43 protein-coding genes (2 of these 43 only partly in view) are annotated in these 57,671 nt (G+C 40.7%); 10 read left to right on the top strand and 33 right to left on the bottom strand.

Annotated features, from left to right (window positions below; all coding sequences use genetic code 11):
* The 12 genes from COCH_RS02275 to COCH_RS12265 form a co-directional block, all read right to left on the bottom strand.
* Positions 1 to 1,093, bottom strand: partial view of a lactonase family protein gene (locus COCH_RS02275; protein WP_015781759.1) — the 5' portion only. 62 nt of this gene lie to the left of the window's left edge; 1,093 of the gene's 1,155 nt are visible here — the first part of the coding sequence; it begins with the start codon at positions 1,091 to 1,093; the stop codon falls past the left edge of the window.
* 58 nt (positions 1,094 to 1,151) lie between these two features.
* On the bottom strand, positions 1,152 to 2,540 hold the full coding sequence (locus COCH_RS02270; protein ID WP_009420739.1) for an aromatic amino acid ammonia-lyase: 1,389 nt from the start codon (positions 2,538 to 2,540) through the stop codon (positions 1,152 to 1,154).
* Positions 2,541 to 2,628: 88 nt separating this feature from the next.
* Entirely contained in the window at positions 2,629 to 4,227 is a 1,599-nt protein-coding gene (gene lnt / locus COCH_RS02265) for an apolipoprotein N-acyltransferase (protein WP_015781758.1), read from the bottom strand.
* Positions 4,228 to 4,403: 176 nt separating this feature from the next.
* Positions 4,404 to 6,608: a glycoside hydrolase family 3 C-terminal domain-containing protein gene (locus COCH_RS02260; RefSeq protein WP_015781757.1), complete on the bottom strand. Its 2,205-nt coding sequence runs from the start codon at positions 6,606 to 6,608 to the stop codon at positions 4,404 to 4,406.
* A 443-nt stretch (positions 6,609 to 7,051) separates the two neighbouring features.
* Positions 7,052 to 7,783, bottom strand: a complete 732-nt coding sequence (locus COCH_RS02255) for a GDSL-type esterase/lipase family protein (protein WP_015781756.1) — start codon at positions 7,781 to 7,783, stop codon at positions 7,052 to 7,054.
* Between the two features lie 88 nt (positions 7,784 to 7,871).
* Entirely contained in the window at positions 7,872 to 9,377 is a 1,506-nt protein-coding gene (locus tag COCH_RS02250) for a glycoside hydrolase family 30 protein (protein WP_015781755.1), read from the bottom strand.
* Positions 9,377 to 10,873 carry a RagB/SusD family nutrient uptake outer membrane protein gene (locus COCH_RS02245; RefSeq protein ID WP_015781754.1) on the bottom strand — a complete coding sequence of 499 codons (1,497 nt, stop codon included), beginning with the start codon at positions 10,871 to 10,873 and terminating at the stop codon, positions 9,377 to 9,379. The genes COCH_RS02250 and COCH_RS02245 overlap by 1 nt, the downstream gene beginning before the upstream one ends.
* Before the next feature lie 13 nt (positions 10,874 to 10,886).
* On the bottom strand, positions 10,887 to 13,856 hold the full coding sequence (locus COCH_RS02240; protein WP_015781753.1) for a SusC/RagA family TonB-linked outer membrane protein: 2,970 nt from the start codon (positions 13,854 to 13,856) through the stop codon (positions 10,887 to 10,889).
* A 162-nt stretch (positions 13,857 to 14,018) separates the two neighbouring features.
* Complete coding sequence (locus COCH_RS02235) at positions 14,019 to 15,650, bottom strand: DUF6377 domain-containing protein (protein ID WP_015781752.1); 1,632 nt, start codon at positions 15,648 to 15,650, stop codon at positions 14,019 to 14,021.
* Positions 15,651 to 15,873: 223 nt separating this feature from the next.
* Positions 15,874 to 18,468: a DNA gyrase/topoisomerase IV subunit A gene (locus tag COCH_RS02230; protein WP_015781751.1), complete on the bottom strand. Its 2,595-nt coding sequence runs from the start codon at positions 18,466 to 18,468 to the stop codon at positions 15,874 to 15,876.
* Positions 18,469 to 18,910: 442 nt separating this feature from the next.
* Positions 18,911 to 20,428 (bottom strand): sulfatase-like hydrolase/transferase, encoded by a 1,518-nt coding sequence (locus tag COCH_RS02225; protein WP_015781750.1) that lies wholly within the window; start codon positions 20,426 to 20,428, stop codon positions 18,911 to 18,913.
* 21 nt (positions 20,429 to 20,449) lie between these two features.
* Complete coding sequence (locus COCH_RS12265) at positions 20,450 to 21,322, bottom strand: hypothetical protein (RefSeq protein WP_015781749.1); 873 nt, start codon at positions 21,320 to 21,322, stop codon at positions 20,450 to 20,452.
* A 166-nt stretch (positions 21,323 to 21,488) separates the two neighbouring features.
* On the opposite strand from COCH_RS12265, the gene COCH_RS02215 reads away from it, so the two are divergent.
* Positions 21,489 to 22,094: a superoxide dismutase gene (locus COCH_RS02215; RefSeq protein ID WP_015781748.1), complete on the top strand. Its 606-nt coding sequence runs from the start codon at positions 21,489 to 21,491 to the stop codon at positions 22,092 to 22,094.
* A gap of 145 nt (positions 22,095 to 22,239) precedes the next feature.
* Here COCH_RS02215 and COCH_RS02210 read toward each other — a convergent pair whose 3' ends face one another.
* The 7 genes from COCH_RS02210 to COCH_RS02180 form a co-directional block, all read right to left on the bottom strand.
* Positions 22,240 to 23,793: a S8 family peptidase gene (locus tag COCH_RS02210; protein WP_015781747.1), complete on the bottom strand. Its 1,554-nt coding sequence runs from the start codon at positions 23,791 to 23,793 to the stop codon at positions 22,240 to 22,242.
* 189 nt (positions 23,794 to 23,982) lie between these two features.
* The gene (locus COCH_RS02205; protein WP_015781746.1) at positions 23,983 to 25,341 is read right to left on the bottom strand and encodes a PspC domain-containing protein; all 1,359 of its coding nucleotides are present in this window, start codon (positions 25,339 to 25,341) and stop codon (positions 23,983 to 23,985) included.
* Between the two features lie 3 nt (positions 25,342 to 25,344).
* Positions 25,345 to 25,677 carry a PadR family transcriptional regulator gene (locus COCH_RS02200; protein WP_002673691.1) on the bottom strand — a complete coding sequence of 111 codons (333 nt, stop codon included), beginning with the start codon at positions 25,675 to 25,677 and terminating at the stop codon, positions 25,345 to 25,347.
* Positions 25,678 to 26,102: 425 nt separating this feature from the next.
* A complete protein-coding gene (locus COCH_RS02195) occupies positions 26,103 to 26,414 on the bottom strand; it encodes a DUF3467 domain-containing protein (protein ID WP_009418481.1) in 312 nt (103 codons plus the stop codon).
* A gap of 3 nt (positions 26,415 to 26,417) precedes the next feature.
* Positions 26,418 to 30,704: a DNA-directed RNA polymerase subunit beta' gene (gene rpoC / locus COCH_RS02190; protein WP_015781745.1), complete on the bottom strand. Its 4,287-nt coding sequence runs from the start codon at positions 30,702 to 30,704 to the stop codon at positions 26,418 to 26,420.
* 756 nt (positions 30,705 to 31,460) lie between these two features.
* On the bottom strand, positions 31,461 to 32,525 hold the full coding sequence (locus COCH_RS12250) for a hypothetical protein (RefSeq protein WP_174250639.1): 1,065 nt from the start codon (positions 32,523 to 32,525) through the stop codon (positions 31,461 to 31,463).
* Between the two features lie 124 nt (positions 32,526 to 32,649).
* Positions 32,650 to 33,162 carry a GNAT family N-acetyltransferase gene (locus COCH_RS02180; RefSeq protein ID WP_015781743.1) on the bottom strand — a complete coding sequence of 171 codons (513 nt, stop codon included), beginning with the start codon at positions 33,160 to 33,162 and terminating at the stop codon, positions 32,650 to 32,652.
* A 928-nt stretch (positions 33,163 to 34,090) separates the two neighbouring features.
* On the opposite strand from COCH_RS02180, the gene COCH_RS11105 reads away from it, so the two are divergent.
* From COCH_RS11105 to COCH_RS11100, 4 genes are read left to right on the top strand one after another with little or no spacing between them, the layout of a single operon-like run.
* A complete protein-coding gene (locus COCH_RS11105; protein WP_015781742.1) occupies positions 34,091 to 34,783 on the top strand; it encodes a DUF805 domain-containing protein in 693 nt (230 codons plus the stop codon).
* A gap of 55 nt (positions 34,784 to 34,838) precedes the next feature.
* Positions 34,839 to 35,732: a hypothetical protein gene (locus tag COCH_RS02165; RefSeq protein WP_015781741.1), complete on the top strand. Its 894-nt coding sequence runs from the start codon at positions 34,839 to 34,841 to the stop codon at positions 35,730 to 35,732.
* 16 nt (positions 35,733 to 35,748) lie between these two features.
* Entirely contained in the window at positions 35,749 to 36,993 is a 1,245-nt protein-coding gene (locus COCH_RS02160) for a hypothetical protein (protein ID WP_015781740.1), read from the top strand.
* A gap of 12 nt (positions 36,994 to 37,005) precedes the next feature.
* Positions 37,006 to 37,605 (top strand): PD-(D/E)XK nuclease family protein, encoded by a 600-nt coding sequence (locus COCH_RS11100; RefSeq protein WP_015781739.1) that lies wholly within the window; start codon positions 37,006 to 37,008, stop codon positions 37,603 to 37,605.
* A 120-nt stretch (positions 37,606 to 37,725) separates the two neighbouring features.
* Here COCH_RS11100 and rpoB read toward each other — a convergent pair whose 3' ends face one another.
* The 9 genes from rpoB to COCH_RS12310 all read right to left on the bottom strand — a co-directional run bounded on the left by rpoB (position 37,726) and on the right by COCH_RS12310 (position 46,817).
* Positions 37,726 to 41,535, bottom strand: coding sequence for a DNA-directed RNA polymerase subunit beta (rpoB, locus tag COCH_RS02150; RefSeq protein ID WP_015781738.1), 3,810 nt, complete (start codon positions 41,533 to 41,535; stop codon positions 37,726 to 37,728).
* Positions 41,536 to 41,756: 221 nt separating this feature from the next.
* Positions 41,757 to 42,140 (bottom strand): 50S ribosomal protein L7/L12, encoded by a 384-nt coding sequence (rplL, locus tag COCH_RS02145; RefSeq protein ID WP_002673673.1) that lies wholly within the window; start codon positions 42,138 to 42,140, stop codon positions 41,757 to 41,759.
* A 51-nt stretch (positions 42,141 to 42,191) separates the two neighbouring features.
* Positions 42,192 to 42,707 carry a 50S ribosomal protein L10 gene (rplJ, locus tag COCH_RS02140; RefSeq protein WP_015781737.1) on the bottom strand — a complete coding sequence of 172 codons (516 nt, stop codon included), beginning with the start codon at positions 42,705 to 42,707 and terminating at the stop codon, positions 42,192 to 42,194.
* A 22-nt stretch (positions 42,708 to 42,729) separates the two neighbouring features.
* Complete coding sequence (rplA, locus tag COCH_RS02135; protein ID WP_009418480.1) at positions 42,730 to 43,419, bottom strand: 50S ribosomal protein L1; 690 nt, start codon at positions 43,417 to 43,419, stop codon at positions 42,730 to 42,732.
* Between the two features lie 12 nt (positions 43,420 to 43,431).
* Complete coding sequence (gene rplK / locus COCH_RS02130) at positions 43,432 to 43,869, bottom strand: 50S ribosomal protein L11 (RefSeq protein WP_002673669.1); 438 nt, start codon at positions 43,867 to 43,869, stop codon at positions 43,432 to 43,434.
* Between the two features lie 48 nt (positions 43,870 to 43,917).
* Positions 43,918 to 44,469, bottom strand: a complete 552-nt coding sequence (gene nusG / locus COCH_RS02125; protein ID WP_002673668.1) for a transcription termination/antitermination protein NusG — start codon at positions 44,467 to 44,469, stop codon at positions 43,918 to 43,920.
* Positions 44,470 to 44,480: 11 nt separating this feature from the next.
* A complete protein-coding gene (secE, locus tag COCH_RS02120) occupies positions 44,481 to 44,666 on the bottom strand; it encodes a preprotein translocase subunit SecE (RefSeq protein WP_002673667.1) in 186 nt (61 codons plus the stop codon).
* A 336-nt stretch (positions 44,667 to 45,002) separates the two neighbouring features.
* On the bottom strand, positions 45,003 to 46,385 hold the full coding sequence (locus COCH_RS02115) for a leucine-rich repeat domain-containing protein (protein ID WP_015781736.1): 1,383 nt from the start codon (positions 46,383 to 46,385) through the stop codon (positions 45,003 to 45,005).
* A 315-nt stretch (positions 46,386 to 46,700) separates the two neighbouring features.
* Positions 46,701 to 46,817, bottom strand: coding sequence for a phosphinothricin acetyltransferase (locus COCH_RS12310; protein ID WP_223375694.1), 117 nt, complete (start codon positions 46,815 to 46,817; stop codon positions 46,701 to 46,703).
* Between the two features lie 829 nt (positions 46,818 to 47,646).
* Here COCH_RS12310 and COCH_RS02110 point away from each other — a divergent pair.
* From COCH_RS02110 to yihA, 5 genes are all read left to right on the top strand, one after another.
* Positions 47,647 to 49,764 carry a peptidylprolyl isomerase gene (locus COCH_RS02110; protein WP_015781735.1) on the top strand — a complete coding sequence of 706 codons (2,118 nt, stop codon included), beginning with the start codon at positions 47,647 to 47,649 and terminating at the stop codon, positions 49,762 to 49,764.
* A gap of 156 nt (positions 49,765 to 49,920) precedes the next feature.
* Positions 49,921 to 50,562, top strand: coding sequence for a pyridoxamine 5'-phosphate oxidase (pdxH, locus tag COCH_RS02105; protein WP_015781734.1), 642 nt, complete (start codon positions 49,921 to 49,923; stop codon positions 50,560 to 50,562).
* A gap of 176 nt (positions 50,563 to 50,738) precedes the next feature.
* A complete protein-coding gene (locus COCH_RS02100) occupies positions 50,739 to 51,095 on the top strand; it encodes a hypothetical protein (protein ID WP_015781733.1) in 357 nt (118 codons plus the stop codon).
* A 214-nt stretch (positions 51,096 to 51,309) separates the two neighbouring features.
* A complete protein-coding gene (locus COCH_RS02095) occupies positions 51,310 to 52,071 on the top strand; it encodes an alpha/beta fold hydrolase (RefSeq protein ID WP_015781732.1) in 762 nt (253 codons plus the stop codon).
* A 1-nt stretch (position 52,072) separates the two neighbouring features.
* On the top strand, positions 52,073 to 52,675 hold the full coding sequence (yihA, locus tag COCH_RS02090; protein WP_015781731.1) for a ribosome biogenesis GTP-binding protein YihA/YsxC: 603 nt from the start codon (positions 52,073 to 52,075) through the stop codon (positions 52,673 to 52,675).
* 17 nt (positions 52,676 to 52,692) lie between these two features.
* On the opposite strand, the gene metF is transcribed toward yihA, so the two are convergent.
* The 5 genes in view from metF to COCH_RS02065 are tightly spaced (at most 11 nt apart) and all read right to left on the bottom strand, a layout consistent with a single transcriptional unit that may run on beyond the window.
* Positions 52,693 to 53,646 carry a methylenetetrahydrofolate reductase [NAD(P)H] gene (gene metF / locus COCH_RS02085; RefSeq protein WP_015781730.1) on the bottom strand — a complete coding sequence of 318 codons (954 nt, stop codon included), beginning with the start codon at positions 53,644 to 53,646 and terminating at the stop codon, positions 52,693 to 52,695.
* Entirely contained in the window at positions 53,624 to 54,214 is a 591-nt protein-coding gene (locus COCH_RS02080) for a GrpB family protein (RefSeq protein ID WP_015781729.1), read from the bottom strand. The genes metF and COCH_RS02080 overlap by 23 nt, the downstream gene beginning before the upstream one ends.
* 11 nt (positions 54,215 to 54,225) lie before the next feature.
* Positions 54,226 to 56,640, bottom strand: coding sequence for a bifunctional aspartate kinase/homoserine dehydrogenase I (gene thrA, locus COCH_RS02075; protein WP_015781728.1), 2,415 nt, complete (start codon positions 56,638 to 56,640; stop codon positions 54,226 to 54,228).
* Positions 56,641 to 56,644: 4 nt separating this feature from the next.
* Positions 56,645 to 57,418: an Ig-like domain-containing protein gene (locus COCH_RS02070; RefSeq protein ID WP_015781727.1), complete on the bottom strand. Its 774-nt coding sequence runs from the start codon at positions 57,416 to 57,418 to the stop codon at positions 56,645 to 56,647.
* Positions 57,418 to 57,671, bottom strand: partial view of an alpha/beta fold hydrolase gene (locus COCH_RS02065; RefSeq protein WP_015781726.1) — the end only. It continues 721 nt past the right edge of the window; 254 of the gene's 975 nt are visible here — the last part of the coding sequence; its start codon lies beyond the right edge, outside the window; it ends in the stop codon at positions 57,418 to 57,420. The genes COCH_RS02070 and COCH_RS02065 overlap by 1 nt, the downstream gene beginning before the upstream one ends.

Raw genomic sequence — 57,671 nt, 5'->3', positions numbered from 1 at the left:
CGGTGAGCTTACCAGTTGCTTCGTCGCGCCGAAATACTTGTATCTTATTATCATCTCGGCAAGCTACTAAAAGATATTTACCATTGGGAGTAATCGCAAAATTGCGGGGGTGAATACCTGTGAGTTGGTATCCTACTTTTGTGAGAATACCCTTCTTAGGGTCGATAGCAAAGATAGCAATGCCGTCTTTCTTTAATCTGTGTGAGGTATATAAGAAACGCCCATCTGGGCTGATATGTATATCGGCACCGCCTCGTCCGCCGCCTTCATCAGCCATTAAGTGTTGCACTTCTTTCAGTTTGCCCTTGTGATAGCCCAGCACTACACACTCTCCGCCCAATTCGCCTATCAAATAAGCAAAACGTCCATCTTTACTAAACGTAAGATGACGAGGTCCTTGTCCGTCGCTCACCTCATAAGCTACTCGCTGAGCGGTGAGCACCTCAGAGTTTTTGTGAGTTTTCTTGTTGTAACGAAAGCGATACACGCGGTCGTTGCCCAAATCAGTTGCTAATATATACTTTTTATCAGGGGTGGGAATAATGCAGTGGATATGTGCTACGCGCTTGGGTGTCTTTCCTACGAAAGCAATATGTTGTGTCTCTGCTTTTAATTTACCTTCTGCATCCAGCGGGAAAACACTGATGTCGCCCCCTGTATAATTAGCCGTAATTACATAGTTACCGTCAGTAATAATATGACAAGGGTCGGCACCTGCCTGTTTCGGCTCTTCCTTAGAATCTTCCTTAGGGACGGTGGATTGAAAAACGGGATAACTCAAATGCGCTTTATCTTGACTCAAATCAAACGAATAAGCTCCTTGTCGCCCGTCGTTATATTCGCTTACTGCGTACAGATGTTTCCCATCGGGGGATAACGTCAAGAAAGAAGGATTCGCAGCGATAGCACTGCTCAGCAGTTTGAAAGTTCCATTCTCCTGATTAAAACGGTAGGTATAAATACCTTTAGAATTGCCTCCTTCGGTATAAGTGCCTACAAACATCGTCAAGTTATTAGGTTTTTCGCCTTGTGCAAATATATGAAAGGCAAACATCGATAATACCAAAGAAAGAACAGATTGTAATTTCAGCATAACTTTTAATAATTAAAAATTGAACAATTTTGCCCCAAAGATATGAATTAATTATCAATTATTCATTGTTCATTTCAAAAAACCTTATCGTGTGTTCTATTTGCTTCTTGAGGGTAGTTACTTCCTCTTCTGCCATAAAAGAGAGATATTCCTTAAATAAAGCTGAATGATGCTCAAATTGTTTCTTTTTCCATAGTGAAGTAGCCAAAATGAGTTCAATAGCCAATATTTCTTCTATATTTTTCACTACTTGCTCGCATTTAATAGCCGAACTGCCACCCATTCCTTTAATATCTATTGTTTTTTCAAATAAAATCGGACTCTCGATGCTTGCAGGAGTGGAAAGACGACGGTTTTCGTTCAATATCCCTTCTATGATACGCTGAAAAATAGGATAATCTATTTCAGTTTCTATCTCTTTACCGATATTAGAAAGCAAGTAGAACACGCGTCGCTCGCTAATATTGCCCAAGCTGGTGAGGGTAATCGCCAAAAAGTCCATTGCCAATGAGAGAGGCAGGGTATGTGAATTACCCCCGAAGATAACTTCTTGAGTTTCGGGGAAGAGAATAGGGTTATCGGTAACTGAGTTCATCTCGGTCTTAATTACCTTACGAATAGCCGCAATCGACTCTCGGACGGCTCCGTGTATTTGAGGGATAGAGCAAAAAGCTTCGGGCATAGACGAGAAGGCTTGTGGGTGCTCAGAGAGGACACTGTCTTTCAGAAGCATACGAAGATGTTCGGCAGTTTCTACAAGTCCTTTGTGCGGACGTACCACTTGCATTGCTTCCGAAAATGCCGAGAGGTTGCCTCCAAATACTTGGGTGGAAACCGATGCTACAAAATCAGCCCACTGAATGAGTTTGAGCGATTTGCTAAGGTTGTAGATGCCATAAGCGGTGGTGAGCTGGGTGCCATTCAGCAGGGCATCGGCTTCGCGTCCTTCTGACGATAGAGGTTGCCAACCGTATTTGCCTTCTAACTCTTGAGCTGAATAGACTTTGTGCTGTATGCACACTTCGCCTTCACCAAATAGAGGCAAGGCAAGGTGTGCTAAGGCAATGCGTTCGTCGGGGATATCTTTGGAATAAACTACAGGGAAGACCCCGTGATTATAAAAGTCGATGAGACGTTGCACCAAAGCTAATCGTACCCCACTATAGCCGTAGGAGAAGGATTGTATTTTTAGGAAAAGCATCAGCTTGACAATCTCGTTAGGAATGCGCTCTCCTATGCCACAAGCATAATGGCGCAAGAGTGACATAGAGTCTACCGAGAGCTTGTTCAGAGCTTTGGGGTCTTTTTGGAGATAATCACTGAGAAAACGGTGACAAGTTTCAATATTAATTACCGCTTCTTCTGAGAGTTTCAGTTGTGTATCGCCTTCTATAATAGCTGTTAGTTGTTCAAGCAGAAGGACTTCGTTTGAAATGTAGTGTTCCATACGATTTACTCGTTAGTTTTTTAGTCGTTAGAAAAGTGATGCAAATAGAGGTATTCAACTTTGCCAAATTTTTTAATTGCCCGTCGTGCTACGACCTTTTTTCACGTTTCCTCAATACCGCATACAAGAAAACAAAAAACGCCAAGAAATACGCAATGCGAGCGATGTAGTCGCCCATTTGAACGTAAAATGTTACTTCGTCGTTTAAGGCGATAGTACCTTTCAGACTACCTTGGGTACCGTAAGGAAGGGTTTTGAGTATGTCTCCCCTACTATTGATAAAAGCCGAAACACCCGTATTAGCACTGCGAGCTACGCTGCGACGGGTTTCAATCGCTCGCAAGCGGGTGTAACTGAGTAGCTGTTTGTAACCCTGCGTATCGCGCCACCACGCATCGTTGGTGAGAATTGCCAAGAAGTTAGCCCCTTTCTTAATATAACCTGTTACAAACTCACCATAGATAGTCTCATAGCAGATGATAGGTGCTGCCTTGCCCTCGGTGTCTACTCCTACAAAGGCAGTGCGTTCAGGCTGAGTGGTTTTCAAAGCTACCGTACCGCCAAGGTTGATAAGTGTTTCGCCTAAAATAGGTTTTAGCACCTGCTGATAAGGGAAATTTTCCACTGCTACCACCAGTTTGCTCTTGTGATACAATGATACTTCAGCATTGCGATTGAGCAAGAAAGCCGAATTGTAATCGTTGTACCAAAAACCATAGTCGGGCAAGTAGTTGCTTTGAGAGGTTGTCAGTTTTTTATCTCTTACAAACTCAATCATAGAGGCTCCTGCTATCCAGTTTACATTAGGATAGTAACTGAGTAAAGTACGCAAAATAGATACTTCCCACGAAACAGGCAAATCTTGTAACTTAATGTTCTCAGCAAAAACCGTTTCGGGAGTGATGATAAAATTCACTTGGTCGTCTATATTTTCACTGGCAAGTTGTACCAAGAGCCTACCTACTTCTTGATTGGAAAGTGCGTATTTTTCTTGATAAGGATCAATATTAGGTTGTAAAACAATAGCATTGATTGTCTTTTTGCCTGCTTCGCTATAATTGATATACTGGAAATACGAAATCACCACAGGAATAGCAAAAAAGAGCATTGCCACCCCCACTTTTCGGGCAAATGCTTTACGGTTTTTAGTAGAAAGATAATCGGTTAAACCTATAAAAAGTACGATATTCACAAGCCATACCCATAGTGAGCCTCCGAAAGTGCCGGTATATTCGTACCACTGTATCCACGTAACTTGTTCGGAAAAGACGTTGCCCAAATTGAGCCAAGGCCAAGAAACATCCCACGTGAGGTGGAATTTCTCAAAAGAGAGCCATATCGCTACTAAGAAAACGAGCGACACTTTGCGGTTCATACGTTTCGCTACGATATGATAGAGAAAGAAAGTGAGTGTCATCAAGAGAGTGTTTGCCAAAATAGCAAAAATTGCTCCTATTTGGGTAGAGTACCATATCCACCAGGTGGTAGGGATATTCCAAGTGAGAAAAGCCAAATAAGAGAGTGCAAACACCTTGCGTTTGGTATGTTGGTAATCACGCCTAATACGCGCTTCCATTAGTAAGAGAGGCACTAAGGCAATGAATATAAGAGCAGTAATGCCGTAAGTTACCCACGCACAAGCGAGTAAAGCCCCTGAAAGCAGGGCGAGGAGTATGTTTTTCTTCATTATAGACACTTAATAATGTGGCAAAGATAAAAAACAATTGCGAATGATAAATGATAAATGATGAAAAAATGTTGTCGCCAATTCAATTTTGGCAAAGCGGGGCAAGCCTCTTAAAAGCAAAAAAGCTTGAAGTCCACAAGACTTCAAGCTTTTCTCATATGAAAAGTAAAAAATATTTATTCTAAGGTGAAATCTACTGTGCTTTTAATGTCGCCAGAAGAGGTGCCTACTAACGCTTTAAAAGTTCCTTTTTCGGCTACCCAAGCGTGTTGGTTGGCAGAGAAGAAAGAGAGGTCTTGCTTGGTGATGTGGAAGGTTACGGTTTTAGTTTCGCCTGCCTTCAAGAATACTTTCTCAAAACCTTTGAGCTCTTTGTACGGACGTAATACTGAGGCTTCTTCGTCGTGCAAATAGAGTTGTACCACTTCAGCACCATCACGTTTGCCGGTGTTCTGTACCGTTACCGAGAAGCTGATATCGCCATTGGTAGTTTTCTTGTTGGCAGTGAGTTTGCCATATTTGAAGGTAGTATAGGAGAGTCCGTGACCGAAAGGGAATAGTGGTTTTACTCCTTTGGTATCGGCGTAGCGGTAGCCTACCAAAATGTCTTCGTGGTAGGTAACCTCTTTATCCCCTGGGTATTCACCTAAGGCTATGGCTGCATTGTCCTCCAAATGCACTGGGAAAGTGAAAGGCAATTTCCCTGAGGGGTTCACATCACCGAAGAGTACATCGGCGAGGGAGTTACCTGCTTCGGATCCTAAATACCAATCTTGTATAATCGCAGGTACGCTTTTCACCCAAGGCATTGCCATTGCATTTCCCGAAATGAGCACTACTGCCAAGTTTTTATTGGCTTTTGCCAAAGCTTCAATCACGGCATCTTGTCCGTAAGGTAAGCCGTATTGTTTGCGGTCGTTACCCTCACAATCCTGACCATCGTGTTTGTTGAGTCCTCCTATAAAGATAACTACATCGGCTTGTTGAGCGGTTTTTACAGCTTCGGCAAGGAGTTCTTGCGCCGGACGTTTGTCGGTGATGTCGTTGGCAGCAAGCCCATCTTGGTCTTTGTAATCATCGCTGGCATAGCCACGTGCATAGAGCACTTTGGCTGTATTGCCTATGCGGTTTTTAATTCCGTCTAAGGGGAGTATCTCGTGAACGGCTTTCAGTGAGGAACTTCCTCCACCTACGGTCATCATTTTGATAGCATTCTCGCCTATTACGGCTATGGTTTTTACCTTTTTAACGTCAATAGGCAATACATTTTTATCGTTTTTGAGTAGCACAATACCTTCTTGCCCTATTTTGCGAGCTATGGCAAAGTGTTCTGGTGAGGCAAATGAGCCAAAGGGTCGATTGGCTGCCATATTGGTGCGGAATACAAGTCGGAGGATATTGCGCACCTTTTCATTCACAACTTCTTCTTTTATTTCCCCTGATTTCAGTTTTTCGAGAAAGGGTTGAGCAAGGAAGTAATGGTCGTAAGCATTCGAGCGGTTTTCGACCATTCCATCAGTCCAAGTACCAAATTCCATATCCAATCCGTGGAGAGCAGCGCCATCGGTGTTGTTCACTCCACCCCAATCGGATACTACGGCACCGTCAAAGCCCCATTCTTTGCGCAAGATATCTTGCAATAAGTATTGGTTTTGGCAAGCCCATTGGTCTTTGTATTTGTTATAAGACCCCATTATACTCCACGCTTTTCCCTCTTGCACAGCGGCTTTGAAGGCGGGGAGGTAAATCTCATACAGGGCGCGGTCGTCTACCTTTACATTCACTGTATGGCGGTTGATTTCTTGATTGTTAAGCGCATAATGCTTCACACAAGCAGCCACACCATTGGCTTGAACACCTTGCACATAAGGCACGACCATTTTGGATGCCAAATAAGGGTCTTCGCCCATATACTCGAAATTGCGTCCGTTGAGGGGGGTACGGTAGATGTTCACCCCAGGACCTAAGAGTACATTCTTGTTACGATAGCGGGCTTCTTCGCCTATGGCTTTTCCGTAGGCTTTGCTGAGAGCGGGATTCCACGTGGCAGCAAGGCAAGTGAGGGCGGGGAAAGCGGTGCATTTATCGTTTGTCCATCCTGCTTGATTCCACTCGTCCCAGAGTACTTCGGGGCGTATGCCGTGAGGACCATCGGTCATCCAGTTTTCGGGAATACCCAAACGGGGCACTCCAGGTGAACTGAACTTAGATTGAGCGTGGCACATAGCTACTTTTTCCTCTAAGGTCATCCGCGAGAGGGCATCGTCTATGCGCTTCTCAATGGGTTGTGAAGCATCTAAATAAACCGGCGTTTGCTGGGCTGAGAGTGTACCGACAACACACCAAAGCAATAAAGTTTTTATATTTTTCATATTAGTCATTTTTAGTTGTTAGTGTTCATAGGATTAAGCAAATAGAAATACTACCTATCAATAAAACAAATTTCATTTTTTTCAGAAATAATATTTTTGCGTTTTTTTCGTCAAAAACTCATTTTTAACATATTTTTTTCAGATTTTTATACCCCTTTTTAGCCAATTGATTTTCAGTTTAGTAACGCCTTATCTTCGGTTTAGCTTCGCCTTAGGTTCGCTTTAGGTTCGTCCAAAGTGGCTGAAAAGTAAAACACAAAAAGTAATGTAATAAAATGATTATTAGTATTTTAGTTATTTAAGGTAAAAAATGAGTACCTCCTAAAAAAGTTTGTGTTTTTCTTGTCCTTTTAGCATACTTTAACATTTTTTCAGCAGTCTAAAAGTTCTATATCTCCTAATATACGTCTCACTCTTCATTTACAAATCTGTTAATCTGTTAACTTGCTAATTTATTCTCCTCTCACTTTTTTAATAAGAAGCGGTTTGAGAATGGCTGTCCAGAGCTTATAACCTTCGGCATTCATATGTAGGTTGTCTTCTTTAAAGATATCAGTGCGAAGATTACCCGCTTCATCGTACATTACCTTGGTAATATCTACATAAGTATAGCCTTGTGCGGTGGCATTTTCCTCTAAAAGAGCGTTTACCAATAGCTGGTCTTTCAGCTGGTCGGCTTTGTGTTGTGAGGGTTTTAGCGATACCACAATCAGAGGCGTATTAGGGTAGTCTTTTTTGAGCTTGTCGATAAATATACGGAAAAGGTCAAAACACTTCACAGCATTTACACCTTCCTTATGATTGCCCAAATCGTTTTCCACGTATAACAAAATGCTTTTAGGGGTATAGCCTTTGGCGATAGTGTTGTAATTGTAAATCATATCGCGCAAGGTTGCCCCTCCGTAGGAACGACGAATGAGTTTCAGTGGGGCGAAATCTTCATAGATAGTATCCCACAGATTGATAGATGAACTCCCCAGAAAGAGTACGTCGCAAGAGAGGTCTTTTAAGCGTTTATTCTCCTTTTGGTAGTTGGTAATATCCTTTTGATAGCGGGTAATCCAAGAAGTTTCGTCGCGTTGTTCAAACGGAATAACGGTTTTGATAAGGGTTGTAGGGGTTGCGGTTTGCGCACTCGCAAAGGTTGTTACTAATAGGAATAACAACAGTAATATTCTTTTCATTTGCTTAATTAATTTGTTGATGTTCAACTTTGCCAAAGTTATTATAGTCTCTCGTGCTACGAACTTTGGCAAAGTTTGCAATTTCTGTTTATATTTTAGGTATCAAAAAAGATACCACACTATTGGCGGGTACTTCATAAGAGAAATACTGCTTGCCGGTGCTTAGGGTCAGATAGGTTGTTTCTTTCTTTTTATTCAACAACACACAAGCCAAAGAGCCGTCAGGGTTCTCGAATGCGGTACATTGCACGTTGTCGTCGGGGGTTTTCTCAACACCTATGCGGGTTGCTCCCTGCTTGATGACTGCCGAAAGGTGACCTATCACGTAGTAATGCGAGTTGCGACGCATCGTTTTATAATCGGATGTTTGGATATCGACCGCACCAAAACAAGTTTTGCAACCGCCTTCACGATTGGGCGCTCCGTGCTCGTCGAGCATTAAATTCCATACAATCACCGCCTTGCAATGATTGTTGAGGGTTTTGATACCGAGCTCTTGCATATCTTCGGTGAGACGGCGTTCAAGATTGCGACCATCGTTCCAAGTACCTATGGAGCTTTCAGTGAAAATGAGTTCTTTATTTGGGTATTGGTTATGAATGTTGCTCAATTCGTTAGGATTTCCCCCATAGTTATGGTAAGCAGCCCCCGTAACGTACTGAGAGGCATCGGCATCTTTATAGATATGCAAGGGGTATTGCTGTTGTGAAGGCTTATTATCGTAGTTGTAGTTATGGTCGAAGAGGTAGATTTTAACCTCAGCAAAGCCTTTGTCACGCAGGGTTTTACCTAAGGCGTTTTTGATAAAAGCGAGTTGCTCGTCCCATCCCATATACATAGAAGCCGAGTTGCCTCTGTTGAGAGGTTCGTTTTGTATAGTGATAGCATTGACATTCAATCCATTGTCTTTCATCGCTTGCAACCATTTAGCGAAGTACAACGCGTAATCCTGATAGTGAGCAGGGTTTAGCTGACCGCTTGTCCATTGGTTATGAGGTTGCAAATTGGTAAGGTTATTGACCTTCATCCAGCGTGGAGGTGTCCAAGGAGAGCCTATGATTTGCACTTTGGGGTTGATAGCGAGAATCTCTTTGAGTATAGGAATCACGTACTCAGTTTCCTCTTTGGTGAGGACAAAATGCTCTATTCCCTTGGTATCGCAAAGGGTGTATTCACTTAGAGAAAAGTCGGAACAGCCAATGGATATACGCACAAAATTCTGCCCAAAACCTTCAGTTTCGGAGAAGGTTTCGGTGAGGAACGCCTTTCTATCGGCGGGGGACATCTGCATCAAGTTATAGCAGGTAGAACCTGTAATGGCAGCCCCGAAACCATAGATAGTTTGAAATTTTTCAGCAGGTTTTAGAGTGATACTATAAGATGCATTAGGGTTTTTGATGAGCTTTAGGTCGGTTTGCTCTTTGTAGAATTCTTTTTGGCGATTGCCTGTGGTTAGCAATACGCTCACTTTACCTACCGATGGCTCAACAACAGGGGGAGGAGTAGGTTCCTCCCCTGTGTTGTTTTTTTTCTGACAGCTACAAGAAGCGATGCTCCAGAGTATTATAAGTAAAAAAGATGGGAATATTTTCATTAGTAACCAGGGTTTTGGGTGAGTTTTTTATTGTTTTCTAATTCAGTTTGTGGGATAGGATAAAGCACTGTGTTCTCGTTGAGCGGGTAGGTTTGTTTTAGTCTACCAGTATCTCTTGCGTTGAGAGAGTTCATTGTTTCAATGGCTTTATCGTTACGCACCAAATCGAACCAACGGAAGCCCTCGAAAGCGAGTTCTAAACGGCGTTCTTTAAGTACAGCTTCTTTCATTTGTTCTTGTGAAAGAGAGCTGGAAATAGTAGCAAGTCCTACCCTTGCACGCACTTGATTTACTAAGGCAGCCGCCTGAGCAGTTTGACCTAAAGCGGCATAAGCTTCGGCTTTGAGCAAGAGGATATCGGCTAAACGCAACTTAATGATGCTACTGCCTCCTGAACGTATTTTGTACATAAAAGGATAGTGTTCAGAAGGGTAATAGATTTTCCACGAAGGTTGCCCCCAAACGATAGCTTGATCTTTGCGCACAGTATCACCCTCGGCATCGAAAGCAGCTATGAGGTCGCGTGAAGGGGTTACCCATTTTGCCCAGTTGTAAGTGCTATTGGGGTTGGTGTAGTTCAATCCAAAAAGTCCCGGTAACCAAGTCTGTCCGCCTTGAGAGTAGGTAATCTCGAAGATAGACTCAGCTGAATTACGCACTTTTACATCGGTTTTAGCATCGTTGATTTGAAATAAATCGGCGTAATTAGGCAAGAGAGTAAAGCCATCGGCTTCTACGGCTGCGCAATACTGAATAGTTTTGTTGTAGTCGCGTATAGGTTTTTCGGCATATACGTGAGCTAAGAGTGCATTAGCTACCGCACGACTGAAAAAGAACTTATCGTTAGCCTTCACAGCAGGAGCATCGACGAGAGCCTCTTCGAGGTTGGTGCGAATGATGTTGTACACCTCGGCAACTGAAGTGCGTTCAGGAAAGAGCAATTTGTAGGTTTCTTCTACATTTTTAGATGATATTTCAGGGACTTCAATAGGAGGAATAGGTACTGCTCCCCAAAAGCGCACCATATCGAATAAAAGCCACGATTTGAGTATTTTAGCTTCGGCTTTCCACTGTTTTCGTTCAGTTGTTGTAAGCGAGGCATCGGGCACTTTGTCTACATTAGCAATTACTACATTGGCTAAGTTGATGCCTTCTAAGTATTTTTGCCAATCACGTTTTATATTTCCGTTAGATGCATCTTGGCTGTTCTGTTCTATAGAAGTAATTTCGACACCAGAAGTACCTGCATAAGCGTTATCGGCACGAGTTTCGGTATTTTGTAGAAAGTCTAACGTCCAGAACTCTTGCGCGCTACCTCGTACAAAAGCATAGATAGCATCGTAGCGAGTTTGCATTTGTGCTTTGGTTTCTATGGCAGAAGAGCTTTTGCCCTCGGTAGTTGTGTTTTTCTCGTTGAACTCCGAAATAGGGTCTTTATCTAAACTGCACGCCGTTAGTGCTACTAACGAGAGTGCAAGGTATATGTATCTTTTCATTTTTGTATAGGTATTAAAAATCAATGTTTAAGCCAAAGATAAAGGTTTTGGTTTGAGGATAAGTACCCCAATCAATACCCATAGTAGGACCTGAAAGCCCTTGGTTTACTTCGGGGTCAAATCCTTTGTAGTTAGTGAGTGTCCAAAGATTTTGAGCGGTGAAATAAGGCTGTATCTTGCGGATACCGTATCTCAACAACTCATCATTGGAGAGGTTATAAGCTAAAGTAAGTGTTTTGAGACGCAAATACGAACCATCTTCTACCCATCGTGAAGAAGCTTTGATGTTATCGCTACTTCTTACAGCACGAGGAATGTCGGTAATATCACCAGGTTTTCTCCAGCGGTTGAGTACCGCTGTTGATTGGTTTTTACCATCGTACATACCTTCAGTTTCTATACGAGAAGCGTTGTAGATATCATTTCCATAAGAGCCTTGGAAGAAGACACTGAGAGTAAAGTTTTTATAAGCGAAGTCGTTAGTAAGCCCAAAAGTAAAATCGGGGTTAGGGTCGCCTATATAAGTTTTATCGGACACTGAGATTTTACCATCGCCATTGAGGTCTTTGTATTTGATATCGCCTGTTTGAGGGTCTACGCCTTCACTTATAAATCCCCAGAACTTGCCCAAAGGCTGCCCTTCGGTAATACGCACCACTTGTTCAGTAATAGCTTCGGAAGTGCTGGCATAGTAATACACTTTTTGAAGGGTAAGTTTAGTTAGCTCATTGCGGTTGAACGAGATATTGAAATTAGTATTCCAAGTAAAATCTCCTGTGAGGTTACGCGTATCAAGCGCAAATTCAATCCCTTTATTGGTCATTTCGCCCTCATTGCGATAGATAGAGGGCACTGGTGAAGTAGCAGGAAGAGGCACATCCATTAGCAAATCGGTAGTCTTTTTAAGGTAAGCATCTACCGCTAAAGAGATACGGTTTTTGAAAAGTGAAAGGTCAAGCCCTATATTGCTTTGAGTGGTGGTTTCCCAAGTGAGGTTAGGGTTAGAGAATGAATTAGGGCGCAAAGTTACCATTGCATCACCTTTGCCTGCCTCCCACCAGTTTTGACGGGTAATAGAAAAGCGTTGCAAGTAGCCGTAATCGGATATACCAGCTTGGTTACCTGTTTGTCCCCAGCCACCGCGCAATTTGAGTTCGCTAAGCCAATCTACTTCTTTCAAGAAGTTTTCTTGTGAAAGTCTCCATCCTACAGATACTGAAGGGAAGTAACCCCAGCGTTTTCCTGGTGCTAACTTAGAAGAACCATCGGCGCGGAAATTAGCCGTGAGAAGATATTTACTATCGTAGTTATAAGAAATACGACCTAAATACGACATAATTGCCCATTCGGCAGCTCTCGAACCACTACCTTGTTCTATCTTATTGGCAGCGTTGAGGGTTTTGATGTCGGGTGTAAGGAAGTGAGAGGCGTACAAATAGCTTTCATTCCATTTAGATACCGTTCCTGAAGTACCCGCCAAAGCAGAAAGATTGTGTTTTCCGAAACTCTTGTCGAAAGTAAGCAAGTTGTCGTAGGTCATCACGGTGTTATTAGTACGGATATCGTCGGCAGTACCGAAGATCTTACGTCCATATTCGGTGAGTTTAGGGTCTGTCCAATGGGTTTGAGTGCGTCCTAAACGGTCGATACCTACTGTAGATTTGAACTTCAAACTAGGGAGGAAAGTTACGATAGCCGATACACTTCCTACCAAGCGATTGCTCTTAGAGGTATTGTCTGCATTACGAGAGATATTCTCTACAGGGTGAGTGAGGTTTGCTCCATAGAAATTGTAGTAATACCAACCTTCTTCACCGGGTTTATCACTCCATATAGGAGCGTATTTAGGGGTATTGATTACCGAAAGCACTACTCCAGCGCGGTTAGAACCTGTACCGGTGATAATACCATTAGACGAGTAATCGGCATAAGATAGATTGGTTTCAAAAGTGAGCCATTTACGCATTTTGGTTTCTAAGTTCAAACGTACATTATAACGCTCGAAGAAAGAAGAGCGAATAACCCCTTCATCTTTAGAATTACCTGCTGAAATGTAATACTTGGTGTTTTCAGTTGCATTTGAGAAAGAAAGCTGTGTATTGCGGATAATACTCTTGCGGAAGGTCTCGTCGAACCAATCGGTTTTGTCGGTAAGTCCTGAAGGAAGAGTAACAGCACCTGTTTCTTTCATCAGTTCGTTGTATTGAGCCGTATTTAAGGATTCTATGCGTTTGGCTACTTGCGAGATACCCACATAAGTATTAACAGATACTTTAGGCTCGTTGCGTTTTCCGTGTTTGGTAGTGATAAGCACTACGCCATTAGCAGCACGTGAACCGTAGATAGCTGCTGAGGAAGCGTCTTTAAGTACTTGCATACTCTCAATATCGGTAGGGGCAATCCCACTGATGTCTTGCACAGGGATACCATCAACCACATATAGAGGGTCGTTGGAAGCGCTGATAGAGGTATTCCCGCGAATGCGCACTGCCAAGCCTGCGCCTGGAGCACCATTAGGTTGCACTACTTGGATACCCGCAGCACGCCCTTGAATAGCCTGTGCAGCTGAGGTTACAGGACGTTGGTCGAGGTCTTGGGTCTTTACTGAGGTGATAGCAGTGGTTACATCACCACGTTTTTGAGTACCATAGCCCACTACTACTATCTCATCGAGGTCTTGGGCAACTTCAGGAAGTTTGACATTGAGCTGTTCACCTGTTACTTTTAAAACGAGGGTTTTGTAGCCTACAGAAGAAAACTCTAAAACAGCTCCTCGAGCTACTTCAGTAAGTGTATACTTACCGTCGAAATCAGTAGCTACGCCTTTGGTAGTACCTTTTATTACTACAGAAACACCAGGAAGAGGTGTTCCTTTGTCATCGGTTACGGTACCTGTTACTCTGCTGTATTGTGCTTGGGCAAAACCTACAAAGCCTACTAACAGTACCATCATTAGCATTAAATGTTCTTTGAGTACTTTCATAAAATAAAAACATTACGTTTGTTTAGTCGCTCCAAAAGTACAGCAAAAAAACACTTGTGCGCAATCGGGTATTAGAAAAGTACTGCTTTCAAAAAATATCAAATTGAATATTAGCTAATTGAATTGTGAAAAAAGCTTAAAAAAGTACTGAAATTTCACCTATTAATTACGTATTTTCTTCACTTTTTCTTCGAAAGTATCGCGTTCTCCTTTCGCTTTATTCCGTACTTTGGTGCGATAGTTGTACACTGTGCGAAGAGAATAACGCAAGAATTCGGCTATCTTATTGCTATCGGTGATGCCTAAACGAATAAGGGCAAAAATACGCAATTCGGTATTCAGTAGTTCACCTTTTTTAGGGAAGATTTGTTCGCCTTCTTCTAAAAGAGCGTTGAAGTGGGTTACAAAATGCGGGTATATATTGAGGAAGATGGTATCGAAATTTTTGTAAAGTACCTCTAATTCTTGTTCTACTACGGAGGTAGATTTTAGCACCTTGGTAAGGTCGTCAAACTGATGTTTAGAAGCCTTTTTGTAGAGTAGTTTTCGGTAGTTTTCAATCTTATCGATATAAGCAGAACAGAGGTTGAAGAAATGAGCAATATACTCTTCTTTAATAAGATTTGCCTCCTCGAGGTTGAGGTTTGCCTCTTCGAGGTTTTGGTTCATCAGTTGTAGGTCGGTATTGAGCTTTTCGAGTTGCTGATTACTGTAAGAGAGTTCTTTACGTATCTTTATCAATCGCTTTACTTGTTTGTACACATATACCAAAGCGATAATCAGGGCTACTGATAACACACTGATGAGTACCAAATACAGTTGTAATTCTTTCTTTTGTTTGGCTTCTTTCTCTTGATAGGCGGTGTTGATGATGGAATAGAAAGAGGCACCTTCTTCGGCGCGGTGTCGCACATTGCAGAAGGCAGCATCATCTATTGCCATTTTGATAAACTGATAGGCTTTGCTTATATTCCCTCGTTTGTAGTAAGTAAGCGCTAAGCTCTGCAAGGAAGCGTTATCTTTGATTGCATTTTTGATGTCGGCGATAGCAGAAAGGGCAAAATAGTATTCTTGAAGGTTGTCATTTCCTTTTTCTCGTTCTACAAGACCTAAATAATAAGCTATTATAGCACGTTCAGGTTCCTCTTCGGTAGTTTGAGGCAATAGTTGCTGAAACTGTTGCATAGCGCGGTTTTGGTCTCCTGTAAAGAACTCATCGATAGCACTGTTTACCTTAAAAGTAAGCGACTGTTTGTCTATGCACAATAGTAAGGAATCGCGGTAGCGGTTGGAGGCACTTAAATAAGCACTATTATTGATGCTTTGCCCGTAATGACTGCACAAGGCATAACACGAATCGTAATATTCACACAGTGATTCCTTGGGTAATCGGTGTTTATCGATAGCTTTTAGCAGTTGCAACGCTTCTACGTACATTCCTTTTACCGAGTAGAGTTTAGAGAGCAAGATATGGGTTTCGTCTTGCTTTTCAGCATCGTTTAAAGCTATTGCTATTTGTTCGTTTTTCAGCAAATAGGCTACTGCCGAATCGACCTTAAATTTTCGGTATTCGGTATACAATTGTTTGTGCAGGTCGTATTTTTCTGTTGGTTGAGAGGCTTTTTTAAGAGTCTTTTCCAAGGAAGTAATACGCTGTTCTTTGGCTTGTATATAAGTAGCACTCTGCTCAATGGTTTGGTTGAGCCGGTGGAGCACAGCTTCTTTGCTCTCTTGTGCCACCGCTACATTCCTACCCAACAACAATATGACAAAGAGTGTGATATAGTTTTTCATAAGGTTTGTTTTTATATTAAAGCCCCCGAACCCCCGAAGGGGGACAAGCCACAAAGGTATTGCTCAATTACTATAATAAATTTCTAATATATTGCCCGCTTTTATTTTAGTTCATAATAAGTGCTTACACTTGCTCCAAGTTGTCTAAGCAAATTATTAATCAACTTTGCCAAAGGTCGTAGCACGACGAGCAATTAAAAACTTTGGCAAAGTGTATGATGTATTAAAATTCTAATTCTGTTTGGGTGCCGTCGCTCTCATTTTCAGAGGGAGGAGGGACAATTTCTTCATCGCCGAGGTCTTCTACGGGTTCCTCTTCTTGGGGTTCTTCGTAGGGGAGAGATTCAAGAGTGTTGACAGTTTTCACCTTGTCGGTGGTGAGCTGGTTGCCCAAGGCTTTGATGCCTTTTACACTGATGAACTCTTCTAAATTCACAATGAGGTTCTCTTTCTCCTTGCCTTTTTCTTTGGTGAAGACTACCTCAGCCATAGGTCGCCAATCGGCAGAGACGAAGAGCAATTGCGATTTAGGATGTTCGGTAATGACTAACTCTTCACGGTTTTCGTTCTCTACCACAAAACGTTTTACAAACACGCGTTCTTTCTCTCCATCGTAGTAAATTACCGAAATAGGTTTCTCGGGCACCCATTTCTCCATTACGGCAATATTGTTCTCGAAATGCAGACTCAATTCGGGGATAATGGTCTTCACGACGCCCTCTTTGGTAATGAGAAGCATACGGTCATCGCCTTTGAAAGCCCCGAGTAGCGTGCCGCGCTCTTCGGTGTTGAGGCGTTTTACAATATTGTCGAACCATATCTTGCGCGGTTTGAGGGTTGATACGCCTTTTTCTTTTAGCTCGATGCGCTTGATAGCGTATTTGCTCACGAGGTTTCCTTTCACGCCCCGCCCTTTGATGAGGGTATCGGCAAAATCGATATCCCATCGCAGTTTACGCAAAGTGCCTAACTGACGCAAGTTCACGGTTACCACTTCGGCTTCACCATTAGGGTTGGCTGTGAAATAGAGCACACGCGACTCTTTGTGTTGAGGAATGAGCTCGTATTTCTTATCGCGGGTAATACCCGTAACGTTGAAACGCTTGATATAGGAGAAGCCCGTTTGTCCATCCTTATAAATCATATTGTACACGGTGCGCTTGTCGTCTTTCTTAAAGACCGCTACGTGTATGATGTTTTTCTCTATATATTGTTTATCGGATACTTTGGTAACGTACATCGCACCGCTTTCGGTAAATACAATCACATCGTCGATATCACTGCAATCACCTACATACTCATCTTTGCGTAAGCCTGTACCTACAAAACCTTCAGCTCTGTTCACATAGAGTTTGGTATTGCGCACCACTACTTTGGTCGCCTCGATGGTATCGAATACGCGCATTTCGGTTTTCCGTTCGCGCCCCTTACCATAAGTCTTTTTAAGGCGTTCGAAATGGGAAATCGCATAGTCGATAAGGTTTGCAAGGTGGTTTTTCACTTCCTCGATATCGGCTTCTATTTTGAGGATATTTTCATCAGCCTTATAAGAGTCGAAGCGGGTGATGCGAATCATTGGTATTTGAGTGAGTTTAGCCAAATCGTCATCGGTAATCTCACGGATCAAATCTTTTTTGAAAGGTTCAAAACGCTGGTACAAGTACTCGTACAAACTCTCTCTATCGGTGTAGTTCTTGAAGTCGATATACATCTCTTCTCTGATGAAAATCTTTTCGAGCGAGGCACTGTGCCATTGCATTTCGAGTTCAGAAAGTTCAATTTCGAGCTCTTGTTTGAGCAGACTTACTGTGCGGTCGGTACTGCGACGCAACACTTCTGAGACGGTGAGAAAATGCGGTTTGTTGTCCTCAATCACACAGGTAATGGGCGAAATAGCTGTTTCGCAGGCAGTGAAGGCGTAGAGTGCATCGATAGTCTTATCGGGCGACGTGCCGTTGGGCAAGTGCACCAATATCTCTACATTGGCAGCTGTGTTATCGTCTACCTTTTTGATTTTTATCTTGCCTTTTTCGTTGGCTTTCAGTATAGAGTCGATGAGCGAGGTAGTGGTGGTAGTAAACGGAATTTCGGTGATGCAAAGCGTACTCTTGTCGAGTTGCGAAATCTTGGCACGCACCCGCACACGTCCACCTCTTGCCCCATCGTTATAGCCACTTACGTCCATAATACCCGCAGTAGGGAAATCGGGGTATAATTCAAAAGGTTTATTTTTGAGGTAAGCAATGGAAGCCTCGATAAGCTCGATGAAGTTGTGAGGTAATATCTTGGTAGAAAGCCCCACGGCTATCCCCTCGGTACCTTGTGCCAAGAGGAGCGGAAACTTCACCGGTAAACTGATAGGCTCTTTCTTACGACCATCATAGCTGGATTGCCATTCGGTTACCTTAGGGCTAAAGACCACATCGAGGGCAAACTTAGAAAGGCGAGCTTCGATATAACGAGGTGCTGCTGCATCGTCGCCTGTGAGGATATTCCCCCAGTTACCTTGCGTATCGATGAGCAAGTCCTTCTGACCGATTTGTACAATAGCATCGCCTATACTCGCATCGCCGTGAGGGTGATACTGCATTGTATTCCCCACGACGTTAGCCACCTTGTTGTAGCGACCATCGTCTAATTCTTTAAGCGAGTGCATAATACGGCGTTGTACGGGCTTAAAGCCATCTTCGATTGCTGGTACAGCGCGTTCGAGGATTACGTACGAAGCATAATCCAAGAACCAATCTTGGTACATACCTGTGACTTTAATGATGCTATCTCCTTGTGGAGTAGTGTTTTGAGGTGTATTGTCTTCCATCGGAACAGATGTTGTTTAAAGTGCAAAAATAGAAAATAATTGGCAAATGACAAAAAATGGGATTTATGTAAAAAGTAAAAGATAAAAGGTAAAAAAAGAAATGACGAGTGACGAATGACGAATGACGAATGACGAGTGACGAGTGACGAATGACGAAGGTAATGTGGAGGGGATTTCAACTTTGGTAAAGTATGTAGCGACGGAAAGGCGAAAGTAAGGCGAACGATGAGTGGCTCTACAGTGGGTCTACAGTGGCTCTACAGTGGGTCTACAATGACTAAAGAACGAACAAAAGATGGTGCGAGCCACACGGACAGATGAAGAATAAACGAAAGAAAAAGGGAAATAGAAGGGAGAATAAAAGAAAAAGTATTGATATTACATCGCTCCAAAAAAGGTAGACACTTTTTTGGAGCGAATATCATTATTGATTGTTAAAGCGCTATTTTCTGTTTTTAATATTGTCGAGCATTGTTTTGAGTCTGACGAGCTCTTCGGGATGGTCTTTTGCTACATTGTAGAGCTCCATTATGTCTTCTTTAAGGTCGTACAATCGGGGCTCAGGATAGTTGCCCAGATGTGTGCGAGTGAGGGGTTGATAAGAGGGGTTATCGCTGGGGACTACATATTTCCAACGACCATCGGTGATGGAGAGCGCTCCCCCAGAGGCTATTACATAAGGGCGACCTTTCTTGTCCTTGCCTAAGAAGGCTTTGAGGTAATCTTCGCTATCGGTGGCTACTCCTGCGGGTATCTCAGCACCAATAAATTTACTCAAAGAGGCAAAGAGGTCGATATGTGAAAGCAAAGCGTCGGAAGTACCTTTTTTCACAATCTTAGGATAGCGTACGATAAAGGGTACACGCGTACCTGCTTCGTAATTGCTGTACTTGCCTCCGTGGTTGTGAAAAGCTCCCCAAGGACGATGTCTGCCTAAGAGCTCTTCGGCTTGATCTTGATAACCATCGTCTATCACAGGACCGTTGTCGCTGGTGATAATGATAAGCGTATTATCGTATAGCTTATTAGCTTTGAGGGCCTTTACGATTTCACCCACAGTCCAGTCGAATTGGAGAATTGCATCACCGCGGTAACCCATACCACTTTTGCCTACAAAACGTGGATTGGGGTAGCGAGGTACGTGTATATCATTAGTACCCACATAGAGAAAGAAAGGTTGTGATTTGTGATTTTCGATGTATTTTACCGTTTTGGCTACAATGGTATCGGCGAGATGTTCGTCCGTCCAGAGTGCTTTGCCACCCCCTTTCATATAGCCGATACGCGAAATGCCGTTCACTATGGTTTGGTCGTGACCGTGGTGTAAGGAAGGTTTGAGTTTAGTGAGCAGTTCGGGGTTGTTCTTACCCGTAGGTTCACCTTTAAAAGGCAGGCTATAACTTACTTCGATGGGTGCTGAGGGGTCGTAATTGGCTACGCGTTGGTTTTCTATCCACACGCAAGGTACACGGTCGGCTGTGGCAGCCATTATGCAGGAATATTCGAAGCCTATATCGGAAGGTCCAGGTGTGATAAAGCCGTTCCAATCCTGTTTACCGCGTTCGCCTCCTAAGCCTAAGTGCCATTTGCCAATAGCGCCAGTAGTATAGCCTGCTGATTTGAACACATCGGCAATGGTGGTTTGCTCAGGACGAATGACCATAGCAGCATCACCAGGAGCAATACCAGTGTCATTGCGTCGCCAATTGTACAAGCCCGTGAAGAGTGAATAGCGCGAAGGTGTGCAAGTGGCAGCGGTGGAATGTACGTTCGTAAAGACTATTCCTTGTTTGGCGAGAGAGGCTACCTGTGGGGTATGAATTGTCTTTTCGCCATAGCAACTTAGGTCGCCATAGCCTAAATCATCGGCTACAATGATGATGACGTTAGGTTTTTGAGTAGTTTTGTTTTGTGCGTTGAGACATAAAGGGCATAAGAGCCCTAATAAGTATTTTTTCATATAGTGGTTAAAAGAAGTTGTTTATTTCAATCGCATTACACGGCTTAAAAGCAAGGGTAAACCTGTATTAGAGTTGATATTATCGTTATTCCAAAAGCTCATCACACAGCCCACGGGACGATTGCGCACCACTTGCGCAACATAGTATACCGTAAGAGTTTTGCCACTGGACATTCCGGCTAAGAGCGAAGTTACCCCTTTGAGGTCAAACACTACTCTCTTGGCTTTAGTAGGTACTTCTTCAAAGATAACGTCTACTTCTTCCTCTTGTGTCGGTTTGACACTTTTGCGCTGTGTGTTCACAGCAAACTGGTCGGCAACGGCTTGTTGGGCGTCTTCCAAGGTGCGGTATATATCCCAGTTCATCCCGCCATTATAAGGGCATAGTACAATGTTAATACCCGTAAAATAACAGTCATCCATTAGCGGAATGGTTCTGCCTGCGAAATTGATACTACTCGCATCAGTAGGAGCGTATTTATCTTCGGGAATTTTGTTTTCTACAATGAGATTTACTAAGGCTTCTTCTACCTCAGGTTCTCTGTTTTTGAGCTTGGTAAAATAAATAAGAGCAATATTATTAGCTTTGTTTTTTACAAAATACAAACTTTGCACTCCCTCGTCAGTTTCTTTTACTACCATATAGTTATCAACAAGCACACGAGGATTGGCAGTAGCTTCTTGCGCTGTTACTTTTAGTTTGCGGTAAGCTTTTTTGAATCCTTTCTCATCAAAAGGGAGGTTCAAATTTTCATTAGTAATGATATAGCCATCAATAGCATAAAAATCTTTACCGCCGTTTTTAATAGCAGAAAGGCGGTCTAAAAGAGAAAGCTCTTGGGCATAAGTAGCGAAAATAAAGCTATAAAGGAGAAAAAAGATATAATGTTTCATAATTATAGGGTAGTGGTTTTTGTAAAAAAAAATACCTTGCAAAAGTACGAAAATAATTATACTTTCCAAAATATAATTATACCTATATAAAGAAAATCTATCATTAAAGTATCTCAACCAATTAGCTTTTATAGTACTTTTGCTAAAAATTTAAAAAGAAAATACTATGTTTACATTACCTAAATTACCGTATGCTTACAATGCGCTTGAACCTTACATCGATGCGCGTACAATGGAAATACACTATACTAAGCACCACAACGCTTATACTACGAACCTGAATACGGCTTTGGCTCCAGCAGGGGTAGAAGGCAAAACTATTGAGGAAATTCTTACCTCACTTGATATGAACAATGCTGCTCTTCGCAATAATGCTGGCGGTTTTTACAATCACAATCTTTTCTGGGAAGTGATGAGTCCTAATGGCGGAGGTAAGCCTACGGGAGAATTGGCTAAGGCAATTGAAGAGGCTTTTGGAAGTTTTGAAGCTTTTAAAGAAGCTTTTAGCAAGGCTGCGGCTACTCGTTTTGGCTCTGGCTGGGCGTGGCTTTGTGTACATAAAGGAGGTAAGCTTGAAATTTGCTCTACTGCAAACCAAGATAACCCGCTAATGCCTAACACTGGTTGCGGAGGTTTTCCTATCTTGGGATTAGATGTGTGGGAACACGCTTATTACTTGCACTATCAGAACCGTCGTCCTGATTATATTGAGGCGTTTTTTAACGTGATTAATTGGGCGAAAGTTGCCGAGCTTTACAACGCTCATAAATAGGTCGTAGCAGTCGTAGCAGTCGTAGCAGTCGTAGCACGACAGGCATTTTAAAAGCTAATGACTTATATGAATAACAAGCAAATATGAAAAAAGCCGTGTGAGAATTTCTCACACGGCTTTTTCATTGTATTATATAAATTAATTTCTACTTGCTAAGTTTTGTTTTAGTAATTTTAGCGGCTAAGATTACTGCATTTTTAGCATTTACAATAGTACCTGTAGTAGAAAGGTCGGCGAAGTTCATTTCTTTGCGTTTTTTACCTTCATCATCTTCACCTACGAATACTTTCATATCTACTTTTACACCAGACTCCATAATGATTTTCTTCACTTCAGCTGCACTGAGACTTGGGAAGTAAGAGCGCAACAAGGCTGCAACTCCAGCAACTTCTGGAGAAGCCATTGAGGTTCCTTGCAAGAACTCGTATTTATTCTCAGGAGTGGTAGAATAGATTTTTACCCCAGGAGCAAATACATCGACATTGCGTTTACCATAGTTTGAGAAAGAGGCTACTAAATTCTTGTTATATTCGTAGTTCAAAGCCCCTACGGTAAGGAAGTTATCGGAGATTTCTTTCTTGTTTACTTCGTCGTTAGGATAAGTATCTTTCACGTCGATATCCTGAGAGTCGTTACCCGCAGCGTTTACGATAAGAACATCTTTAGAAGCTGCATATTTGATAGCGTCATACACCCATTCTTTGTGAGGAGAGAAAGCTTTACCAAAGCTGGTGTTTATCACTTTGGCTCCGTTATCTACTGCATAGCGCAAAGCAAGAGCTATATCTTTGTCGTACTCATCACCATCGGGGACAGCGCGTACTGCCATAATGAGCACATTATCGGCAACCCCATTCATACCGATTCCGTTATTGCGTTCAGCTCCGATAATACCTGCCACGTGTGTGCCGTGTAGGGCATCTTTGGTATTGGGACCTATTACGTTATTATTGCCGTAATACTTTTTGGTAAAGTCGTTTTCATTATCTTTTAAGATAGTTTTACGAGGCGAAAAATCGGGGTTGAGGTGATATTTCAGTTTTGTATCGAAATACTCAATAGCGTCGTTGAGTTCTTTTTTGATATCACCAGAATTAGAGACATCTGCTAATAGCTGTTTCATAAACTGAATCATCTCGGTAGTGGGAGCATCGAAAGTTTTGCCTTTGGTAGCGGCATCGATGTCCTCAGAGGTATACACTTCTTTACCTGTGATTTTACGCAAGTTGTTATCGGCAAATTCAGTTATTTGGATAAGTTGCTCATAATAGCCTTTGCGTTTTTTAGTTTCAGCAGTTTCTTTATCGAATTCTTTTTTAGCATTGGCATAATCAGGATTTTTCTTATCCTTAGTTTTGTAAATACGAGTCATCTCGGTATTTTCTTGAGCGATATTACCGAGGAAGTTCCAGCCGTGTACGTCGTCTACATAACCGTTTTTGTCGTCATCAATTCCGTTGTCAGGAATTTCTTTAGTGTTTACCCACACTACGTTTTTAAGGTCTTCGTGGTTGATATCCACTCCGGAATCTACCACTCCTACGATTACTTTTTTAGGGGTAAGACCTTTGAGTAAGGCATAGGCTTCTTGCAAGTTCAGTCCAGGGAAGTTTTGTTTAAACCCTTCGTGAGGCCACCCTTTGAGGGTAGCATCATTGTAAGTTTTCTGAGCTAAAGGTGTTGCGGGAGCTTTGTCCATATCGGCACTAACTTTAGTAGCCCGACAGCCCACAAATAGGAAAGTTGCTAAGGCAACCCAGATAATGATTTTTTCATTCTATTAGTTAATTACGTATTTAAATTCTATAGATTTTCATCTTATAACAAAAACCGTGCAAAAGTACGAAATAATTGCGAATTACAAATTACGAATGACAAAAAAATTACATTAATCTCTTTTTACTTCCTTACCTTTGGGAACAAATAGAGTGATTTGCAGGCGTTGTGCACGATAGAAATCTCCTTTTGCTATTTGATAGGTTTCAGGGATAGTGATTTGGTTATCTTTCACTTGTAAGGTATAATGAATATTTTTAGTATACTGTTCGGCTTGACCTATGTTCCTGCCTCTTGAATGGGTAGAGACTTCAATATAGGGTTCTGCGCCTTCGGGTAATTCATTAACATTGAAATTACAATCGGCAACCACAAGGCTATCGTTTTTGATACCCATAAGACTCATTTTGTGAGTATAGTTACGGTGTACTACCAAAGTATCGGAAGTGGTAACAACGGGTATTTTTTCTTGTATGACGGTTTCGGAGGTAAAGTCTCTTAAAACAGTTCCTAAGACTGTGAAACCTCCTATGATACCTATGGTTAAGCTCAGTACATTGAACACTATCCAGCTTTTGGGTGTATGAAAATCCTTTACAAAAAGTTTGAAACAAAGCAGTAAAATCACTGAAACAGGAAACAAGAGCAATAATACTGCTGAAAAGTACAACAAAGTGTGTTGCCAAGTTGCTGTCACTATAAAGGGAAGAAAATCGTTAAGGGCAAGCAGACTAATGCTTCCGAATACGGTTATGCCAAATAAGGAGAGCACTACGGCTATTAAGGATATAAGCAATGGCAATAGTAATAGAATTGCAATAAAGTAGAGTATTACTTTCAGTAAGACAGGGAAGCCATTCCTTTGAGGTTTTAGGGTTTCTTTGCTCGTAAAAGAGAAGTTGGAAAGGGTATCGATGGTTACGGCTTCACCTTTCATCTCTAACTTCTGAGCGGCTGTGCGTGCGGCAGGTACCACAGCCCAAAACGCAATATACAAGAGTAACAGAGCAGAGGTAAAAAAGTGAAGAATGAAGATATTCACCAGTAAGACTAATAGAAAGAAGATGCGTACCCAAGTAACGTCGTATTGAAGATAATGGGCTATGCCTGAGAGTACGCCACCGATTTTCTTATCGTCGATATCGCGGTATAGCTTTCGCCCTTTCAAAGAAGAAAAAGTAAATTTGGTTTCAGCAGAAGAGGTTTCTTCACTCTCAACGTATTGTTCGGGACGACCTAATACTTCTATAAGATATTGCACGTCTTGACCGATTACTACTTCGCGCTCTTTAAGACGAACTTTGAGTAGTTCAGCCATACGTTGCTCTACATCGTAGAGAATTTCTTCTCTATCGGTATTTTGGTTCAAATGATTACGCACCTCATTGAGATAGTTATTGAGGGCATTATAGGCGGTTTCTTCGATGATAAAAGAAAAACCACCCAAACTAATGTTTTTTACTTTGTCCATAATTTAAATAATTTTATCAATCATTGTTTGTAAGTCACGCCAGGCTTTTACGGTTTCGTTTAGGAAGCGTCTGCCTGATTCGGTTAGAATGTAGTATTTACGTGGAGGACCTGAGGTAGATTCTTTCCATTGATAGGTTAGCAACCCGCTGTTTTTCAATCGGGTAAGCAAAGGATATAACGTTCCTTCAACCACTATCATATCGGCTGTTTTGAGCGCCTCAATCAGGTCGGAAACGTAAGCTTCTTTGTTTTTGTCAATAATGGAAAGAATACACATTTCTAAGATGCCTTTGCGCATCTGTGTTCTTGTTTTTTCGACATTAAATTCTTCCATAGTTTTGATGTTTTTAAATTCGGTGCAAAGATACGACAAAAATAAGTATTATGCAATACATAGTACCAGAAATAATTAATATTTTTGAAATAGAAGTGCTTAAGTCACTGATTTATTGATAGAAAGAAAAGGTAAGAAAAAGATATATTTTTTTGGTGGTAGAGATGTATTTTGGGTATGGGGAGCTTATAGAGAGCTTATAGGAATCTTGGACGATTGGTATAGGAAGAGTGTATAATGCACTATGTATGAGAGAGGTAGAGAGTGAAGAAAAACGACATTAAAAATAAGTTTAGTAGGGCGATAAAAGGTAAAAAGCTAAAAAAGGAATTGCTTTTGAAGAAAGTGTAATAAAAAATTGCCAAAGGTGTGAGCCGCATAGGCGGTTAACATCTTTGGCAAAGTTATGATTATTTGTAATTAAATTAGGCTTGTCCGGTTACACCAAAGAGAGGAATGGCGTGACGGTCGTCGCTATTGGTGATAGTACCATTGGCTTGTTCAAACTTCTGGATATTATCATCTAAGGCGAATAGCAGGCGTTTGGCGTGCTCAGGAGTAAGGATAATGCGACTGCGCACCTTCCCTTTGGGCATCCCTGGCATTACACTCACAAAATCGACTACAAACTCGGTAGACGAGTGGTTGATAATTGCTAAGTTAGAGTATACTCCCTTGGCAACCTTGTCGTCGAGCTCAATGCTCAACTGTCCTTCTTTTTCTTCTACTTCGTCCATTGGTTATCTCGATTTTTTCTTTTCTACTACGGGTTCTAAATCAGCTTTAGAGCCTACGATGATTTTCTCGTATTCTTTAAGTCCAGTACCTGCTGGTATACGGTGACCTACGATTACATTTTCTTTCAAGCCGTCGAGGAAGTCTACCTTACCACTTACCGCTGCTTCGTTCAATACCTTGGTTGTTTCTTGGAAAGAAGCTGCTGAGATAAACGATTTGGTTTGTAGCGATGCACGAGTGATACCTTGTAGCACTGGCATAGCAGTAGCAGGAATCACATCGCGAGCGATTACCAAGTTCTTATCGGAGCGTTTGAGTAGTGAGTTCTCATCGCGCAATTCACGTAAGCTCACTATCTGTCCCGCTTTTAAGTTTTCAGAATCTCCGACATCTTCTACTACTTTCTTACCAAACAAGCGGTCGTTTTCTTCTATAAAGTCGTCTTTGTGAACCAACTGACCTTCGAGGTAAAGAGTATCACCTGGGTCTTGGATTTCCACTTTACGCATCATCTGGCGGACGATAACCTCAAAGTGTTTATCGTTAATTTTCACCCCTTGCAAGCGATATACCTCTTGTACTTCGTTTACTAAATACTGTTGTACTGCCGATGGTCCTTTAATACGCAAGATATCATCAGGTGTTACAGAGCCGTCAGAAAGTGGTTTACCTGCACGTACAAAGTCGTTTTCTTGTACCAAGATTTGGCTCGATAATTTCACCAAGTATTTGCGTTCTTCGCCCGAGCGTGAGGTAACGATTACCTCTTTATTACCGCGTTTGATTTTACCGAACGATACTACCCCGTCAATTTCGGATACGATGGCAGGGTTCGATGGGTTACGTGCTTCGAAGAGCTCGGTAACACGAGGAAGCCCCCCTGTAATATCCCCAGCTTTGGCAGAGCTACGCGGTATTTTCACAAGCACCTTACCTTCTTCAATCTTGCTGTTGTTGTCCACCATAATGTGAGCACCCACAGGCAAGTTGTAAGAGCGGAGCGTCTCACCATTCTTATCAGTGATGAGCAAGGTAGGAATCAGCTTCTTGTTACGCGATTCTACAATCACTTTTTCTTGGAAGCCTGTTTGCTCATCTATTTCCACTTGGTAAGTAACTCCCTGTTCGATATCTTCATAAGCGATTTTACCAGAGTATTCCGAGATGATTACCGCATTATAGGGATCCCATTGGAAGAGTAAAGTTCCTTTTTTCACTTCTTCTTTGTCTTTTACAAAGATGTGCGCTCCATAAGGGATATCGTGTGTTTGAAGTACCATTTTGGTAGTAGGGTCAAGCACGCGGAGCTCAGATGAACGCACTACTACGTCCACAGGGTTTTGTTCGTTGTCTTTACCACGAACTACGCGTAAGTCTTCTATTTCTAGTACACCGTCAAAACGGGCTTCAGTTTTATTTTCTTCTGATACGTTACCCGCAACCCCACCTGCGTGGAAGGTACGCAAGGTAAGCTGGGTACCTGGTTCACCGATAGACTGGGCAGCAACTACCCCTACGGCTTCCCCTTTCTGTACCATACGTCCGGTAGAAAGGTTGCGACCGTAACATTTTGCACAAATACCGTGTTTTGCTTCACAGGTAAGTGCCGAGCGCACTTCTATCATATCGATAGGAGCGGCTTCTATTTTATCTACTATTTTTTCAGTAATTTCTTCACCAGCACCCACAATAAGTTCTTCAGTGAGAGGATTGTATACATCGTGGAGCGACACACGTCCTAAAACGCGCTCGCCAAGAGTTTCTACTACTTCCTCGTTCTTTTTGAGGGCACGTACTTCTACTCCACGCAAGGTACCACAATCTTCGGTGTTGATGATTACGTCTTGCGATACGTCTACCAAACGACGAGTTAAGTAACCCGCATCGGCTGTTTTCAAAGCGGTATCGGCAAGACCTTTACGGGCACCGTGGGTAGAGATAAAGTATTCGAGGATAGATAGACCTTCTTTAAAATTCGACAAGATAGGGTTCTCGATGATTTCACCACCCCCTACGCTCGATTTCTTGGGTTTTGCCATCAAACCACGCATACCGGTAAGCTGACGAATTTGCTCCTTAGAACCACGCGCTCCGGAGTCGAGCATCATATACACTGAGTTGAACCCTTGTTGGTCTGTACTGATGCGTTTCATCGCCAATTCAGTAAGTTGCGCATTGGTAGATGTCCACACGTCAATCACCTGATTATAACGTTCGTTATTGGTAATGAGACCCATATTATAGTTCATCATAATACCATCTACGAGTCCGTTAGCTTCGGCTATCATATTAGCTTTTTCTTGTGGAATGATAATATCGCCTAAACTGAACGACAATCCGCCTTTAAAGGCAAAGCGGTATCCCATATTCTTGATTTTGTCAAGGAAGTCTCCCGTTACAGGAATGCTAGTAGCTTTTAGGATACGACCGATGATATCACGCAATGATTTTTTGGTAAGTACCTCGTTGATGTAGCCTACTTCCAAAGGTACAAGCTCATTGAAGAGCACACGTCCAGTGGTAGTTTCTACTACGGGGTAATACACATTGCCATTTTCGTCGAGGTCACGCACTTTCACTTTAATAAAAGCGTTTAAGCTGAGCTTCCCTTCGTTATAAGCGATATTCACTTCTTCTGCTGAATAAAAAGCTGAACCCTCCCCTTTAATAGGATATTCAGGGGTAGACTTACGACCTTTGGTGATGTAGTAAAGCCCCAAGACCATATCTTGTGAAGGTACAGTAATAGGCGAACCATTGGCAGGGTTGAGGATATTGTGTGAAGCCAACATCAAGAGTTGTGCCTCTAAGATAGCCTCAGGACCTAATGGCAAGTGCACCGCCATTTGGTCACCGTCGAAGTCGGCATTGAACGCTGTACACACAAGCGGGTGCAACTGTATTGCTTTCCCTTCGATGAGCTTAGGTTGGAATGCCTGAATACCCAGACGGTGCAAAGTAGGAGCACGGTTCAGTAGTACAGGGTGACCTTTAATTACATTCTCCAAGATATCCCATACTACGGGCTCTTTCTTGTCAATGATTTTCTTAGCTGATTTCACCGTTTTCACAATACCGCGCTCGATGAGCTTACGTATTACAAACGGCTTATAGAGTTCGGCTGCCATATTCTTTGGCAAACCGCATTCGTACATTTTGAGTTCAGGACCTACCACAATTACCGAACGTGCTGAATAGTCTACACGTTTACCGAGGAGGTTCTGACGGAAGCGCCCTTGCTTACCTTTCAATGAGTCAGAAAGTGATTTAAGCGGACGATTAGACTCTGTTTTTACAGCTGATGATTTACGTGTGTTGTCGAAAAGTGAATCTACCGACTCTTGAAGCATACGTTTCTCATTGCGCAAAATCACGTCAGGAGCTTTGATTTCCATCAAGCGTTTTAGACGGTTATTGCGAATAATCACACGTCTGTAAAGATCGTTAAGGTCGGAAGTCGCAAAACGTCCCCCATCGAGCGGTACTAACGGGCGTAATTCAGGGGGAATTACAGGAATCACCTTCATTATCATCCATTCAGGCTTGTTCTCGCGGTTTCTTTGAGATTCGCGGAACGCCTCTACCACTTGTAAGCGTTTAAGAGCTTCAGTTTTGCGTTGTTTAGAACTTTCATTATTAGCTTTGTGACGCAAGTCGTAAGAAAGTGCGTCTAAATCCAAACGTTCTAAGAGTTCAAGAAGACACTCAGCCCCCATTTTAGCAATGAACTTATTAGGGTCAGTATCTTCTAAATATTGGTTATCAGCAGGAAGACTCTCAGTAATAGCGAGATATTCTTCTTCTGAAAGGAAGTCTAAGTATTGTAAATCTTCACCTTCTGGTCCTTTGGCAATACCTGGTTGGATAACTACATAGCGCTCGTAGTAGATAATCATATCCAACTTTTTCGAAGGAAGCCCTAACAAATAACCTATTTTGTTAGGTAATGAGCGGAAATACCAAATGTGAGCGATAGGCACCACAAGGTTGATATGTCCTACTCTTTCGCGGCGTACTTTTTTCTCGGTTACTTCCACGCCACAACGGTCGCAGACGATGCCTTTATAACGAATGCGTTTGTATTTACCACAAGCACATTCATAGTCCTTTACAGGACCAAAAATACGCTCACAAAACAACCCGTCGCGTTCAGGTTTGTGAGTACGATAGTTGATAGTTTCAGGTTTAGTAACCTCACCGCGTGAAACGGCTAAGATAGATTCAGGAGAGGCCAAACCAATCGAAATCTTATCAAATTTAGGAACAGCTGTATTTTTTTCTCTTGCCATATTATTTATGGTGAATATAATAAATTTACCGGGCTTTATAGAGGTCTCCCCACAAAGCCTATTTACAAAATATCGTGCAAAAGTACAACTATTTTTTAAAATAGCAATTATTTTTTCGCAATATTTTTAGAAGAATATTTTAAGAGGTTGATAGTTAGTAGCATAAAATTTATCGAAGTCTCAAACTTTTACACTTTCAAAGTTTCTACTCGCCTGTCCTGCTACTACCTTTGCCAAAGTTTCTAATTTGCTTGTCGTCCTACGCCCTTTCTCAAAGTTGAAATCTCCTCCGTATTACCTTCATCATTCGTCATTCGTCTCTCGTCACTTGTTTCTTTTTCCATCATACTTTCCCCTACTGCCTATGCCCTAAGAGCTAGAACCTCCCATTCCATTTGCTAATTTCCAAATTTTCTAATTCTCTAATTTCCCAACCCGCCCATTCTCTTTCCGTCACTACCTTCCCCCTCTCCTTGGGAGTGGTCTCCGAATAGGAGAGTATGTGATTGGGGTGAGGATTCCTTTTCTTTCGCCTCGAAACTCCGTTTTTGGCATTTTTGGCATTGTTGTATTACAGTATGAATCAATTACTTATATACCCTTCCTATACCAATCGTCCAAGATTCGTATAAGCTTCCTATAAGCTCTCTATAAGCTAACCACACCCTACTTACAGCCTTTTTTCATCAAAAAACCTTCCTCCCCTCTTCCGAACTTTTCCGTTTCCTTCCGAACTCCTCAACCTTTCCCCATTTGCTAATTTTTCCCCCAATCAACAGGTGCCCATTGGGTAAGATGCCAAGGGAAATCATTAAGGTCTATTCCGTTGTATTTTTCATAGATATCCCCACCTTTTTCCCAAGGGTTAGGTTTCCCTTGTACCATTTCGTTTATAGGGTGTTCAGCAGTAAAGGCGTGGCAAAAAAGATTCTTATCGGCTGCATAACCTCCATATTTCTGTACCGCTTTGGCTACCAAAAGGGTAAAAGAACGAAGTTTTAGCTTGTTAAGGTCAATTTTAGGATCTATGCGAAACCATTGTCCTTGCAAGGGAGCATTGGGGTTCGTTGAAGTTCCATCTCCTTGTTTTGCTGGATAAGAAAAGCCTTTTCCTGCATTAGCAATAGTAAATGACAAAGCGTGTTTTATCTCACCTTTTCGTGCCTCTGCGATGCCTATTTGAGAGAGTGGATTGAGCATACACACTACTGCCGACCCTCCTGTGGTGTGTTGCATCGCAAAGTTGTCCTTACCCAAATCTTTGAAATTTGGTTTTGCTTTAAAATATCCAGAAGCAGCAAAATGCCAAGTACCTTTCTCATCTTTAACAGCGTAAAAATATTCTCGCATTATTCCTGTTGCTCTGTCATAAACGGCAAAAGCTCTATCCCCTCCGCCTGCCGGTTGTGCATATTTAGGCAAGGGAATACGCCCCGTAGTATACTTAATAAGGTCTTCTTTGTAGATAACTCTATTGTCCTTAGACTCAAAATTAGCATATTCCTGATGAGGGTTATTAGAATCTACAACATAAATAGGAATGTTATAAGATGTTGTACACAATGAAGTTAGCACCGTTTTTTTAAATTTTTCAGGCAGATATTCAGCGGGCATTTTGGGCATATAAGCAGCTATGGCAGCCGAGTTCGTTGCCAAAGGCATATTTTTAACTTCTCTTGTGAAAATAGAACCCTGAGCTATATAGGGATCAAACAGACTTTGCGAATAATAATACCCTTTCTGTTGTTCGTCTTCTCCTGCTTGTTTGCCACAAGCAGATAATATGAGTAAAAAGAAAATAAGTGTTTTGTTACGTATCATTTTAAATATTTTTATTGATTTCATACTCCCCTCTAAAATCAACTCAAAGAGAGTTGTACTGCCGACTATTATCTTGACCTTCTATATTTTTTTTGCATATAGCTAATCATTATATTTTCGTATCTTAAAACATCGACAGTTTCATTAAAATATCGGTTTGAGCATCAGAGCCTAAGACGAAGGTGTGGGTATCAAAAGCTACAAATCCATTTTTTTGGTAAAAACGCAAAGCTCTCTCGTTCTTCTCCCATACACCTAACCACACATAAGATACTTTTCGCTCTTTAGCTACTTCAATAGCTTTTTGATAAAGCGCTTGACCTACCCCACTGCCGTGAAATTCTTTTAACACATAGATACGTTCTATTTCCATTGCATTAGGGTCTTGTGGTTCTGTTTGAGCAGAGGCAAAATTGAGCTTCAAATAACCTATCACCTCATTTTCTTCTTCGGCAAAGAAGAAAAGAGAATCTGGATTTGATAGTTCTTGCTGTACTTTGCTTGTCGCAAAGCTTGTAGTGAGGTACTGCTCCATATCCTCTGGAGTGTTAGTCTCAGCAAAGGTTTCGTAGAAAGTTTGTTTGCCAATAGCCTGCAATAAGGCTATATCAGTTGTGATAACAGGACGTATATTCATATTGGTATGTTCAGTATCATTATCCGCTAATAGTTTCTAAGCTAAGGCGATAGTTATCATTGAGCCTTATATTCATCAAGTGCCCCAAAAAGTAATCAGGGTTGATATTCTGTATTATCGTCAGTGGTGTAAGTAAGTTGTTGCATAATAATTCTTTTTAGAAAGAAAACGCACAAATATACATTTTTTTCAGCGAAAAACAATATTTTGACTTTAATTTCCTAATTTTGTATCCCAAAAGAAATAATGATGAAAGAACTAAAAAATCTATTACAGCAAGTCGCTACTATCACCCAAAAGAACAACGAACTTTTGGACGCTACGGGAGGGCGCTAAATTGTAAAAAGTGAAGCTTTCTTCGAGAGTTGCAAACAAAGAGTAGAAATACTATTAGACGCCTTAAAAGGATTAAAATTGTAGCTCTTATGTTAGAAAAAGTTATATTTATAGCAACACTCATCACTCGCGATAAAGTTCAAAATATATTAGTGCTCACGCCCTCATTGATCTATCTTCTGCTATTTGATTTCTAATTTTTTACAACTCATCTGTAAAAAAATAAATGTTAAAAACTTGCATAGTACAAAAATTTGTCGTAACTATGCACCAAAATTAGACAACCGAGAACAATTTAAACACTATTTAACTGCGGTTAAATAGTCATTTAAAGACATAAACAATATTAGCGTTTCGCTTTACATTTTCCTTTACAGAAATACGACCAATTTTTCTTTACACTACAGGGAAGTGAAGTGGAAGTGCCTGCGGTTACGTGGGCATTCCTTTTTACTTTGTAGTGTGCCTTTGGTCGGGCTTCTGTAATGAGTAAACAAGGAATGCACCGCGTTTTTTTATGTCCTTATATAAACAACAAGGCGGAAACCGAAAAGCCTGAAGAGAGTAGGTAACCAAATAAAATTATTATACTATGTTTAAAGCACCATTTTCATTTAAAGGACGTATTAGTAGAAAAGAATACGTCATTACTTTTTTAATCAGTTTGGCATATTACATCATTCTGAGAGCTTACCTTATAGACCATATTTTTGAGTCTTTTGAGAATGTAAACACAGCTTTTTTAGTTTATGTATTAGCTTTTGTTCCGTTGATATTTTTTAACTTAACACAAAGAGTAAAAAGATGTCACGATTGTGGTAAATCAGGTTGGTATATGTTGATACCTTTTTATGAATTCTATCTATTGGGGGCAGATGGAGAATTCACAGATAACAAATGGGGTAAAACCTTAAGAAAATCAGCTATAGCCACTAAACAAGATGAAGCTGCTAAATACTTGGAAAATATGGAAAAAGCACAAGTAGATATTTTCGGAGGAAGCAAAGTTTTAGAAAAAGCAGAAAATGGAGATGCTGAAGCTCAATTTGAAATGGGATTCCGTTTCTTTGAAGGGAGATCTAACCCTCAATCTTATGAGAATGCTTTTTTTTGGTGGGAAAAAGCTGCTGCTCAAGGAGAAGCAAGAGCTCAATATAATTTAGGATTTTGCTACTTAGAAGGTATCTTTGTTGATAAAAACCAAGAGAAAGCTATCGAATGGCTTACCAAAAGTAGCAACAACAATAATAAAAAAGCACAAGAATTATTAGCTAAAATTATATAAACCAACGAAGTAGGTTGTAAAGCATACAATCTACTTCCTCAAAAAAAACAACAAAATGAGGAATAGAATCATACTATTAATTAGTTTACTATTACAGATAGCTTGTGGGCAATCTGACAAGCAGACTGAAGATTTGCAAAAATATGAACTAAAAGGGAATGTAAAATCCATTGAGTATGCTACTTATAAGGCAGTAGAAGAGTCAGGAAGAATTCTAGCAGGGAAAGAACTTAGCTATGAAGGTACAAAAAAAATCTTGTTCAATAAAAAAGGAAATGTTACAGAAATAGCTACTTCAGAGCCATTACCCAATAGGTTTTTGAATACTAAAACTACTTATATTTACGAAGGAGATAGACTTGTAAGAGAAGAGTATGAGGAATACTACACAGATCACCGTCCTAAGGATAAAAGAATGTCTTATATTTATGAATATGATAATGAGGGGCATAAAAGTAAGAAGAAAATAATTTTGCCTAATGGTAGTACAAGAGATGAAATAATTTATAAATATAACTCAAAGGGACAATTAATCAGGACAGAAGAGAACATAGCAGGTGAGTATCTCGTTTTTTCTGAGAAAAATTATCAGTATGATGAGAAAGGTAATCTAATTGTTCTCGGAGCTGATGATAAAAAATTTAATGAGTTCTTTAAGTATAATGAAAATAATCAATTGATAGAGCATAGAACTCCTATCATAAGTGATGAGTATAGTAGCGACCCTATTCCTGATATAAAAGTAGGAGAGAGAATAGAATATTCAGAATATGACAGTAAGGGTAATCTTATAGGAAAACGAAATACTACTACAAAACTTGAAGATAAGTGGATTGAAGTATCTTATTCTCGTTATGAATCAGATAGCAAAGGAAATTGGGTAAAAAGAATTTACTTCCAAGATGCTACCCCTAAATCTGTTACCATAAGAACCATAGAATATTATTAACAAAATTCAAAATACAATGAAAAGAATGTTTTTAATAGGGCTACTATTGTTATTGGTAGTTCCTACTTTTGCACAACAAAAAACAGCTTATCAAAAAAAAGTAGAAGCCATAGAGAATAAATACTTACAGCAGGTAGGTATTCCTCTTTCTGAAATTAATCGGCTAAGAAAAGATAAAGACTTCGGTGAAGCTATGCTTAGAGGAATGTTTAACCAAAAACTCGCTACTTATAGCAAAAAACACGGTTCAATACAAGCATACGCACTTATCACTAAAATAGCAGACGAAATGAAAGCCGCTGAAAAACTCAAAACTCCTGCTGAACTCAAAAAAGAAAAAGAAGAGAAACAGCGACAAATAATTCAACAGCAAAAACGAGAAGAGCAAGAAAAATTAGCTAAGACTAAAAGAGAACAGGAACTACAAGAAAAACGCCTTAAAGAAGAACAGGAACGAGAAACAAAGAGGCTTGAAGAAAAGGAAGCAAGAATTAGAAAAGAGCAAGAATCTTTAAGAAACACTTCAGATATAGCAAAAATAAAAGCAAGAATTAAAGATAACTTCTTAAAATGGGCACAAAAAGGAGAATTTGAAACAACCAATGAGTTTAAGGAAAGACTACAAAACAATGGAAAAGAAAAAATTCAAGAAATTAGTTCAGATATAGTTGTTTCAATACTTCGTGAATTGAGATTCTATATTAATTTAGGTAAGTATAATGCCGACGAAGAGATTTATCCAATTACTATAGGTAGAAGTATTCCTATATACAGTTATAAAACAGAAGAAGAACTACATCGCATTCTAACTGCTAATGATGATTATAGAGGCTATAATGATTATACCGAAGATACTATTTCAGTAGAAAGTAATCTTAAAATAGGAAAAGAAGAAGCTATTCAATTGAAAGAAGAAATAGAAGACTATACTTCTTATTATAATGATCAAATGTCAGCAAAATACATTTATTATGATACATCGAAAATATTTTTCTCTAATGATATAAAGAGATGGATTTTAAAAGATGCTTATCTATTACCAATAGATATTAAGAACGTTGCTAAAATAGGAGGAGAAAATACACCTAAATTTATAATTAAAAGCGAGTATGATTTAGACATAAAAGAAGAATACCCTCTCCTTTCTGAACTACAGTTCAGTACCTCAGAATTAGAACTTTCAGAGTATTTCCCAGAAGAATATACTTTTACACTAGACAATGAAAAAATAAAAAAGGGCTTGAGAGAAGAATATTTTTAAAAACTATACAAAATGGAGAAAGACAGAATGGACAAAACAAAATCGTTCTTTATGCACGATGAAAAAAATACAGGCAGAAAAGAAAGTTTGGTAGACTTCTTCTTATCTTGGACACTTCGTTGCATTACTAATAGAGAAAGAGATTATCATAATCCCAAAATGGAGGAATACTGCAAAAGTATAACTTCTGTACTGCTTTTTGGTGATGCTGAAAAACTAAGTAAGTACGAAATTAAGCAAGTAAAAACTTGGTTACAATGGAAAAGTATAGACCTCTGTGCAGAGTTTTACTTGTTTAACAACGAAACACAAAAGGAAGAAAAGTACGCACTCCTTCTTGAGAATAAGGTTTATACCTCTATTCACAACAACCAATTGCAAAACTATAAGGAAACTTTTGAGCGATACTATAAAGACACAGAATTCAACCGTGAATATGTATTTTTTTCTTGTAAAAGTGAACTAAGCGATTGGGAAGAAAAGGAATGCATCTCAGCAAGTTATAGGGCTTATACTATGGATGAGGTACTTAACTCAGCAAAAAAGGAAAAAGAATGGGATTGGACAGGTAATACCTTTTTTGATGAATTTTGGCTAAGCACTTGGGGATAATCATCTTCCCTTTTCCTTAACCTCCTATATAAAACAAAAATTCCAAACTACTGAATATTCAATAGTTTGGAATTTTATTATAACTTCAACAATTAATTATTAACCATTAATAATTAATCATTATTCTTCAAGTCTGATATCCAATCCAAGACCTTTGAGCTCGTGCATCAATACGTTGAAAGATTCTGGCAATCCTGGTTCTGGCATTGTCTCACCTTTTACAATCGCTTCGTAAGTTTTGGCACGACCTACTACGTCGTCAGATTTTACAGTTAAGATTTCGCGTAAGGTACTAGATGCTCCATAAGCCTCCAATGCCCATACCTCCATCTCTCCAAAACGCTGTCCACCAAATTGGGCTTTACCTCCCAATGGCTGTTGGGTGATAAGTGAGTACGGACCGATAGAACGAGCGTGCATCTTATCGTCAATCATATGTCCGAGTTTGATCATATAAATCACCCCTACAGTGGCTTTTTGGTCAAAACGTTCACCGGTACCACCATCGTATAGATAAGTATGACCGAAACGCGGTACGCCTGCTTCATCGGTAAGCTCATTAATTTGCTCAAGCGATGCTCCATCGAAGATAGGAGTTGCAAACTTCTTGCCGAGCTTTTGTCCTGCCCAACCCAATACAGTTTCGTATATCTGACCGATGTTCATACGTGAAGGTACCCCAAGAGGGTTCAACACGATGTCTACCGGAGTTCCGTCTTCAAGGAATGGCATATCCTCATCGCGAACGATACGTGCTACGATACCCTTGTTACCGTGTCGACCTGCCATCTTATCCCCTACTTTTAGCTTACGTTTCTTAGCCACGTAAATTTTAGCTAATTTTAGAATACCTGCAGGTAATTCGTCACCCACAGCAATGGTAAATTTATCGCGACGTAATCCTCCTTGTAGGTCATTTTCACGAATGCGATAGTTGTGCAAAAGGTCATCTATAAGACCGTTGATGTGCTTATCGTCAGTCCAACCTGCAGAAGTAAGGTGAGCATAATCCTCAATACCTTCAAGCACTTTCTTAGTATATTTCTTACCTTTAGGCACAATTTCTTCACCGAGGTCGTTTACTACTCCTTCCGAAGTCTTTTCAGCCACCAAACTATATAGTTTTTCCAATAATTTAGAGCGAAGAGTTTCAAACTTAGCGTTGTAATTAGCTTCTAATTGTGCTACATCTTCTTTATCTTTACTGCGTTTGCGTTTGTCTTTTACTGCACGTGAAAACAATTTCTTGTCGATAACCACCCCGTAAAGTGAAGGTGAAGCTTTTAGAGAAGCGTCTTTCACATCACCTGCTTTATCACCAAAGATAGCACGGAGGAGTTTCTCTTCAGGGGTAGGGTCTGATTCTCCTTTAGGAGTAATCTTACCGATAAGAATATCACCTGGGCGTACTTCTGCTCCAATGCGAATCATACCGTATTCGTCCAAATCTTTGGTCGCATCTTCCGATACGTTCGGGATATCATTAGTAAGCTCTTCAGCTCCCAATTTAGTATCACGTACTTCCAAAGCGTATTCATCAATGTGGATAGAAGTGAATAAATCCTCGCGTACAGCGCGTTCCGAAATCACAATCGCGTCCTCAAAGTTATAACCTTTCCAAGGCATAAACGCTACCTTCATATTACGACCGAGTGCTAACTCTCCGTTTTCAGTAGCATAACCTTCACACAACACCTGACCTTTTTTCACTCTCTCACCTTTTTCAACTATCGGTTTTAAGTTGATACAAGTGCCTTGGTTTGTTTTTTGGAATTTGATAAGGTTATATACTGTTTCATCAGCATCAAAGCTTACCAATTTTTGTTCATCAGTACGGTCATAAGTGATAATGATTTTATCAGCATCTACATAATCAACAGTACCATCACCCTCTGCGTTCATAAGCACACGGGCATCTGAAGCTACACGGCGTTCCAAACCTGTTCCTACGATAGGCGCTTCAGGTCTTAACAAAGGTACTGCCTGACGCATCATATTCGAGCCCATTAACGCACGGTTCGCGTCGTCGTGTTCCAAGAACGGAATAAGGGAAGCCGAAATAGAAGCGATTTGGTTAGGAGCAACGTCTATATATTGTACTTCGTTAGGTTCAATTACAGGGAAGTCACCATCTTCTTTTACAACCACTTTTTCTTCAGTGATATTAGCTTTATCGTCTAATGCGATATTAGCCATACCAATTTTGAGTCCTTCTTCGTCTTCGGCAGTGAGGTAGGTCATATCTTTAAGATCTACCTTCCCATTAGTAACTTTGTGATAAGGGGTTTCTATAAAGCCCATACCGTTTACCTTCGAGAATACCGCCAACGAAGATATCAAACCGATATTCGGCCCTTCTGGGGTTTCAATAGGGCACAAACGTCCGTAGTGAGTATAGTGTACGTCTCGCACCTCAAAGCCCGCACGCTCACGCGACAAACCTCCAGGCCCTAAGGCGGACAAACGGCGTTTGTGAGTAATCTCAGCCAAAGGATTCGTTTGATCCATAAACTGAGATAATTGGTTTGTACCAAAGAACGAGTTAATTACAGAAGAAAGGGTCTTCGCATTGATCAAATCGATAGGAGTAAATACCTCGTTGTCACGTACGTTCATACGTTCACGGATAGTGCGCGACATACGAGAAAGACCTACGCCAAACTGAGCTGCCAATTGCTCTCCTACTGTGCGCACACGGCGGTTAGACAAGTGGTCGATATCATCTACCTCTGCTTTAGAGTTGATGAGCTCAATCAAATATTTTACAATGGTAATGATATCCTCTTTGGTAAGCACTTGCTTTTCCATAGGGGTATCCAATCCCAATTTTTTGTTGATACGGTAACGCCCTACGTCTCCCAAATTGTAACGTTGGTCTGAGAAGAACAACTTGTCGATAATACCGCGAGCAGTTTCCTCATCGGGCGGTTCAGCATTACGCAACTGTCGGTAAATGTGTTCCACTGCTTCCTTCTCAGAGTTGGTAGGGTCTTTTTGTAAAGTATTGTGGATAATGGTATAGTCGGTAGCCTGACTATCTTCTTTGTGAAGAAGAATGGTCTTTACATCAGCTTCTAAGATTTCTTGAATGTTATCTTCGTCGAGTACAGTATCGCGGTCGAGGATAATCTCATTACGCTCGATAGATACTACCTCTCCGGTATCTTCGTCTACGAAGTCTTCGTGCCAAGTGTTGAGCACACGGGCAGCCAAACGACGACCGATGTATTTTTTAAGTCCTGTTTTAGAAACCTTTATTTCTTCTGCAAGGTCGAATATTTCCAATATATCTTTATCACGTTCAAACCCAATCGCACGGAAGAGTGTTGTAACAGGGAGTTTTTTCTTACGGTCGATATAGGCATACATCACGTTGTTGATATCGGTAGCAAACTCAATCCACGAACCTTTGAAAGGAATAATACGTGCAGAGTAGAGTTTAGTACCATTAGCGTGAAACGACTGACCGAAGAATACCCCTGGTGAACGGTGTAACTGCGATACTACTACACGCTCAGCTCCGTTGATAACGAATGTTCCGCTTGCTGTCATATAAGGGATTGTGCCCAAATAAACGTCTTGTACGATAGTTTCAAAATCTTCGTGCTCGGGGTCAGTACAATAAAGCTTTAATCGGGCTTTCAGAGGCACACTATAAGTAAGACCGCGTTCTATACATTCTTGGATAGTGTAGCGAGGAGGGTCTACGAAATAGTCGAGAAACTCCAATACGAATTGGTTGCGAGTGTCCGATATAGGAAAGTTCTCTTTAAAGGTATGATACAATCCCTCGTGCACTCGGTCTTCCGATTTGGTCTCCATCTGAAAGAACTCTTGAAACGATTTGATTTGAATATCCAAGAAGTCAGGGTATTCAGGAACGTGTTTCACGGAAGCAAAATTCACTCTTGCGGTTTGATTCGTAAGCATTTTCTTTACTTTAATATTATTGTTTAATCGTTAGTAGTAAGTCGTTAGTCGTGAGTTTGTCATAGTTAAGACTTTCTCAAAGTCCTAAACTTTTTTAAAGTTCATATGGCACAAATCTCTTGCCATAATATCGTTGTTGTATTGTTGCCTTAAATTACAAAATGGTTTAGGTCTAATTCCTACTGAAAAAGACCTAAACCTTATAGGGTTTATAAGTAAAATTATTTCAATTCTACTTCTGCACCAGCTTCTTCTAAAGATTTTTTAAGCCCTTCAGCTTCTTCTTTAGAAACACCTTCTTTTACTTTTGAAGGAGCGCCGTCTACTACTTCTTTAGCTTCTTTTAGTCCAAGACCAGTTAAGTCTTTTACTAATTTAACAACCGCTAATTTGTTAGCTCCTGCTGATTTCAAGAATACATCAAATTCTGTTTTTTCAGCACCGGCTTCTGCTGCACCTCCAGCTACTGCACCTCCAGCTGCTACTGCTACTGCTGCGGCTGCTGGCTCAATGCCGTACTCATCTTTCAAGATTTGTGCAAGCTCGTTTACTTCTTTAACGGTTAAGTTTACTAATTGTTCTGCGAATTTTTTTAAATCTGCCATTTTTCTATCGTTTTTGTTTAATTGTTTAAAAATAATTTTGTGCGTTTAGTTTTATTTTTCAGATAAGGTCTTGATGATACCAGCCAATTTACCTCCTCCTGATTTAAGAGCTGAAACAACGTTCTTGGCAGGTGATTGGAGCAAGCCAATGATTTCACCAATAACTTCGTTCTTAGATTTGAGAGCTGATAAGGCGTCTAATTGATTGTCGCCGATAAATACAGCTGTATCTACATATGCCCCTTTCAAGATAGGTTTCTCTGATTTCTTGCGGAACTCTTTAATGAGCTTAGCAGGAGCATTCCCTACTTCAGCATACATCAATGAGGTATTTCCTTTAAGAATAGTTGGCAATTCACCAAACTCTTTTTCTGAAACTTCCATTGCTTTGGCAAGCAAAGTGTTCTTTACAACTGCCAATTTGATATTTGCTTTGAAACAAGCACGACGCAATGCGCTTGTGTCTTGAGCATTCAAACCAGTTAAATCTGTTACATAAATAACATTACTTTCAGCTAACTGTGCAGTTAAATTATCTATTACTAATGATTTTTCTTCTCTTGTCATAATTTCGGTTTTTAACTACAAATTAAACTGTTTTAGTATCTACTGCAATACTTGGGCTCATAGTAGATGAAAGATAAATCGATTTCATATACGTACCCTTAGCAGCGGTAGGTTTCATCTTTATTAATGTTTGAATTAACTCATTGGCGTTGTCTACAATCTTATCGGCAGTGAAGGATATTTTACCGATAGAGGCGTGAACGATACCTGTTTTGTCTACGCGGAAGTCGATTTTACCAGACTTTACTTCTTGTACAGCTTTCCCGATTTCCATAGTAACAGTACCAGTTTTAGGGTTTGGCATCAAGCCTCGAGGACCCAATACTCGTCCTAAAGGACCTAACTTACCCATTACTGCTGGCATAGTAACGATTACGTCTACATCTGTCCAGCCATCTTTTATCTTTTGTAGATATTCATCAAGCCCTACATAATCAGCTCCAGCAGCTTTAGCTTCTGCTTCTTTCTCTGGAGTTACTAAGGCAAGCACTCGCACGTCTTTACCTGTTCCGTGAGGAAGCGTAACTACGCCTCGCACCATTTGGTTTGCTTTACGTGGGTCTACCCCTAAACGCACTGCAATGTCCACAGAAGCATCAAATTTAGTGTAAGTGATTTCTTTGAGTAATGCTGAAGCCTCTTTTAATGAATAGAGTTTGTTTCTATCAACTTTTGCAAGAGCTTCTTTGTGTTTCTTTGTTAATTTTGCCATATTGCTTTGCGATTAAAAAGGTTTTTCTCCAGTTACTGTAATACCCATTGAACGTGCCGTACCAGCAACCATACTCATTGCAGATTCAATTGTAAATGCACTCAAATCCGGCATTTTGTCTTCTGCAATTGCTCTCACTTGTTCCCAAGTGATACTTGCTACTTTCTTACGGTTTGGCTCTCCGGAACCTCCTTTAACCTTAGCGGCTTCCAATAGCTGAACAGCAGCAGGCGCAGTCTTGATAACAAAGTCGAATGACTTGTCTTTGTAAACGGTGATAACCACAGGAAGTACTTTCCCTTGTTTGTCCTGCGTACGTGCGTTGAACTGCTTGCAGAACTCCATAATATTAACACCGGCAGCACCTAATGCGGGTCCAATTGGTGGCGAAGGATTCGCTTGACCTCCCCGAGCTTGTAGTTTAACTACTTTACTAACTTCTTTTGCCATTGTTTATAATTAATAATTTATTTAAATGCCTCTTTTACGAGGGCTTTGTTACAATTTCTCTACTTGAGTGTAGCTTAACTCTAATGGCGTTTTGCGTCCAAAGATTTTTACCATCACCTCAAGTTTGCGCTTCTCTTCATTCACGCGCTCTATGGTAGCATTAAAGCCATTGAAAGGCCCATCTATAAGTTTCACCATTTCACCTACTTCAAACGGAATCGCTACCGTCTCTACCGTCTCAGCCAATTCATCTACCTGACCGAGCATACGGCTTACATCAGCTTTGCGCAAGGGTAGCGGGTCGCCTCCTTTGGTTTCACTCAAAAAACCTACTACTCCTGGGATAGACTTAATGATATGCACTACCTCACCTGCTAAGTGAACTTTTACCATTACATAACCGGGCATATGAACCCTATCCTTAGTGGTCTTCTTGCCATTGCGCACCTGAACCACCTTTTCAGTAGGCACTAATACTTCTTCCACATAGTCCGCATACCCCAATCGTGAGGTCTCGTTCTCTATGTAGTTCTTTATTTTGTTCTCCTGACCGGTAACGGTTTTAATTACATACCATTTTTTTTCTATTAATCCAGACATCCTCGCTGTTTTTATTTCATAAATTCAAAATACTTACCTATAAGGTATTCAAATGAAGAATCCATCCCCCAAATTACTAATGAAAATAAGATGGAAAACACCACTACTACCACCATTTCTCTCTGTGCGTCCGAAATAGTAGGCCACGTAACGTGGTTTGTTAGCTCTTCATAAGACTCTTTAATGTATTGAATCATAACTTATTAGTGTTATAAGTGAGTAATATTACGCCTATTTATGTGCGCTTTTGGGTGGCAAAAGTACGGCGAATTTTTCAATCCGCCAAACTTTTTACATTATTTTTTTAATATTTATTCTTCCCTACCTCATTCTTTTACCTCTCACCTTATTATCTCCTATCTTTTACCATTCCCGTCCACCTCATTATCTTTTACTCACATACCCAGCTGTGAGCCCTCGCTGGCTTCACCTTTCTCGTCCACGTCATTATTTTTTACTCACATACCCAGCTGTGAGCCCTCGCTGGCTTCACCTTTTATCTTTTATCTTTTACCTTTTACCTTTCCCTCCCACTATTCCAAAGCACAATCTTTCCACCCTACCGCTTCTCTGTATAAACTTAGTGACCTATGTGGCACTACCACTTTACCGCGGTAGCCTATTTTATTTATAATAGGAGGTGTTGTAGCTTTACTGTGTAATTCCATAAGTCCACTATTCTCAAAGGCTCCTAAACCTATCTTTTCTATGCTACTCGGCAAATTCAGCTCTTTTAAATTTGCGCAACCGTAAAACGCCTGCACCCCTATTGAAGTCGTAAACTTCGATAGTTTTACCTCTGCGAGGTTTGTGCAGTTGTAAAATACCTTCGAAGCAATTACGGTTACCGCTTTGGGTAATTCTATCGTTTGTATATTCTGGCATTCACCAAAAGCAAGACCTCCTATATATTTTACCTCATTAGGCAAATCAATGTATTGCAAACTCTTACAGCCGTAGAAAGCCGCGTAATAAATATTGGTAAGAGCCAAAGGCATCTGCGCCCGCACTAGCGAACTACAATTCTTAAAAGCCTGTATATTGATTTTCTCTACCGTATCCGGAATCACAACAGCAGTAAGACTCGTACAGTCCAAAAAAGTATCGTTTAGGATATGGCGTAACCCGTAAGGCAGTTTCACCTTCATCAAACTGCTACAACTGTTGAAAGCACTTGCCCCTAAAAACACTACGCTATCAGGGATATCAATGCTTATCAATCGTCTGCAATACTCAAAAGCATCGTCACCTATACTCTCCAATTGCTTAGGAAATGTTACCGAAGAGAGGTTTTCGCAGTACGCAAAAGCACTACTTCTTATATTTTTCACGCTTTCAGGGAGCACCGCCTTCTGTAACTGCTTGCATTGGTAGAAGAGTTGTGAAGAAATCACCGATAGTTTTTCGCCCAAAAAATTCACTTGTTGCAAGCCCGAACAATCCATAAAAGCCCTATTGCCCAACTCACTCACATTTTCCGGAATCTCTATATTTTTCAGTGAAGAACATCCTCTAAACGCTTCTTCCCCTATATTAGTAACCGAATTAGGCAGATATATTATCAACAGTTTAGTACAATTCGCAAAAGCACGAGCTCCTATATAGGATACTGAATTAGGCAATATTTCCACTTTCGTAAGGTTAGTACAGCCCGAGAAAGCCCCCTCTTCAATAGTAGTTACCGTTCCCGCAATGCTGATAGATTTCAGTGGAAGACAATCTTTAAAGGCTTCTTTGGCAATTCTGTTTACAGTGCGAGGCAGTTCGATGCTTCCATCGCGGGGCAACTTACTGTTGTCGCATTTCAGCAGTACCCCATCACTGATGATAAGCGCCTCCAATCCCTTTTGTGCAAAGATAAACTGACTTAAAAAGAGAAACCCCCAAAAGAAGTATTTGTAGATAGCGGTAGTCATTATTCTGATGTTTTTCGGGGGCAAAAGTACATATTTTTAGCAGAACTCACAAACACATCTCCTAATTCAGTAATTTTTAAATATGCTAATTAAATTACCAGTCACGTTATGCTCTCACATTACCTTCGTCAATCGTCCCTCGTCATTTCTTCCCTTTTCCGTCACTACCTTTTCCCTCTCTGAGGTAGCCAGCGACAGCTGGGTATGTGTAAAGGGGGAGGTTTGTCACCTTTTCCAGCTTGTCCCCCTTCGGGGGTTCGGGGGCTTACCGAATAAATGACTCGCCACATTCCCCCTCTCCGAGATAGCCAGCGACTACTGGATATGTGTACCGCGAGAACGGAGTATGTGATAGGAGGAAGGTTTATCACCTTTTCCAGCTTGTCCCCCTTCGGGGGTTCGGGGGCTTACCGAATAAATGACTCGCCGCATTCCCCCCTTTGGAGGTAGCCAGCGACTGCTGGATATGTGTATAGGAGGATATTTTTACCACATTACCTTCGATTTTCCGTCACACTCCCCCTAGTGCCTATGCCCTAAGGCCTATTGCCTCTTCCTCTTTCTTTCGCCTCGAAACCCTATTTTTACCGTTTTTTGTGTCGCTGTATTATATTATGATTCAATCACTTATACACCCTTCCTATACCAATCGTCCAAGATTCGTATAAGCTTCCTATAAGCTCTCTATAAGCTAACCCCACCCTCCTTACACCCTTTTTTCACCAAAATTCCTCCCGACCTACTTCCGAACTTTTTCGTTCCCTTCCGATAGCTCAGATATCTCACTTTTAGGGGTATACACTTTGCCAAAGTTTCAAACTTTGGCAAAGTTAAAAGCCTGTCTTGCTACGACTGCCTGTGCGGCTCGCACCTTTGGCAAAGTTAATCTCCTTTGGTTCAATCTTGTAACTCGCACCTCATTTTCTAATTCCCAAATTTTCTAATTTATCAATTAACCATTAACCACTAACCATTAACCATTTAATCAACAGCCTTTTACCTTTTACCTTTTACCTTTTACTTAAATAATTTTCAGAATTATTTTTGCATTTCCACAAAAAGCATTACTTTTGCCGTTTGATTAATAACACCAAACAATTTTATATATGAATCAAGGGTTAAAAAATGGCATATTGTTTTATTGAGAGTTGTACTTTGTAGCTTGTCCCCCTTCGGGGGAACGGGGGCTTTTAATGAAACATTTAAACATTCCTTAATCCAACCTGATTCACATTATACTTTTATAAACGATTTATAAACAATGGCAGTACTCGAAAAGATTAGAAGTAAAACCGTATTCCTTATTGCGATTATTGGGCTCGCCCTCTTCGCTTTCATCATCTCCGACTTTATAGGTAAAGGGCGCTTTAGCAACCATAACCCTAACGAAATAGGTAGCGTAAATGGCGAAGATGTACCTATCGATGCATTCCGTCAGCAAGTCGAAAATGCTACCCGTCAAGCTAACGGACAAGTATCTAGCATCGAAGCCGCTAAATACGTCTGGGAACAAAACGTCCAACAAATCCTACTCAACCAACAAATCGAAAAATTAGGTCTCAGTGTAGAAAAAGACCAGATTTTGGCAATTCTTGCTAAAACACCGCTCGCTCAAAACCCTCAGTTTGTAAATGAGTACGGAGTGTTCGACGCAAATAAATTCACCAACTATTTGGCAACCCTCAAAAACACCAATCCACAAGCCTATGCTCAGTGGAAAATGCAAGAAGATGCTATTATCGAAGATGCTAAACAGCGAATGTATTTCAGCCTTATCCGCGCAGGTCTCGGCGTTACCAATACCGAAGCCGAAATGGAATACCATCAAGAAAAAGACCTCGCCGATATCAGCTATGTAGCGTTGCAATACAGCTCTATCGATGATAAAAGCGTAAACGTAACCGATAGCGAGATACAAGATTATATCAAGAAACACGAAAAACAATTTAAGCAAGAGGCTTATCGCAATATCCAATATATAGTAGTGAGCGAAAAACCATCGCAAACCGATATTGAAACCGAAAAAGAAAGCCTACTCAAGCTCTTACAACCCGAAGTAGTGTTTAACAGCAAAACCAATAAAAACGATACTATTGCAGGCTTTGCTAAAACAAAAAATATCAAAGATTTCGTAGACCGTCATTCCGATGTGCCTTACGATAGCACTTTTGTAAATAAAGACAATCTTCGTTCTTCTTACGCCGATACTCTTTTCAACCTTCCGGTAGGTAAAGTGTTCGGTCCTTATGAAGAAGATGGAAGCCTCAAACTCAGCCGTATGATTGCCAAACAACCAGGCGGAGCTGTAAAAGCAAGCCATATTCTTATAGCCTACACCGGCAGTCAGGCAGCTACGCCTAATACTACCCGTACTAAGGAAGAAGCTAAGGCAAAAGCCGAAGAGCTTTTAGCTCAAGCCAAAGCAGCAGGTGCTGATTTTGCGCAACTCGCTCGTGAAAATTCCGAAGAACCAGGAGCTGTTTACAGTGCAGGCGACCTCGGGTTCTTCTCCAAAGGCGCTATGGTAAAACCTCTTGAAGAATTTGCTTTCAACAATGCTGTAGGTACTATTGGTATAGTAGAAACCGCTTTTGGTTTCCACGTAGTAAAAGTAACTGATAAAGCCGAAGCAGTGAACATCGCTACTATCAGCCGTAAAGTAGACCCTTCCGAAGCGACTATCAACTCTCTTTTCTCTAAGGTAACCAACTTCGAAATGAAGGCAGCTCAAAACCCCAAAGAGTTTGCTAATATCGCTAAGAAAAGTGAACTTTCAGTGCTCCGTGCCGATAACCTACATAAGAACGACGACCAGATCATAGGCTTGGGCTCTAACCGCTCTATCGTACAATGGTTGTTCCAAAAGGATACTAAAATAGGCGATATCAAGAAATTCACTAGTGGTGGTAACTATATTGTAGCCCAATTGGTAAAACAAGGCGAAGAAGGTATTAGCTCAGTACAAGATGCTGCTCCTATGGTAAAACCAATTCTCATTCGCGAGAAAAAAGCCGCTATCTTAAAAGAGAAAGCCAAAGGCAATAGCCTCGAAGCTATCGCTTCAGCTAACAAAACCGAAGTGAAAAGCGCTGCCAACCTTATAATGAAAAATCCAACTATCATAGGCGAAGGACGCGAACCTAAAGTAGTAGGTGCTGCCTTCGGACTCAAACAAGGTCAGCTTTCTAAACCTATCGACGGCGAAAATGCGGTATACGTAATCCAACTTACCTCAGCTACCGTAGCTCCTGCATTGGATAACTACAAAACCTATGCTGAAACTGTTGAGAAACTCCGCACCGACCGTGCTGCTCAAGGTATTCTCAAATCATTGGAAAGCACTGCCACCATTAAAGAAAACCTAAGCCTTTTCTATTAGTAAATAGAAATTAGGAAAATAGAAAAAAGGAGTTAAAGAACATACATCTTTAACTCCTTTTTTCTTACATTTAGTAATTTTCAAATTTGCTAATTTGTTAATTATTTTTTATCTTTGCATCACCAACCTTTTACCTTTTATCTTTTACCTAAACAAATGGATTTAAGCAACTACCGAAAAACCTACGACAAGCGTGCTCTTTTAGAAAGCGATGCCCCTGAGAATCCTATGCAGCTCTTTCAAACTTGGTTCTATGAAGCCGATGAGAGCAACAGTGTAGACGAAGCCAATGCGATGTCAGTAAGTACCATAGGACTCGATGGTTACCCAAAGACCCGCGTAGTACTCCTTAAACAGTACACTTACGAAGGCTTTATTTTCTACACCAATTACAACAGCGAAAAAGGGAAAGCCATTCTCGCCAATCCTCACTTGTGTTTATCTTTCTTCTGGCCATCTCTCGAAAGGCAAATCATCATCAAAGGTATTGCTGAAAAAGTCCCTGCCAATACCTCCGACGGTTATTTTGAGTCACGCCCTTTGGGCAGTCAGTTAGGGGCAATAGTATCACCACAAAGCGAAGTAATCCCTTCAAGAGAATACCTCGAAGAGCACCTGCACGCATTAGAAAAACAATACGAAGGCAAAGAAGTACCTCGTCCTGAGCATTGGGGAGGTTTCTTAGTCCGACCACAAAGCCTTGAATTTTGGCAAGGACGCCCTAATCGTCTACACGACCGCCTGCGTTACACCCTTACCGAAGACTACGATTGGAAATTAGAGCGATTAGCACCGTGAAAGAGTCGCACACTTTCCCAAAGGTTTAAATTTTGGCAAAGTTAAATTGTCGATTATTTATGAATGTTTTCTCCGCTGGCGTGAGCTTGTAGCTCGCGCCATATACAACATAAAATTAGCAACTATTAACGTCTCCTTTCCAAAAGTTAAAGACTAAAAACTAACACCTAAATCCTATGATAGAGAAAGATTACCTCAAACGACAAATAGACCTTTTCTTTGAAGAGCTCACCGCACTATTGAGCAAAAAGCCCGCAAAAGAAGAGCAACTCAAATATTTGGACTACTTAGCCGAAAAATATACTCCACACACACTTACTTATTTCATCAATACTCCTACTGAAACAATACTTTTAGCCTATAAAAATAGTGAAGATACCTTAGAAATCATCTCAGAACTATTGTTTTTTTTCGATGATAAAACTACCCTCCAGAAAACCGCTGATATTATAAAATACCTCAATTGTAGTAGCAAAGAATATTCTTTCAGAAGAAATACTCATTTACAAGAACTCATACATAAGTTACAATAACCTTTGGTTAATTTACTAATTTGTAACTATTTCTTATTTTTCACATTGGGAAAAACATTGTTGTACGATGTGATATTTTATTGTATTTGCTTAATAAATAACTATTTGCGTTAATAATAAGAAAAGAGAATAAAAAATATTTTCACTTTCCTGCACGTAAATAGAAATAAAAATATTACCTTTGTAGCTCAAAAAAACTTTTTGATAAAAACCGATGACAGTAGAAGTAAAAAAAGAAGGTAAATTTTCATACATCGAAAAAGGTGAGGGCACTCCTATCATTATCTTACACGGCTTGATGGGTGGGCTTAGTAACTTTGAAGAAGTAGTTTCTTTTTTTTCCAGCAAATATAAAGTGGTAGTCCCCGAACTGCCTCTCTTCTCTATGCCTTTGCTCACAACTTCAGTGAAAACATTGGCTAAATATATACAGAAATTCATCAAACACAAGAAGTTTGAAAAAGTAATCCTACTCGGCAATTCACTTGGTGGACACGTAGGCTTGCTTTATGCTAAAATGCATCCTAAAAACGTACTCGGATTAGTGCTTACAGGTAGTTCTGGGTTGTACGAGAAAGCAATGAGCGAAGGCTATCCACGCCGTGGTGATTACGATTTCATCAAAAAGAAATGCGAAGAAGTGTTCTACGACCCTGCCGTAGCTACTAAAGAAATTGTAGATGAGGTATTTGCTAATATCTCCGATCGTTCTAAACTTATCAAAACTTTGGCACTTGCCAAAAGTGCTATCCGCAATAATATGGCAAAGGATTTGCCTAAAATGGAAACCCCTACTTGCCTTATCTGGGGTAAAAACGACAATGTAACCCCTCCTAAAGTCGCTGAAGAATTCCACGAACTATTGCCTAATTCCGAACTGCATTGGATAGACAAATGTGGTCACGCCCCAATGATGGAGCACCCTCAACAGTTCAACGAGATTTTAAATAAGTGGCTTGAAAAAAATAGGGGGTAAGATGATAAAAAAAGCTGAATTTGTGATGAGTAACTCTCAGGTGAGTAAGTGCCCAAAGGATAACTTACCTGAGTATGCTTTTATAGGGCGTTCTAATGTTGGGAAATCGTCGCTCATCAATATGCTTACCAATCACAAGAATTTGGCTAAAACTTCGGGTCGTCCGGGGAAAACTCAACTCATCAATCACTTTAAAATAGACAATAGTTGGTTTTTAGTAGACCTCCCTGGTTATGGGTATGCAAGAGTGTCCAAAGAAACTAAAAAGGTATTTCAGCAATTTATTACTAAATATTTTGAGGAGCGGCAACAATTGGTATGTGCATTTGTATTAGTAGATGTGCGCCACGAACCTCAGAAGATAGATGTAGAGTTTATGCAATGGTTAGGCGAACACGGCATTCCGTTTGCTATTGTCTTCACCAAAGCCGATAAACTCAAACCTTTAGCTATTGAGCGCAATATAGCTGCTTATCAACAAGTACTCCTCGAAACTTGGGAAGAATTTCCACCCTACTTCATCACTTCAGCCGAAAACAAAACCGGCAAAGAAGAACTTACCCATTACATTGAACAAATCAATAAATCAATTGACAATTGTTAATTATCAATTGTCAATTGTTAGAATACTTCTGATATTACTTTCACTATATTATCCGATTTTCCCATTGAATAATAGTGCAAAACAGGTACCCCAGCGACTTTGAGCTCTTTGCTCTGCTGAATTGCCCACTCTATACCCACTTGTTTTACATCGGCGTTGTTTTTGCAGGCTTCTACTGCTTTGATGAGCTCTTCGGGGAAGTCTATTTTAAAGGCTTGTGAAAGCAGGTTGAGGTGCTTTTTAATAGCAATAGGTTTAATCCCTGGTATGATAGGCACATTGATGCCCGCTTCTTTGGCTTTCTCTACAAACTCAAAATACTTCTGATTGTCGAAAAACATCTGTGTTACTACATAGTCGGCACCAGCATCTACCTTTTCTTTAAGGCGCGCCAAGTCCGAGGTGAGTGAGGGAGCTTCAATGTGTTTTTCAGGATACCCCGCTACTCCTATACAGAAATTAGCCTTATGGTCGGCAGCAATGCCGTTGAGGTAAATCCCCTTGTTCAAATTGCTGATTTGAGTAACGAGTTCGGTAGCGTAGGTATGTCCGCCCTCAGTAGGCTGAAAGTAGCGTTGTTCTTTCATCGCATCACCGCGCAAAGCCATTACGTTGTCAATACCCAAGTAGAGGCAATCTACCAAAAGGTACTCAGTTTCTTCCTTTGAAAAACCACCACAAAGCACGTGAGGTACTGTATCTACCTTGTATTTATGTTGAATAGCCGCACAAATACCCACCGTACCAGGGCGCATACGGGTTACTTTCTTTTCCAATAGCCCATTAGGGTGTTCAATGTAATAATACTCCTCGCGTGAGGTAGTTACATCTATAAACGGAGGATTGAACTCCATTAGAGGGTCTATATTCCGATATAGTTCTTCAATATTATTCCCCTTTTTAGGAGGAACTACTTCAAAGGAAAAGAGCGTCTTCCCTTTTGCTTTCTTAATATGGTCTGTTATTTTCATATCGTCCTTTAAATTCTTCTTTTGCTATCAGTGTATATTGTTTCACAAACTCTGTTTTGTGAGCGGTATAAGCATCTCGGTCGTGCTCAAAAGGTTTCCAAAGCGATAATTTAAGCGTTTCATAGTCTTTGGCTACCGATGGGTGTGCTTGCAGTTCATCGCGAAAATAGAGTTCGTCATTATCGCCTTCATAACGCAAGTGCAGATGAAATACACGTTCTGCAAACCCATTAATAGTATAGCCTTTATTAAAAGAAATCCTATCGTTTGTTTCATTCATACATAGATAACCTGATTGTAATATGAGTTCTTTTAGCTTCTGAAATGAACTGTCCTTTTTCACTTCTAATAACATATCTACAATAGGTTTGGCTTGTATCCCTTCCACAGCAGTACTACCTATATGGCTTAGCCGTACTTCGTTAGAGGGTAATTGTTTTAAAAGGAAACTGCGTTCTTCCTCATACCATTCTTTCCACAATGGGTTGTGCTGTGTAAGATTGATAGGAAACAGTTGCCACAATTCCTGCAACGACATTTTTAACAAAGGATTTTCTTCTTGATTCATAGTGCTAACCCCTAAAACCTACTTTTCTCTGCTAATCTTAAAATGTCGCCAAATACCCCTCGTGCGGTTACCGAAGCGCCTGCTCCTGCACCTTGTATCACGATAGGGTTATCGCCGTAAGATTCGGTGTAAATCTCAAAAATAGAGTCAGCTCCTTTTACTTGACCGAGGGCACTGTTGCGCGGAACCGATACGAGCGATACGTCTAACTGAACCGTTTCGGTAGAAGCTAAGTCGCCGTGAAGGTCACCTACATAACGCAGTACGTGGTCGGGGGCTTGCGCTTCTTTGATTTGCTGATAAGGCGCATTAAACTCGTCTAAACGTTGCAAAAAGTCTTGCACAGAGCCTTCTCTTAAATGTTCGGGGATAAGGTTTTGTATCTTCACATCGGTGAACTCATTACCTAAATCGAGTTCGCGGGCTAAAATGAGCAGTTTGCGACCTACATCATTACCACAAAGGTCTTCACGAGGGTCGGGTTCGGTATAACCACTGTTGATAGCGTGTTGGAGCACCTCGCTAAACGGCTTGTTTTCTGCTGAAAAAGTATTGAACAAATAGCTGAGCGTTCCTGAGAATATCCCCTTGATACGAGTGATATTCTCACCCGAATGGTGCAAGAGACGAATAGTGTCTATCAAGGGTAAGCCTGCCCCTACATTGGTTTCGTAGAGATAAGTTTTTTGGTGTTGTTTGAGAGTTTTACGTAGCTCTTGGTAAAAGTCAAACGAAATAGTATTCGCTATTTTATTAGCTGAAACCAAGTCGTAACCGCTCTTGATAAGTGGGATATAGTTGTCTACAAAGGTTTTGCTGGCGGTTACATCTACGGCGATAAGGTTCTCTAAGTGATGTTTATCGACAAAGGCTTGCAGAGTGTCGAAACTATAAGGCACAGCTTCTTTATCGAAGGCAGAGCGCCAATGACTGCCAATTCCTTTTGCATTGGTGAGCACTTGTTGTGAATTGGCGATAGCAACGATACGCAAACTGATGTTCTTGCGGTGAAGTATATTGTCGTGTGCGGCAATCACTTGGTCGATGAGGGTAGCCCCTACGGTACCTTTACCAAAGATTACCAAGTTGATACGGCGTGAAACCCCAAAGATTTCACCGTGAATTACGTTCAAAGCCTTGTGGAGTTTTTCGGTTTTGAGTACCAAACTCACGTTTTTGCCCGTTACGGCATTGTTGATAAGCAAAGGAACGATTTGGTTGCGTATCAAAGCGTTATAAGGGTGGTGGAAAGTAGCAAGCGGTTGTCCTACGATAGAAATTACAGCTACATCTTCTACGATGCTCACACTGCTCACATCATTGGTGTAGAAGTCGTGTGAGAATTCCTCGTCTATAGCAGCTTTGGCAAGTTTAGCATCTTTTGAAGCTACTACCAAGCCTACCCCGCGCTCCGATGAACCTTGTGAGATGATACTCACACTGATACCTTTTTGTGCGAGTGCTTTAAAAATACGAGCATCTACGCCCACTTTGCCCAAGAGTCCGCGACCTTCCATCACGATAAGGGCATTGTCTTTAATTACCGAAATCGATTTGATGCCCTCTTGCACGCTTTCTTGGTGAATGAGTGTGCCGGCGTCCTCACTGTTGAAAGTGTTTTTAATACGCAACGGAATGCCTTTTTCAATGAGTGGGATAATGGTTTTAGCGTGAAGTATAGAAGCCCCGAAGTTAGCCAACTCATTGGCTTCTTCATAAGAAAGATGACGTATAATTTTGGCTTCGGGTACTAACTCAGGATTGGCAGTGAAGATACCGTCGACGTGAGTATAGTTTTGCAGTTCGGAAGCGTTGAGGTAGTTAGCCAGAAGCGCTGCCGAATAGTTACTGCCATTGCGCCCTAAGGTAGTGGTGTCGCCTTTTTCGGTGGAAGCGATAAAGCCTGTAACCACTACCACACAATTAGGTGAAATGGTTGCAAAGCGGTCGCGAGTGAGTTTTTTGGATATTGAATTGATAATCTGCGCATTGCCTACCACAGCATCAGTTTTGAAGATTTCACGACTATCCACAAAAGTACTTTCCAAGCCTTTTTGCTGAAGTAGTGTTGCCACAAGCTTAGCAGACATCAGTTCGCCTTGTGCCAATACCAAATCTTTGGTCTTAGGGCTGTAGTCTTTCAGTAGCGAAACGCCTTCAAGGAGTTTTTCGAGCAACTGAAATTCGGACTCAAACGACACACTATCGTTATACTGCTGTTCGTCTTTCAGTTGTTGAAAGTCGGCAGTATAATCTTCACCTTTACTCGCTTTTTCGAGCAAAGCCTCTAATTCATCGGTAGTGTTGCCTCGTGCTGAAACTACTACTGATATAGGTTCAGTTTTAGCAAGCCCAGCAATGATACTGAGTACCTTTTCAATGCCGTCATTGGCAAGTGATTTTCCACCAAATTTTAATATCTTCATTTGTTTACTTTTTATCTTCTACCTTTTTGAAAGTAACTTCTTCTTTTTTATCATTACGCACCACAAACTCATCTCCTCTAAGTTTTACAATTTTAAAACGACTTACCTCATCTTTAATAGCATTTCCTATATCAAAAAAGCTCATCGGAGTTTTAGTGAGGTAAAATTCTAAATCATAGCATAAATTAAGGTCTATAGATTCGACTTTATACATAGATTCGTGATTATAGGCGAGTAATAAAGCACACTTTCCATTCGTCTTAGGTACTTTTATAATCAATTTCCCATTTTCGTCAGTATCACCTCCTGTAGGCGCTCCTTCTTTAAACAGAGAAACATCTACATTCGGTAAAGGCTTCTTTTCTAAATCGTATACTGTTAAGTTTAAAGTGATGTAATCTTTATAATTAGTATATGGTTTAGCGATATAATATCCAGGGTATTTTACCTCTGTTAAATCGTAATTTAACACTAAAGAATCCTTCGTGAGGGTGTAATGACCTTTGCCATAATGAACAATTCCTAACTCACCTTCCTCAGCATAATTAAAAATGCCATTGCTATAAAACGTGTAGGTATCAGTAGCACAACACTCTATGTGCATTTCTTTGTCCTTTATATAATACTTACCTTCTATTTTTCTCTGCGCAAAAGTAAACGCATATGCACTTATAAAAAATAGCAATAATAAAGGGAGTTTTTTATTTGCATTTTGAGCTCCGTAGCTTTTAGCTATAATATTGAGCCCATTATCCATCAATAATTTATCATTAATCATTAATTAAACACTTTCTTTAAAAACTGTTCTAACTGTTTGTGTTCTATCAGGAAAGCATCGTGACCGTGTACGGAGTGGATTTCGTAATAATCTACGGTTTTACCCATTTCGCGCAGTTCGGTTACGGTATCGCGGTTCTCTTGAGGAACGAAATACAAATCAGAATCAGTGCTTACAATGGTAATGTGTGCGGTGATAGGCGCTACAGCCTCGGCAAAACTACCGCGTTCTTTTGAAATATCTATCGTTTTTA

The sequence above is a fragment of the Capnocytophaga ochracea DSM 7271 genome (assembly GCF_000023285.1).
GTDB lineage: Bacteria > Bacteroidota > Bacteroidia > Flavobacteriales > Flavobacteriaceae > Capnocytophaga > Capnocytophaga ochracea.
This window is presented reverse-complemented; position numbering and strand designations above follow the sequence as displayed.

Coding starts and splice junctions, on each gene's coding strand:
- COCH_RS02205 (WP_015781746.1), bottom strand. CDS start 25,341: ATGGACAAAGTAAAAAACATTAGTTTGGGTGGTTTTTCTTTTATCATC.
- COCH_RS02225 (WP_015781750.1), bottom strand. CDS start 20,428: ATGAAAAAATACTTATTAGGGCTCTTATGCCCTTTATGTCTCAACGCA.
- nusG (WP_002673668.1), bottom strand. CDS start 44,469: ATGTCTGGATTAATAGAAAAAAAATGGTATGTAATTAAAACCGTTACC.
- COCH_RS02230 (WP_015781751.1), bottom strand. CDS start 18,468: ATGGAAGACAATACACCTCAAAACACTACTCCACAAGGAGATAGCATC.
- COCH_RS11100 (WP_015781739.1), top strand. CDS start 37,006: ATGGAGAAAGACAGAATGGACAAAACAAAATCGTTCTTTATGCACGAT.
- COCH_RS11105 (WP_015781742.1), top strand. CDS start 34,091: ATGTTTAAAGCACCATTTTCATTTAAAGGACGTATTAGTAGAAAAGAA.
- rplJ (WP_015781737.1), bottom strand. CDS start 42,707: ATGACAAGAGAAGAAAAATCATTAGTAATAGATAATTTAACTGCACAG.
- COCH_RS02260 (WP_015781757.1), bottom strand. CDS start 6,608: ATGACTAATATGAAAAATATAAAAACTTTATTGCTTTGGTGTGTTGTC.
- COCH_RS12265 (WP_015781749.1), bottom strand. CDS start 21,322: ATGAAACATTATATCTTTTTTCTCCTTTATAGCTTTATTTTCGCTACT.
- COCH_RS02270 (WP_009420739.1), bottom strand. CDS start 2,540: ATGGAACACTACATTTCAAACGAAGTCCTTCTGCTTGAACAACTAACA.
- thrA (WP_015781728.1), bottom strand. CDS start 56,640: ATGAAGATATTAAAATTTGGTGGAAAATCACTTGCCAATGACGGCATT.
- COCH_RS12250 (WP_174250639.1), bottom strand. CDS start 32,525: ATGATACGTAACAAAACACTTATTTTCTTTTTACTCATATTATCTGCT.
- COCH_RS02215 (WP_015781748.1), top strand. CDS start 21,489: ATGTTTACATTACCTAAATTACCGTATGCTTACAATGCGCTTGAACCT.
- pdxH (WP_015781734.1), top strand. CDS start 49,921: ATGGATTTAAGCAACTACCGAAAAACCTACGACAAGCGTGCTCTTTTA.
- secE (WP_002673667.1), bottom strand. CDS start 44,666: ATGATTCAATACATTAAAGAGTCTTATGAAGAGCTAACAAACCACGTT.
- COCH_RS02115 (WP_015781736.1), bottom strand. CDS start 46,385: ATGACTACCGCTATCTACAAATACTTCTTTTGGGGGTTTCTCTTTTTA.
- COCH_RS02195 (WP_009418481.1), bottom strand. CDS start 26,414: ATGGACGAAGTAGAAGAAAAAGAAGGACAGTTGAGCATTGAGCTCGAC.
- COCH_RS02200 (WP_002673691.1), bottom strand. CDS start 25,677: ATGGAAGAATTTAATGTCGAAAAAACAAGAACACAGATGCGCAAAGGC.
- COCH_RS12310 (WP_223375694.1), bottom strand. CDS start 46,817: ATGCGGCGAGTCATTTATTCGGTAAGCCCCCGAACCCCCGAAGGGGGA.
- rpoC (WP_015781745.1), bottom strand. CDS start 30,704: ATGGCAAGAGAAAAAAATACAGCTGTTCCTAAATTTGATAAGATTTCG.
- rpoB (WP_015781738.1), bottom strand. CDS start 41,535: ATGCTTACGAATCAAACCGCAAGAGTGAATTTTGCTTCCGTGAAACAC.
- rplL (WP_002673673.1), bottom strand. CDS start 42,140: ATGGCAGATTTAAAAAAATTCGCAGAACAATTAGTAAACTTAACCGTT.
- lnt (WP_015781758.1), bottom strand. CDS start 4,227: ATGAAGAAAAACATACTCCTCGCCCTGCTTTCAGGGGCTTTACTCGCT.
- COCH_RS02250 (WP_015781755.1), bottom strand. CDS start 9,377: ATGAAAATATTCCCATCTTTTTTACTTATAATACTCTGGAGCATCGCT.
- COCH_RS02070 (WP_015781727.1), bottom strand. CDS start 57,418: ATGATTAATGATAAATTATTGATGGATAATGGGCTCAATATTATAGCT.
- COCH_RS02255 (WP_015781756.1), bottom strand. CDS start 7,783: ATGAAAAGAATATTACTGTTGTTATTCCTATTAGTAACAACCTTTGCG.
- COCH_RS02235 (WP_015781752.1), bottom strand. CDS start 15,650: ATGAAAAACTATATCACACTCTTTGTCATATTGTTGTTGGGTAGGAAT.
- COCH_RS02080 (WP_015781729.1), bottom strand. CDS start 54,214: ATGAATCAAGAAGAAAATCCTTTGTTAAAAATGTCGTTGCAGGAATTG.
- COCH_RS02180 (WP_015781743.1), bottom strand. CDS start 33,162: ATGAATATACGTCCTGTTATCACAACTGATATAGCCTTATTGCAGGCT.
- COCH_RS02095 (WP_015781732.1), top strand. CDS start 51,310: ATGACAGTAGAAGTAAAAAAAGAAGGTAAATTTTCATACATCGAAAAA.
- COCH_RS02240 (WP_015781753.1), bottom strand. CDS start 13,856: ATGAAAGTACTCAAAGAACATTTAATGCTAATGATGGTACTGTTAGTA.
- yihA (WP_015781731.1), top strand. CDS start 52,073: ATGATAAAAAAAGCTGAATTTGTGATGAGTAACTCTCAGGTGAGTAAG.
- rplA (WP_009418480.1), bottom strand. CDS start 43,419: ATGGCAAAATTAACAAAGAAACACAAAGAAGCTCTTGCAAAAGTTGAT.
- COCH_RS02110 (WP_015781735.1), top strand. CDS start 47,647: ATGGCAGTACTCGAAAAGATTAGAAGTAAAACCGTATTCCTTATTGCG.
- COCH_RS02245 (WP_015781754.1), bottom strand. CDS start 10,873: ATGAAAAGATACATATACCTTGCACTCTCGTTAGTAGCACTAACGGCG.
- COCH_RS02210 (WP_015781747.1), bottom strand. CDS start 23,793: ATGGACAAAGCTCCCGCAACACCTTTAGCTCAGAAAACTTACAATGAT.
- metF (WP_015781730.1), bottom strand. CDS start 53,646: ATGAAAATAACAGACCATATTAAGAAAGCAAAAGGGAAGACGCTCTTT.
- COCH_RS02160 (WP_015781740.1), top strand. CDS start 35,749: ATGAAAAGAATGTTTTTAATAGGGCTACTATTGTTATTGGTAGTTCCT.
- COCH_RS02165 (WP_015781741.1), top strand. CDS start 34,839: ATGAGGAATAGAATCATACTATTAATTAGTTTACTATTACAGATAGCT.
- rplK (WP_002673669.1), bottom strand. CDS start 43,869: ATGGCAAAAGAAGTTAGTAAAGTAGTTAAACTACAAGCTCGGGGAGGT.
- COCH_RS02100 (WP_015781733.1), top strand. CDS start 50,739: ATGATAGAGAAAGATTACCTCAAACGACAAATAGACCTTTTCTTTGAA.